42 protein-coding genes and 2 pseudogenes are annotated in these 50836 nt (G+C 36.9%); 20 read left to right on the forward strand and 24 right to left on the reverse strand.

What is annotated here, in order from left to right:
- The first annotated feature begins 575 nt into the window (after positions 1–575).
- The 3 genes from plsX to fabD all read left to right on the forward strand — a co-directional run bounded on the left by plsX (position 576) and on the right by fabD (position 4039).
- Positions 576–1595 carry a phosphate acyltransferase PlsX gene (plsX, locus tag QNJ50_RS10440; RefSeq protein WP_300635001.1) on the forward strand — a complete coding sequence of 340 codons (1020 nt, stop codon included), beginning with the start codon at positions 576–578 and terminating at the stop codon, positions 1593–1595.
- 382 nt (positions 1596–1977) lie between these two features.
- Entirely contained in the window at positions 1978–2970 is a 993-nt protein-coding gene (locus QNJ50_RS10445) for a beta-ketoacyl-ACP synthase III (RefSeq protein WP_300635002.1), read from the forward strand.
- 184 nt (positions 2971–3154) lie between these two features.
- Complete coding sequence (gene fabD / locus QNJ50_RS10450) at positions 3155–4039, forward strand: ACP S-malonyltransferase (protein ID WP_300635079.1); 885 nt, start codon at positions 3155–3157, stop codon at positions 4037–4039.
- A gap of 157 nt (positions 4040–4196) precedes the next feature.
- Here the strand turns inward: fabD and QNJ50_RS10455 are convergent, their stop codons facing one another.
- The gene (locus QNJ50_RS10455) at positions 4197–5636 is read right to left on the reverse strand and encodes a glycoside hydrolase 100 family protein (RefSeq protein ID WP_300635003.1); all 1440 of its coding nucleotides are present in this window, start codon (positions 5634–5636) and stop codon (positions 4197–4199) included.
- Positions 5637–6908: 1272 nt separating this feature from the next.
- Between QNJ50_RS10455 and QNJ50_RS10460 the strand changes: the two genes are divergently transcribed.
- The gene (locus tag QNJ50_RS10460) at positions 6909–8108 is read left to right on the forward strand and encodes a Coenzyme F420 hydrogenase/dehydrogenase, beta subunit C-terminal domain (RefSeq protein ID WP_300635005.1); all 1200 of its coding nucleotides are present in this window, start codon (positions 6909–6911) and stop codon (positions 8106–8108) included.
- Between the two features lie 168 nt (positions 8109–8276).
- On the opposite strand, the gene QNJ50_RS10465 is transcribed toward QNJ50_RS10460, so the two are convergent.
- Positions 8277–9506 (reverse strand): methionine gamma-lyase family protein, encoded by a 1230-nt coding sequence (locus QNJ50_RS10465; protein WP_300635007.1) that lies wholly within the window; start codon positions 9504–9506, stop codon positions 8277–8279.
- 100 nt (positions 9507–9606) lie between these two features.
- Here QNJ50_RS10465 and QNJ50_RS10470 point away from each other — a divergent pair, with 100 nt between their 5' ends.
- From QNJ50_RS10470 to QNJ50_RS10480, 3 genes are all read left to right on the forward strand, one after another.
- A complete protein-coding gene (locus tag QNJ50_RS10470) occupies positions 9607–10425 on the forward strand; it encodes an acyl-CoA desaturase (RefSeq protein WP_027844500.1) in 819 nt (272 codons plus the stop codon).
- Positions 10426–10804: 379 nt separating this feature from the next.
- Positions 10805–11854, forward strand: coding sequence for a fatty acid desaturase (locus QNJ50_RS10475; protein ID WP_027844501.1), 1050 nt, complete (start codon positions 10805–10807; stop codon positions 11852–11854).
- Positions 11855–12289: 435 nt separating this feature from the next.
- Positions 12290–13372 carry a fatty acid desaturase gene (locus QNJ50_RS10480; RefSeq protein ID WP_300635012.1) on the forward strand — a complete coding sequence of 361 codons (1083 nt, stop codon included), beginning with the start codon at positions 12290–12292 and terminating at the stop codon, positions 13370–13372.
- Positions 13373–13459: 87 nt separating this feature from the next.
- Here QNJ50_RS10480 and QNJ50_RS10485 read toward each other — a convergent pair whose 3' ends face one another.
- Genes QNJ50_RS10485 through QNJ50_RS10495 form a run of 3 tightly spaced genes read right to left on the reverse strand, consistent with a single transcriptional unit; the run spans position 13460 to position 15262 of the window.
- Positions 13460–13588 (reverse strand): hypothetical protein, encoded by a 129-nt coding sequence (locus QNJ50_RS10485; protein ID WP_300635014.1) that lies wholly within the window; start codon positions 13586–13588, stop codon positions 13460–13462.
- The gene (locus QNJ50_RS10490) at positions 13585–14850 is read right to left on the reverse strand and encodes a glutamate-5-semialdehyde dehydrogenase (RefSeq protein WP_300635016.1); all 1266 of its coding nucleotides are present in this window, start codon (positions 14848–14850) and stop codon (positions 13585–13587) included. Before QNJ50_RS10490 ends, QNJ50_RS10485 begins: the two co-directional genes overlap by 4 nt.
- Positions 14851–14854: 4 nt before the next feature.
- Positions 14855–15262 carry a hypothetical protein gene (locus tag QNJ50_RS10495; RefSeq protein ID WP_300635018.1) on the reverse strand — a complete coding sequence of 136 codons (408 nt, stop codon included), beginning with the start codon at positions 15260–15262 and terminating at the stop codon, positions 14855–14857.
- A 648-nt stretch (positions 15263–15910) separates the two neighbouring features.
- Between QNJ50_RS10495 and QNJ50_RS10500 the strand changes: the two genes are divergently transcribed.
- Together QNJ50_RS10500 and QNJ50_RS10505 are read left to right on the forward strand one after the other, a co-directional pair.
- On the forward strand, positions 15911–16549 hold the full coding sequence (locus tag QNJ50_RS10500) for a lysophospholipid acyltransferase family protein (RefSeq protein WP_300635020.1): 639 nt from the start codon (positions 15911–15913) through the stop codon (positions 16547–16549).
- 25 nt (positions 16550–16574) lie between these two features.
- Positions 16575–16706 (forward strand): hypothetical protein, encoded by a 132-nt coding sequence (locus QNJ50_RS10505; RefSeq protein ID WP_300635022.1) that lies wholly within the window; start codon positions 16575–16577, stop codon positions 16704–16706.
- A 12-nt stretch (positions 16707–16718) separates the two neighbouring features.
- On the opposite strand, the gene QNJ50_RS10510 is transcribed toward QNJ50_RS10505, so the two are convergent.
- From QNJ50_RS10510 to QNJ50_RS10530, 5 genes and pseudogenes are all read right to left on the reverse strand, one after another.
- Positions 16719–17012, reverse strand: a complete 294-nt coding sequence (locus tag QNJ50_RS10510) for a zinc ribbon domain-containing protein (protein WP_300635080.1) — start codon at positions 17010–17012, stop codon at positions 16719–16721.
- Between the two features lie 138 nt (positions 17013–17150).
- A complete protein-coding gene (locus QNJ50_RS10515; RefSeq protein ID WP_300635024.1) occupies positions 17151–18221 on the reverse strand; it encodes a DUF6262 family protein in 1071 nt (356 codons plus the stop codon).
- Entirely contained in the window at positions 18214–20145 is a 1932-nt protein-coding gene (locus QNJ50_RS10520; RefSeq protein ID WP_300635026.1) for a tyrosine-type recombinase/integrase, read from the reverse strand. Before QNJ50_RS10520 ends, QNJ50_RS10515 begins: the two co-directional genes overlap by 8 nt.
- A 5-nt stretch (positions 20146–20150) precedes the next feature.
- Complete coding sequence (locus QNJ50_RS10525) at positions 20151–21242, reverse strand: tyrosine-type recombinase/integrase (RefSeq protein ID WP_300635028.1); 1092 nt, start codon at positions 21240–21242, stop codon at positions 20151–20153.
- A gap of 139 nt (positions 21243–21381) precedes the next feature.
- Positions 21382–21507: pseudogene (locus QNJ50_RS10530) on the reverse strand (RNA-guided endonuclease TnpB family protein); the annotation flags it as partial.
- A 187-nt stretch (positions 21508–21694) separates the two neighbouring features.
- Between QNJ50_RS10530 and QNJ50_RS10535 the strand changes: the two are divergent.
- Complete coding sequence (locus tag QNJ50_RS10535; RefSeq protein ID WP_300635030.1) at positions 21695–22003, forward strand: DUF2288 domain-containing protein; 309 nt, start codon at positions 21695–21697, stop codon at positions 22001–22003.
- Between the two features lie 526 nt (positions 22004–22529).
- Here the strand turns inward: QNJ50_RS10535 and QNJ50_RS10540 are convergent.
- Entirely contained in the window at positions 22530–24194 is a 1665-nt protein-coding gene (locus QNJ50_RS10540; RefSeq protein WP_300635032.1) for a hypothetical protein, read from the reverse strand.
- Positions 24195–24581: 387 nt separating this feature from the next.
- Here QNJ50_RS10540 and QNJ50_RS10545 point away from each other — a divergent pair, with 387 nt between their 5' ends.
- The 3 genes from QNJ50_RS10545 (at position 24582) to QNJ50_RS10555 (ending at position 26028) form a co-directional block, all read left to right on the forward strand.
- A complete protein-coding gene (locus QNJ50_RS10545; protein ID WP_300635034.1) occupies positions 24582–24938 on the forward strand; it encodes an iron-sulfur cluster assembly accessory protein in 357 nt (118 codons plus the stop codon).
- Between the two features lie 296 nt (positions 24939–25234).
- Complete coding sequence (locus QNJ50_RS10550; protein WP_300635035.1) at positions 25235–25654, forward strand: tetratricopeptide repeat protein; 420 nt, start codon at positions 25235–25237, stop codon at positions 25652–25654.
- A gap of 122 nt (positions 25655–25776) precedes the next feature.
- Positions 25777–26028 (forward strand): hypothetical protein, encoded by a 252-nt coding sequence (locus QNJ50_RS10555; protein WP_300635037.1) that lies wholly within the window; start codon positions 25777–25779, stop codon positions 26026–26028.
- A gap of 175 nt (positions 26029–26203) precedes the next feature.
- On the opposite strand, the gene QNJ50_RS10560 is transcribed toward QNJ50_RS10555, so the two are convergent.
- Positions 26204–27124 carry a TIGR01777 family oxidoreductase gene (locus QNJ50_RS10560; protein WP_300635039.1) on the reverse strand — a complete coding sequence of 307 codons (921 nt, stop codon included), beginning with the start codon at positions 27122–27124 and terminating at the stop codon, positions 26204–26206.
- Between the two features lie 217 nt (positions 27125–27341).
- Here QNJ50_RS10560 and QNJ50_RS10565 point away from each other — a divergent pair, with 217 nt between their 5' ends.
- Positions 27342–27689 (forward strand): hypothetical protein, encoded by a 348-nt coding sequence (locus tag QNJ50_RS10565; protein WP_300635041.1) that lies wholly within the window; start codon positions 27342–27344, stop codon positions 27687–27689.
- 110 nt (positions 27690–27799) lie between these two features.
- Here QNJ50_RS10565 and QNJ50_RS10570 read toward each other — a convergent pair whose 3' ends face one another.
- From QNJ50_RS10570 to sufB, 9 genes are all read right to left on the reverse strand, one after another.
- Positions 27800–28234, reverse strand: coding sequence for an FHA domain-containing protein (locus QNJ50_RS10570; protein ID WP_300635043.1), 435 nt, complete (start codon positions 28232–28234; stop codon positions 27800–27802).
- A 591-nt stretch (positions 28235–28825) separates the two neighbouring features.
- On the reverse strand, positions 28826–31342 hold the full coding sequence (locus tag QNJ50_RS10575) for a heavy metal translocating P-type ATPase (protein WP_300635045.1): 2517 nt from the start codon (positions 31340–31342) through the stop codon (positions 28826–28828).
- 1385 nt (positions 31343–32727) lie between these two features.
- The gene (locus tag QNJ50_RS10580) at positions 32728–33003 is read right to left on the reverse strand and encodes a hypothetical protein (RefSeq protein WP_300635047.1); all 276 of its coding nucleotides are present in this window, start codon (positions 33001–33003) and stop codon (positions 32728–32730) included.
- Between the two features lie 1388 nt (positions 33004–34391).
- Complete coding sequence (locus tag QNJ50_RS10585) at positions 34392–35933, reverse strand: type II CAAX endopeptidase family protein (RefSeq protein WP_300635049.1); 1542 nt, start codon at positions 35931–35933, stop codon at positions 34392–34394.
- A gap of 276 nt (positions 35934–36209) precedes the next feature.
- Entirely contained in the window at positions 36210–36551 is a 342-nt protein-coding gene (locus tag QNJ50_RS10590; protein WP_300635051.1) for a hypothetical protein, read from the reverse strand.
- A gap of 410 nt (positions 36552–36961) precedes the next feature.
- Complete coding sequence (locus tag QNJ50_RS10595; protein ID WP_300635054.1) at positions 36962–38224, reverse strand: cysteine desulfurase; 1263 nt, start codon at positions 38222–38224, stop codon at positions 36962–36964.
- 120 nt (positions 38225–38344) lie between these two features.
- The gene (sufD, locus tag QNJ50_RS10600; RefSeq protein ID WP_300635056.1) at positions 38345–39772 is read right to left on the reverse strand and encodes a Fe-S cluster assembly protein SufD; all 1428 of its coding nucleotides are present in this window, start codon (positions 39770–39772) and stop codon (positions 38345–38347) included.
- Positions 39772–40560 carry a Fe-S cluster assembly ATPase SufC gene (sufC, locus tag QNJ50_RS10605; RefSeq protein WP_300635058.1) on the reverse strand — a complete coding sequence of 263 codons (789 nt, stop codon included), beginning with the start codon at positions 40558–40560 and terminating at the stop codon, positions 39772–39774. Before sufC ends, sufD begins: the two co-directional genes overlap by 1 nt.
- 192 nt (positions 40561–40752) lie before the next feature.
- Positions 40753–42192 (reverse strand): Fe-S cluster assembly protein SufB, encoded by a 1440-nt coding sequence (gene sufB, locus QNJ50_RS10610; protein ID WP_300635060.1) that lies wholly within the window; start codon positions 42190–42192, stop codon positions 40753–40755.
- Between the two features lie 241 nt (positions 42193–42433).
- Here sufB and sufR point away from each other — a divergent pair, with 241 nt between their 5' ends.
- Both sufR and QNJ50_RS10620 read left to right on the forward strand, forming a co-directional pair.
- Positions 42434–43243, forward strand: a complete 810-nt coding sequence (gene sufR / locus QNJ50_RS10615; RefSeq protein WP_300635062.1) for an iron-sulfur cluster biosynthesis transcriptional regulator SufR — start codon at positions 42434–42436, stop codon at positions 43241–43243.
- Positions 43244–43478: 235 nt separating this feature from the next.
- Complete coding sequence (locus tag QNJ50_RS10620) at positions 43479–43739, forward strand: hypothetical protein (RefSeq protein WP_027843137.1); 261 nt, start codon at positions 43479–43481, stop codon at positions 43737–43739.
- Between the two features lie 386 nt (positions 43740–44125).
- Here QNJ50_RS10620 and QNJ50_RS10625 read toward each other — a convergent pair whose 3' ends face one another.
- Both QNJ50_RS10625 and QNJ50_RS10630 read right to left on the reverse strand, forming a co-directional pair.
- Positions 44126–44314: a hypothetical protein gene (locus QNJ50_RS10625; protein WP_300635068.1), complete on the reverse strand. Its 189-nt coding sequence runs from the start codon at positions 44312–44314 to the stop codon at positions 44126–44128.
- A gap of 719 nt (positions 44315–45033) precedes the next feature.
- On the reverse strand, positions 45034–45363 hold the full coding sequence (locus QNJ50_RS10630) for a YbjQ family protein (RefSeq protein WP_300635070.1): 330 nt from the start codon (positions 45361–45363) through the stop codon (positions 45034–45036).
- Between the two features lie 380 nt (positions 45364–45743).
- Between QNJ50_RS10630 and QNJ50_RS10635 the strand changes: the two genes are divergently transcribed.
- Positions 45744–46430, forward strand: coding sequence for a tetratricopeptide repeat protein (locus QNJ50_RS10635; protein ID WP_300635072.1), 687 nt, complete (start codon positions 45744–45746; stop codon positions 46428–46430).
- Positions 46376–46501, forward strand: a pseudogene (locus QNJ50_RS28570) (hypothetical protein); the annotation flags it as partial. The gene QNJ50_RS10635 and the pseudogene QNJ50_RS28570, both read left to right, overlap by 55 nt.
- 22 nt (positions 46502–46523) lie before the next feature.
- On the opposite strand, the gene QNJ50_RS10640 reads toward QNJ50_RS28570, so the two are convergent.
- A complete protein-coding gene (locus tag QNJ50_RS10640) occupies positions 46524–47417 on the reverse strand; it encodes an ABC transporter ATP-binding protein (protein ID WP_300635074.1) in 894 nt (297 codons plus the stop codon).
- Between the two features lie 1287 nt (positions 47418–48704).
- Here QNJ50_RS10640 and QNJ50_RS10645 point away from each other — a divergent pair.
- Positions 48705–49790, forward strand: coding sequence for an AAA-like domain-containing protein (locus tag QNJ50_RS10645; RefSeq protein ID WP_300635076.1), 1086 nt, complete (start codon positions 48705–48707; stop codon positions 49788–49790).
- Positions 49791–49795: 5 nt separating this feature from the next.
- Positions 49796–50827, forward strand: coding sequence for a hypothetical protein (locus tag QNJ50_RS10650; RefSeq protein ID WP_300635078.1), 1032 nt, complete (start codon positions 49796–49798; stop codon positions 50825–50827).
- The last annotated feature ends 9 nt before the right edge of the window (positions 50828–50836 follow it).

The raw sequence follows: 50836 nt of genomic DNA on the forward strand, positions 1-50836 counted from the left end.
CTCGTGGTTTGAGAGCCCTGTCAAATAATCTTTTTAAGATTGTTAAGAAAGATGTGACTAATGCATAGCTTGAGAAGGGGGGCTTTTGCCTCCTTTTTAAGGGGGTTGGGGGATCTCAATAATGATATTGGGTAATAAGCTATACTTTCCAAACATCCTCTAAGAAAAAACTTAAGGCTAAGAATTCTAGACTTAGAAATAAATGTTGAAGCAGGAAATTCGGATTCATGGAATTGCCAAATAATCAGATTTTAAGCTTGAGATAAATTTTATTTTAATTTGACAAATTAACTTTTTTGTGCAGCATTCACAGCCGTAAATTCTAATCTGGCTCAAAAGAAAAAGTATTTAAAGTTCATGAGATCCATATATTCCATGAAAAAAGCGAGAAATCTAATTCAAATATTTTGCGATGTAGAAAAATTTGTATTGAAAAATAATCAAGATGTAATTTGCCGATTATTTCTTTCTGGCAAAACTTGGTAGGGTAAGTGAGAGAATTGGGGAATAATAAAGCCACTCTCTTTGAGATAGGTATCTGATAAAATTTGTAAGGTTTCTAGAAGCTAGTAGCAATGGTATCGACTGGCGAACGTATCGCAATTGATGCAATGGGAGGGGACCACGCACCCGATGAGATCGTTGCTGGCGCACTGCGAGCTCAAGAGGAATTGGGTGTAAAAGTTTTACTTGTGGGTGAACCCGAAAAAATTAAAGCAGCCCTGCCTTCAAACACTAATTTGGGGCAAGTGGAAATCGTAAGTGCTACAGATACGATCGAGATGGATGAGGAGCCTTTGTCTGCCGTTAGGCGCAAACGTTCCGCTTCAATCAATGTCGTAATGGACTTAGTAAAAAAAGGAAAGGCAGATGCTGCGATCAGTGCTGGTCACTCCGGCGCTGCAATGGCAGCGGCTTTACTCCGCTTAGGGCGACTTCCCGGAATTGACAGACCGGCAATTGGTGCTGTTTTTCCCACTATGGTTGCCAGCAAACCTGTACTAATACTAGATGTAGGTGCAAACGTAGATTGTCGCCCTAAGTTTTTAGAGCAGTTTGCTGTTATGGGTTCGGTTTACAGCCAATATGTATTGGGAACTGCCGAACCAAAAGTAGGTTTATTAAATATTGGTGAGGAAGATTGTAAGGGAAATGACCTGGCAATTCGTACCCATCAAATACTGACCTCCAACTCGCAAATCTCTTTTCTTGGCAATGCTGAAGGTCGTGATGTCTTATCAGGACGCTTTGACGTCATTGTCTGCGACGGTTTTGTTGGTAATGTTTTACTAAAATTTGCTGAAGCTGTCGGAGAAATAATACTGCAAATTCTGCGGGAAGAATTACCATCCGGCTTACACGGTCAAATTGGCACAGCACTTTTAAAACCAAATCTAAAGCGCATCAAGCAACGGATGGATCATGCGGAGCATGGTGGTGCTTTACTTTTGGGCGTGAATGGAATTTGCGTTATCAGTCATGGTAGTTCTGAAGCTCCTTCTATTTTTAATGCTATTCGTATGGCAAAAGAAGCTGTGGATAATCAAGTATTGGAACGCATCCATCCACAGGTCAGTAGTTTGGCTTCCGAGTAATATTACCCAAGCCCTATTTACCCACCCAGACCAAAGTCATTAGCTGTAATTGTCTGCTAGTGACACCCCTATACCGGGGGAGAAGTATTCTTTGCCCTTATGCTTCTTTTTCTCTATGGACACTCCCACAGAAATAATTTCCGAAATTTTCAATGACAAAGACTAGTTAGTAGTCCATAGTCAGAAAAATAGAAAAAATTATTGGGAAGTTATTTTTGAGCCTCCCATGGTTCTCTGTCCTTTTTCGATTGTGTCTGCAGTATTAATAGTCAGCCAAAGTGACAAACCAGTTTAGATATGCGTAGTCAATGAATGTTACTTTTGTCTATATATTCATAGCTCATAACTAGTTGCGAACGGCTTATAAACTCGGAGAAAATGAGTGCAGAATTTAGGAATAGCAATTACAGGAAGTGGCTCGGCAGTGCCAAAAAATTCCCTCGATAACCAGGGAATAACGCAAATTGTAGAAACTACAGATGAATGGATATCTACAAGAACTGGTATTCGTCAACGCCGACTGGCAAAACCGGATGAGTCTTTAAAGGATATTGCCACAAGTGCTAGCCAAAAAGCACTTGCTATGGCTGGAATTGAACCAAAAGATGTCGATTTAATTTTATTGGCAACTTCTACATCTGATGATTTATTTGGTAGCGCTTGTCAAGTTCAAGCAGCTTTGGGAGCCGATAGAGCAGTAGCATTTGATTTGACAGCTGCTTGCTCAGGCTTTGTATTTGGACTTGTTACTGCTACTCAGTACATAAGAACTGGTGTTTACCAAAATGTATTGTTGATAGGGGCGGATATTCTCTCCCGTTGGGTAGATTGGGAAGATCGACGCACTTGTGTGTTATTTGGTGATGGTGCAGGAGCGGTAGTATTGCAAGCGAATCAAAGCGATCATTTACTGGGCTTTGAACTTAAAAGTGATGGAACTCAAAATGGTTGTCTTAACGTTTCCTATACAGCATCTCCAAGAAAACTAACTGAGGAAATTGTTGTAGCTAAAGGGAATTATCAAGCATTAGCGATGAATGGTAAAGAAGTATACCGTTTTGCAGTGCAAAAAGTCCCAGAAATTATTGATAAAGCTTTGTTTCGTGCCCAACTAACCGTAGAACAAATAGATTGGTTAGTCTTACATCAAGCCAATCAACGTATTCTCAATGCAGTCGCGGAACGTCTCAATATTCCACCTGAAAAGGTAATCAGTAATGTTGCCTCATATGGCAATACTTCTGCTGCTTCCATCCCCTTAGCTTTAGATGAAGCTGTAAGACAAAATAAAATTCAAACTAACGATGTTATTGCTGCATCAGGCTTTGGTGCTGGTCTTACATGGGGGGCAGCTATTTTCCAATGGGGAAGGTAACTATTGTGTCATTCATTTGTCATTTGTCTTGGTCATCGATTACTGATCTTTGACTATTAGACAAAAGACAAATGATGTATGTATTCCCTTGAGGTGGAATTAAAGTTAGCGCTCGCCGTCGGCGTATAGGAGGAATGGTAAATGACACATAGAAAATGAAAAAATGACAAATGACAAAGTGCAAATGACAAAAACTGCATGGGTATTTCCTGGACAAGGCTCCCAATCCGTAGGGATGGGAATGGATTTATTGGATATACCATCTGCTAAAGAAAAATTCACTCAAGCTAAAGAAATTTTAGGCTGGTCAGTCACACAAATCTGTGAAAGTGATCCAGAAAATTTATCCCGTACTCTCTACACCCAACCTTGTCTTTACGTTGTGGAAAGTATTCTTGCTGATATTCTTCGCGAGAAAGGAGATAAACCAGATTTGGTTGCTGGTCATAGCTTGGGAGAATATGTAGCCCTTTATGTGGCTGGTGTATTTGATTGGTCAGCAGGACTTCGATTAGTGAAAAGACGTGCTGAACTGATGGATAATGCTGCTGGTGGTAAAATGGCAGCATTAATGAAATTTGACCGCGAGCAACTGGAAAAAGTTGTGGCTCAAACCGAAAATGTCGTACTAGCAAATGATAATAGTGCGGCACAGGTGGTAATTTCTGGGACTCAGGAAGCCGTAGAAGCGGTAATGTCTCAAGTTAAAACAAGGCGAGCAGTTCTTTTAAATGTTTCGGGAGCTTTTCATTCTCCCTTAATGTCTGCGGCGGCTGCTGAATTTCAAGATATTTTGGAATCTTTGAATTTTCAACAGGCTACGATTCCAGTGTTATCCAATGTAGAACCAGTTCCGACAACAGATGCTGAAGTTCTGAAAAAGCGCTTAGTACAACAAATGACTGGTTCGGTGCGTTGGCGAGAAATTTCACTTGCACTACCAAAAAATGAAATTGAACGAGTAGTAGAAATTGGACCAGGTAATGTACTTACTGGCTTAATAAAACGAACTTGTTCTGGCTTAACTTTAGAAAATATAAATTCTGCAAAAGAATTAACCACGGTCTGAAATAGTTAGCACAGAAAATCTACTACAGTCGAACTAAGAACAAAAATCATAAATATCTTCAAATAGCTTAGTTTAACTAGTTTGGTTACCAGAAATTATCTGGTAACCATAGTTTCCATATAAACTTCTTTTTTTGACTCAAAAATCAAGAAAAATCTCAGCGGTCAAAACCATCAATTTCAAATTCACAAGCTCTTGAAGCCTGCTCTGCACTAAATGGCTCAAAGCTAACTAATGGTAGATAGGAAGGATTTTTAATCAGTTCTTTTGCTAATAAAAATCCAGTAATCGTCCAAGTTTGATTTAATCTTGCTTTTCTACCAATTAATCGTCCTTTTTTACCATCGTAATATTCTGGCCATTCATCTTCTTGTAAACGAGATTGTGCTATTTCAATTGCCCGTTCGGCAAGAGATATTCTATTAGTTTTAACTGCAGCAGCAGCTAACATCCACAAAAGAACGGGCCAATTTCCACCATTATGGTAAGACCAAGGAATATTTTTCGGGTCGCATCCAGTGATTAATCTATATTCTTCATTTTCTAAAGCAGGAAAACAAATTTTCATTGGCATATCACCCACCAAATCATCCCATCTTTCTTCGATTAAAGTCATAATCGCCTGGGACTGTTCTTCAGTGGTAAGTTCAGACATAATTGCCATCAGATTCCCTAAACAGAAGAAACGAACATCAAGTTGTGATGGTCCAACATTTCCTGCCAGATATCCGCCTTTTTTCGGTAGCCATTTATCCAATTCATAGTATGGAAGAGAATCTACATAAATATTGAATTGATTGACTGCTGTTTCTCCATATTCTTCACCCTTAAAACGATAAATAGCATTTAAGCGGTTAAGATCTATCCAGTAATGCTTGCGAATATGTGCTCCTAAAAGTGGTAAGCGAATATCGATCGCAGCCACAATATCTTCATTACCTCCACAAATTAGAAGTTCGCGAGCCCCCCGTAATGCAGAATAAAATAAAGCTTGAATTTCCAGAGGATGACCATAAATACCCATTCGACGGTCAATCATGCAAGCTCCATCTGGAACTAAAAGTGTCGGATACATGTCAAATCTGTTTGCCAAACACAGATCCATAATCAGCCTAATGCCATTTTGGAACTCCGGCCTATAGGCCAAAGAATAATCTTTGGTCGCAACTACGTAAGCACGTAACAAAATTATCCACCATAAGCAGGAATCCACTGGTGTAACTCTGGCGATCGCATGCTCTCCAAAATCGGCTTTTAAATATTCTTCCCCATTACTATGGGTCATTACTTTAAAGCTAGCGGGGATTAATCCTTGAGCTGGTTTATAAGCATCTAATTGTTTTTCTTTAGGTTGTAGTTTTAAAGTTTCCTCTAAAAAATTACGAACTATATTGGTTCTACCTTCTATTAAAAAAATTATTGCTGCAGAAACAAAATCTCTAATAAAACATTGGTCATAATTTAAAGCTTCCTGTGACAAATCGTAGGCAGCAACTGTACCAACAGGACGTCCTTGATAATATATAATTGTTTTTTCCAGAGCTTCCCATGCATCTTTTTCAACTTTTTTAAGTCCGATTACATCATCTAATCGCATTACCAAAAAACTCCAATTTTGTTGTATTTATAATTACTTTTCAAGTGAGATAGCACTGGATTATTCTCAAAAATAGCAATCACTATATTGCCAAGCAGTAAATATAATTACTTAAAATAATTACTCAAAGTAATACAACAAAACAAAAATAATTTCGTACCTTGAAATAGTTTCAAACTTAAAGAACAAAGTTTTGAAATCTAAGTTTAAACAACTAAAATATCAGCCTTCTAGTATGATGCCGATTCAATGTTTAGTATGTAAACCCAGAAATAACCAAAATAGTATATTCACCAAAAATAGTTTAAATCGCGTTTAAATCTTATTTTTGGAGATATCAAATTTTTGATTATTTATCCCAAATGATTCATTCTCGAAAGTAACTCTATTTATATATCTAGACTTAGATTTCGGTGAGACCCTAATACTAGATAGGTATATTGTCTTGATTTAAAGTATTGCTTGAGAATTTTATAAGTTGCTAGTTTGTGAATTGCTAACTAGATTATTCACCCATACAACAAATTATAACTTTTTTTCACATTTCGCAACAACTTATTTAATTTTTTTTATTTCTGTAATCTGAAGCAGTTAAAAAAATTACTTGACTTCGATTTATTAACAATTAAAAATATCCACTGAATACAACATTTTAATAGCAATTATTATCAAAATATCCCATGCATGAAAACTCTGTCCTTGGAAATAAGGTTAATTTGTTGATATTAGTGATTTGAATAATATTCAAAATTGAATGAATAAAAATTTCTTTATGCTCAAGTAATTGTAAAAAGCACAAGTCCAATTTTACTATTGCCTAGTATAAGTTGGTATAAAATAATATGAATTTAAGATGAATTTATTAAAAATAATACAATGGATTTGATTTTGGGCAGAAAAAGAGGGTGTAGTTTATTGTTAGTGCAAATACTGGCAATTGTTGACAAAAGTAAAATTTTGCAAGCTATTTGATTTCGCAAACTAGAAGTAAGTCATAGATGATAATCATTTAGTTATAAAGTTTTTGCCAAAAGTTTTACCCAGAATATAAATCTTAAATGGTAAATATAAATATCTACTCTCTTTTGCGGCGGAAATCACCAACACCCAAATTTTTATTTTTCCTTTGAACCATGTATTTGGAGATTTTTCATTATCAATCCTCTAGCTAGTAAGAAGTAATATTTAATTTGAGTTAATAAATAAATTAAGTACTAATAAAATGGCATATTGTGAGAGAAGCTATTTGATTTTTTAAACATAAAAATTTTAATGACGTCAGTTGATTTGCCCAAACACCAAAAAGCTAAAGCCCTTAAACCCGGTAGTCGTCGTCCAGCGAAGGAACTCTGTAGCGAATGCGGATTATGCGATACATATTACATTCACTATGTCAAAGAAGCTTGTGCTTTTTTGAATCAACAATTTGACAAACTAGAAGAACAAAGTCATTCCCGTAAACGAAACTTGGATAACCCTAATGAACTTTATTTTGGGGTTCACCAAGAAATGATGGCGGCGCAAAAAAAACAACCCATTCCTGGCGCTCAATGGACGGGAATTGTTAGTACGATTGCCATTGAAATGCTCAATCGCGGCATTGTTGAAGGTGTAGTGTGCGTTCAAAATACTAAAGAAGACCGCTTTGGACCAATGCCAGTTATTGCTCGGACTGCAGAAGAGGTAATGGCTGCACGGGTGAATAAACCTACTTTGTCCCCCAATCTCTCAATATTAGAGCAAGTAGAACAATCGGGGATGAAGCGACTACTAGCAATTGGGGTTGGTTGTCAAATCCAAGCTTTACGGACTGTAGAAAAACAATTGGGCTTGGAAAAACTTTACGTTTTAGGTACCCCTTGTGTAGATAACGTTACTCGTGCTGGACTACAGAAATTTTTAGAGACAACTAGTAAATCACCTGACACGGTAGTTCATTACGAGTTCATGCAAGATTTTCGAGTCCACTTTAAACATGAGGATGGCTCAATTGAAAAAGTACCTTTCTTTGGTTTAAAGACTAATCAACTCAAGGATGTTTTTGCACCTTCTTGTATGAGTTGCTTCGACTACGTTAATTCTTTAGCGGATTTAGTTGTAGGTTACATGGGTGCTCCTTTCGGTTGGCAATGGATTGTAGTCAGAAATGACACTGGTAAGGAGATGTTGGAGCTAGTAAAAGAGCAACTTAATACTCAACCAGTCATGTCGAAAGGAGATCGGAAAGCTGCCGTACAGCAAAGTATACCTGCTTACGATCAAGGTGTAACTTTACCTATGTGGGCAGCAAAAATGATGGGCGTGGTCATCGAAAAGATTGGACCTAAGGGTTTGGAATATGCTCGCTTTTCCATTGACTCCCATTTCACTCGTAATTTTCTTTATGTAAAACGCAATTACCCACAAAAATTAGCAGCCCATGTTCCAGAATTTGCTAAGCGCATAGTCGGACAGTATAAATTACCAGATTAAGATGGTCAAATTTGTTTCCAGGCTAAGCCTGGAAGCGAAAATCTTAAAATATTGGTTTATTAATACTTATATGCCTTTACACAAAAATAGCCAAAGCTAATTTTTTCTATTCTCTATTGGCTGCGAAGCAATATATCTTTATAGATTGATACTTGCAGCCTTGATTATTTAAGCAGCTTCAACAGCTTCCATTGCAGCAGATAGTGCGATCGCAACGTGAGTCCAGTGAGTACCGCCTTGACAATAAACCACGTAAGGTTCGCGCAGGGGACCATCAGACGAAAATTCTGAGGTACTACCTTCAATAAATGTACCTCCAGCCATTACTACCTTGCTTTCGTAACCCGGCATTTCATCGGGAATAGGGTCTAGATAGGAACCGATGGGAGAATGGCTTTGAATCGCCTTACAAAAAGCAATTAATTTTTCCGGAGAACCAAGTTTAATCGCTTGAATTACATCCCGGCGAGGAGCAAGAGGTGCGGGGTTAACAGGATAGCCTAACTTGTCAAATACATAACCAGTGAGGTGAGTGCCCTTCATTGCCTCTCCCACCATTTGCGGCGCGAGAAATAATCCTTGAAATAACAAACGATTCTGGTCAAAAGTAGCACCACCAGCACTACCGATTCCCGGAGCTGTCAGACGACAAGCAGCAGATTCTACCAATTCAGCACGACCTGCAATGTAGCCACCAGCATTGACAATCGTTCCACCAGGATTTTTAATTAAGGAACCTGCCATTAAGTCAGCACCTACATGGGAAGGTTCTTGAGTTTCGATAAATTCTCCATAACAGTTATCAACAAAACAAATTGTATCGGGATTTTGTTTTTTAACTAAGTAAATGATTTTTTCAATATCAGTAATTGATAAACTCGGACGCCACGAATAACCACAAGACCTTTGAATTAGGACTAGACGGGTGTTTTGCTTTATCGCAGAAGATAAATTTTCCCAATCTATAGTGCCATCTAGAGTAAGATCCAATTGGCGATAGCTTACACCAAAATCAATCAGAGAGCCTTGATCGCGACCCCTAAGTCCGATTACTTCTTCCAAAGTGTCATAAGGTGCTCCTGCTACCGCCAACATTTCATCTCCCGGACGGAGAACTCCAAACAAAGCACAAGCTATTGCATGAGTACCTGAAACAAATTGCACCCGTACCACGGCTGCTTCAGTTCCCATAACTTCCGCAAAAACTTTGTCTAAAATTTCTCGTCCTAAATCATCATGCCCGTATCCTGTTACACCAGTAAAATGGTGGGCACCTACCTTATGATGACGAAAGGCATTTAGTACTCGTTTAAGATTTTGCTTGACCTTAGCGTCAATTCCAGAAAAGATCTTTAAGAGTGCCTGTTCTGCTTCGTGCAGCTGTTCGACGCTGTTCATCAGTACCTCATTATAAAAAAATACCGGATTCGGATTTAGGTCGTAAAGCGACAAACGGACCGCACAGCCTAGGCTCAATAATTTCCATTTAGGTTACCGCATGACAATTGCTACATCAACTCAACCGAAAATTAACTGGGTTAACACCCTATTTTTTGTAGGTTTGCACGTCGGAGCTGCATTTGCCTTCCTTCCCAACAACTTTAGTTGGAAAGCAGTCGGTGTTGCATTATTTCTCTATTGGCTATCTGGTGGCTTGGGTATTACCTTAGGCTTTCACCGCCTTGTAACTCACCGTAGCTTTCAGACCCCCAAATGGCTGGAGTATTTTCTAGTATTCTGTGGTACTCTTGCTTGCCAAGGTGGTCCAATTGAGTGGGTGGGAACCCATCGCATTCACCATTTACACTCCGACAAAGAATTGGATCCACATGATTCCAATAAGGGTTTCCTGTGGAGTCACATAGGTTGGTTAATCTATCAATCACCTTCTAAATCCGAAGTTCCTCGTTTTACCAAAGATATTATTGATGACCCAGTCTATCAGTTTTTGGAAAAATATTTTATTCCCGTTCAAATTCTTTTAGGTTTAACACTTTTGCTTATAGGTGGCTGGTCATTTGTATTCTGGGGAGTGTTTGCGCGAATTGTTTGGGTTTATCACTGTACTTGGCTAGTTAACAGTGCTACCCATAAATTTGGCTATCAGTCCTACGAGTCTAATGATAAGTCCACTAACTGCTGGTGGGTAGCTTTACTTGTGTTTGGCGAAGGCTGGCACAATAATCACCATGCTTTCCAATATTCTGCTCGCCATGGCTTGAAATGGTGGGAAATAGATATGACCTGGATGACAATTCAGTTATTACAATTTTTGGGTTTAGCTAAAGATGTCAAGCTAGCAAAAACGGAGTCTTAAGAGTAATAGTTAAAAGTAATAATACTTACTGTCTTATTGCTGTAAAAGATTTTCCAAACCCCGAAAAAAATTGCTGCAATGCATTATTCACAAAAAAATTAGCGAAATTGGATTAATACCCGATAATTACTTCGCTTTGCAAAATTACTCACAACCCCCAATTCTGGGCTGTTTATTCAGTCTAGAAGTGGGGGTTTCGGGTCTCAAATATAAGAGAAATATAGAGAAATATTAAAACAATATAAAAAATAAGCTATGAATTTTGAGTGCGCTGGGGTAGCTTCGATTGGTATAATCCAAACGAATCAGGTTACAAAACTTTGCGACAAGCTACTATCATTGTGGTTTGGCGGTCGAGTTTGTTTGCGTTCAAATATACATGACTACATCAACAATAAATAGCCAGAAGCCAAGTGATGACCTTGGCGATTCCAAACTAAAGTTACAAGATATCATCAAAACTCTGCCTAAGGAATGTTTTGAGCTGAATCATCGTAAAGCTTGGACGGGAGCAGTAATTAATGTTTTGATGGTTGGCTTGGGTTATGCCAGCATTGCTTTTTCTCCTTGGTACCTTTTACCTTTAGCCTGGGTTTTTGCTGGGACTGCTTTGACTGGTTTTTTTGTGATCGGTCATGACTGCGGTCATCGTTCTTTTGCAAAAAGCCGTTGGGTGAACGATTTAGTGGGACACTTGGCATTTATGCCTTTGATTTATCCCTTTCACAGTTGGCGAATCAAGCACAATCATCACCATCTTCACACCAACAAATTGGACGAGGATAATGCTTGGCATCCCATTAGACCTGAATTTTATGAAACTTGGCCAAAATTGGACAAGTCAGTTTTTGAAGTATTAATGCGCAAGCGCTTGTGGTGGTTATCCTCCATTTTGCATTGGGCAAATCTACATTTTGACTGGCGTCAATACCGCAAACAAGACCAATCAGACGTGAAGTTATCTGTGGCTGTGGTAGTCACATTTGCTGCGATCGCATTTCCCACACTTATCATTACAACCGGTGTTTGGGGATTTATTAAATTCTGGTTCGTACCGTGGTTGGTATATCATTTCTGGATGAGTACTTTTACTCTTGTTCACCACACAGACCCAGAGATTCCATTTTTGCCAGGTTCTGAATGGAATGCTGCGATCGCCCAATTATCCGGTTCGGTACATTGCGATTATCCTCGTTGGGTAGAATTCCTCTGCCACGATATCAATGTCCATGTTCCCCATCACGTTTCGACTGCGATTCCTTCCTATAATTTGCGCCTCGCTCATCGCAGCTTGCAGGAAAATTGGGGTTCTTATTTGCGTGAAGAAAGGTTTTCTTTGTCTTTAATGAGGAGAATTACTGACCAATGTCATTTCTACTCTTTAGGGGAAGGTTATTTCTCTTTTAAAGACTACTACGCACGCAAATAAATAAAGTCTTTGCTTACAACTCAAATCCTCTTAGTCATTTCCTTTTATTCATTAAAGATCTCATTTGAAGGTCTAACTTAAAGCTGACTAATAACTGAAGCATTCTTAGATTTGTCATAAAGGAATGGGAGTAAGCTATGCTTTCCTACGCTGATTGAGGATTGTAGTGAGTTGCAAGCAAGCAAAATATAAGTACCTTTGCAAAATTAATCAAACATTTGAAAATTCCATATCCTTTTTTCAGCAAATGTGATAGGGATAATTAAAATGCCAAAATAATTTCACTTCAAAGGACTTAGGCCAATTTTCATTGCACCAAACATGTAAAACCGTTTATGGAACTCCGCTATGGAGTCTAGTTCCTAGGAACGATGACAGCATAGCTCTATAACTCTGCATAGTCTCTTATCCACACTCTACTTCTGATAACATCACGTGTCTTCTTACTCCATCAATTTAAACCCCCCTCCGACTAACGAACCTTCTCAGGATGGATCTAAATTACCTTTTACACTTGGCGATGTGAAAGCAGCAATTCCACCTGAATGCTTTCAGCCCAATTTAGGTAAATCACTATTTTTCTTTGGGCGCGATATTTTAACCATCGGCTTACTATATGCGTTAGCTTACTACATTGATTCTTGGTGGTTCTTCCCAGTTTTCTGGGTAATGCAAGGCACGATGTTTTGGGCTTTATTTGTTGTTGGTCATGACTGCGGACACCAATCTTTTTCCAAGAGTAAATGGCTCAATGATTTTATTGGACATTTATGTCACACGCCTATATTGGTTCCTTATCATGGTTGGCGAATTAGTCATAGAACCCATCATTTAAATACCGGACATATTGAAAATGATGAAAGTTGGTATCCAACAACAAAATCCTACTATGACGAGATGGGAATCATTGAAAAAGTTGGTAGGTACTATGTTTTCTTGTTAGCTTATCCAATTTATTTGTTTAAGCGTTCTCCTGGTAAACGAGGTTCTCACTTTTTACCAAGCAGTCCCTTATTCAAAGACAAGGAAAAATGGGATGTTCTCACCAGTACAATTCTTTGGATTTCGATGATTGCTCTGCTTGGTGTTCTAACCTATCAATGGGGTTGGATGTGGTTATTGAAATACTATGCAGGACCTTACATTGTATTTGTAATGTGGCTAGATTTAGTCACCTTTTTGCACCATACGGAAGAAGATGTTCCATGGTATCGGGGTGAAGATTGGACTTTTCTTAAAGGTGCGCTTTCCAGTGTCGATCGCAATTATGGATTTATTAGTCATATCCATCACGACATCGGTACCCACGTTGCTCACCACATCTTTTTGAATATGCCCCATTACAATTTAAAGAAAGCAACGGCGGCTATCAAACCGATATTGGGTGAGTATTATCATTCATCAGAAAAAACAATTTGGCGTTCGGCTTGGGATTCATGTCTTAGCTGTCATTTTGTCCCAGATGCTGGAGGAAAAGTTTACTATACTTCTCCCCATAAATCTCAATCTTCTAACTAAGGATTGACAAATTAAAAGTCATTAGCATAGCGTGTCCGCAGGACATAAGTCAAAAGTCATTAGCATAGCGTGTCCGTAGGACATAAGTCAAAAGTAAAGAAATAGATGAGTAGAATTATCATTACTTCTGACTTCTGGCTTCTGACTTCTGACTTCTGACTTCTGACTTCTGACTTCTGACTTCTGACTTCTGACTTCTGGTGACTTATTACTCAAAATCTTCCATTCGCCTGAACTATATGTTTAACAGTCGTCAGAGTTTCTAAACTCATTAGTCCCCGACGCAGACCCTTTTGATTTGACATTCCCAAAAATATTGCATCACCCCGTAAGGGATTACGACAAAAACGGGGCGAAGCATTTATATATGTAGAAGCACTGTTGACTCCCAAAGCAAATTGACGACTTTCTTGGTAAGAATCAGTCGCAATACAATCTGCGTGACCGCTACTATATTGATTTATCCAACTAATCGCAGACTCTAAATTATCTACTAACTTAAAGGCGACTGTTTTTTTAAGGTAAGGACATCCCCACTCATTATCTTTTGCTAATTGTATTTGGGGGAAAGCTTCGTGCATCTCAGCATCTCCCCTAATCTCAAAACCTTTTTCTTGCAAACTTTTCCAAAGAGAAATTAAGGAACTAGGTAAAGCTTGTCGATTAATTAATACTTTTTCAATTGCATTTACCGGATCGGGCTCGCTGCAATGGCTATCAATAATCATGTGGCGGATCATATCCATAGTGCCATTAGGCGACCAATAAAGGTAACAATTACCCATTGCTGACTTGAGGACCGGTACTGTAGACAGTCGCACTACTTGCTGAACCAAACTAGAACGTCCGTAGGGAATAACTAGATTTATATATTGCTCTTGGGCGAGTAAATCCCGAATCGATCTGCCATGTTCGGCATCAATGATTTCGATACTCCCCACCGGCAAACCTTCTTCAATGACAGCATTAATTAAGGCATTAGCAATTGCAACATTGGAGTGACTGGCTTCTGTAGAACCTTTAAGAATAATACTATTACCACTTTTTATACATAACCCAGCAGCGATCGCTGCCAAATCGGGAAATGCTTCGTGAATAAAAGTAATTACCCCCAATGGCATTAATTGGGAGTAAGTTTGGGAATCTTCTAGCTGATAATCTGCGATGCGAACGCGCCGAAGAGGATCTGATAATTCGCCTAATTTCCTTAAAATTTGGACTGCACTTTCCAATCGAGTTGGTGTAAGTTTCAACCAATCCAAAATTAACTCTGGCACAGCCATTTCGCGACTGGCTTCCAAATCCAGAGTATTGGCTTCAAGAATATCATCAAATGACTGATTTAGCGCTTCTGCCATTGCCATGAGTGCGCGACTGCGGTCTGCACCTTTTGTCATCCCTAGCTTCAAAGAAGCTTTGTATGCGCGCTCTGCGCTATTCATCGTTTTGAGACCTTCATCAAACGCATTCACCATCATCAACTTAACGTCTGTAGGTTAGCCAGACCATAACAGCTGGTACTATTGCCAATATTATTGCCACTATTGCTGAAGCAATGATACCAGTACCAGTAGATTGTAATAATGCAAATGGTAACCAGAAAAGTACCAAGACCACTATGATACCTAGGGCCATTGGCAGATAACTTTCTCCCAATTTAGGGTGAACAACATGCCAAACTGAACCTGTCCAGCGCCAAGCTCGCTTGTAAGGATAGGTTGTGGAAAGTTGCTCGAGTACATATCCATTATCTTCAACCACAAATATTTGCTGACAGCGATCGCAACCAAATGCTTCTGTCAACGTAATCGGAGTTAGGCGTCCCTTGCGGGTACAAGGACATGGATATTCGCCGTTGAACTCTATTTTTTCAATGTTTTCAGATTGCACAAGCAGTTCACTAACTTGGACTCGGTTGTCAAAGCTGGAGAAATTCCATTCCCTTTTGTATCGGGTTTGGCAAATTAATCGTAGAAAACCTGCTGATGATATCAGTCAGTTAATGATATTTTTCAGACACAATTAACAGTCTAGACAGTAATCTTAACTCCTTCATGAAGGAATTAAGTTGATGTCGAAGACGGCATAGAGTCTCAACATAACAAGGTAATAACCTTGATGTAATACTTCTGACCGGTTTAGCTAAAATTAATTTTAGGTCATTCCCCAATATTTATTAGTTTCTATTTTTAAACTAACTCAATCTCAGCCTATTCACTTCCCCACCTAATTATTTTTACTTCTAATACAAATTTATATTCTGAGTTTATCCTCTGTCCTCAATATAATGGCTGGTTTTTTACTTTTACTTGATTTTTCATTTATTTACTTTTCATTTATTTACAAATAACTTCTTGTGTAACACATAAAACAATACTTATTGTATTTAATTTTACAATATTTTAATTGCGTGAGAATAGATCGCAGGAAAATATCCAGCTTCTTTAAAAATCTGGATAAATATCAACTAAATATATTGGCTGGCAATGGCGTATCCTAAGTTCAGTTTCATATTAAGTTTAATTTAAGTGTAATTCTGTGAGTAGAAATCGAGAACCATTTGTCAGCCTCCTACTTTACCATGCTTTTAAGTGGTCAGTAGTAAGTCCAATGCTCCATGTATATTTTCAAGGAAGAATTTATGGAGTGGAAAACGTCCCTAAAACCGGACCTTTAGTCGTAGTAAGCAATCATGCTAGTAATTTTGACCCACCAATTGTGTCTAATTGCGTAGAACGTCCAGTAGCATATATGGCAAAGGAACAATTATTTAAGGTTCCTGTATTAGGTCAAGCAATCCAACTTTATGGTGCTTACCCCGTTAGTCGGGGGACTGCGGATAGAACGGCAATTCGTGCAGCTCTGAATTGTCTAGAACAGGGATGGGCGGTTGGAGTGTTTCTTCAAGGTACCCGCACGGAAGATGGATTAATTACCGATCCAAAACGTGGCGCAGCATTAATTGCAGCAAAAGCAAAAGCTCCATTGTTACCAGTTTGTTTATGGGGAACACATGCTATTGAGGAAAAAGGTAAAAAATTACCTCATTCAGTTCCGGTAACAGTACGAATAGGTGAGGTGATCGATTACCCTGAATCTAACAATAAGGAAGCTTTGATAGAGGTAACGCAAAAGTGTGCTGAGGCGATAAATTCCTTACATAATGCAGGCAGATAAATTATAATTGTTGCTTGAGTTATATATGGCTAAAGATATATCAGTTAGGAAATTAATTTTCTCTTTACAACAGGACAAAGAAAAAATTCCTAAAAATGGTGACATTCGCTATAAAACTCAAGCTATATTTCAATGGTGTATCCCAGAAAAATTTTGACACTCCCCATACCTAAAGACCAGGGGATTCTTGGTTCTTAGAGGATACTTGCTCAACCAAGCTTACACCAGACTGAGTAGAGGTTTCATCTCCCCAAGCGTTACTTGCGTCTAGCGCAAAAGTTCCGGTGTGCCCCACCGTACTCAATCCTCGACGAAGGATGTTTCTAGCTGCATTTTCGTCTATATCCATCACACAACCACACGCACAAGCATGAGTTCTCATAGATAGGGTTTTCTTTACAACTTGCCCACAGCTAGAGCATTCTTGACTTGTTATGTCGCTTACAACGTCTATAACGTATATTTAGCAATAGTTTTACGTTGTTTTCACTCTCTACAACGTTGTAAAGCAACTCGTTTTCCCGGCAATTCTGCAAGACCGCCTTACGGCTTTTAACAATTTACTCACCTCCGGCGAGTAAATTGTTAAACTTGCAGAATTTTAACTATCTGAATCCATTATTTTTCTCGCTTCAATCCAGGACATCTGGGTGTAAGGTATTCCAGAGGAGGTAGGGTGATTTACTTTAACTAATAAATCTCCTTTTGTATTTCTGGGCAAGGTAAATGGTGATTCATTGATTATAAAGCCGTTATCAATTGCTTCTAGAAACCACTCTTCAAAGCCTTCTGGGAATTGATGTTCCCCCTTTGCTTGCTTATTTATTCCCATGTGTTTTGGCGTATCTTCAGGTGCTTTCCATCGATATTTAATTGCTTTAACTAAAAAACCACTCGGATTTTTTACTTCATTCTTCAGAATGGCGTATTTCAATGCATCGATTGATTCTAAAATAACTTCTTCTGGATTCTCGCGTATCAATCTTCTTAAAGTACTATTGATTTTAATTTTGAGTTCTTTTAGTTCAGCCTTTACTGAATCGGGAACAGGAATGGTTGGTCTTTTGACTTGGGTAACTTTAGTAGTAGATTTTAAAGTATTACGAGCTAATTTATTCTTTAACTCAACGTTCTCCTGAGTTAATCTTTCTATTTCTAAACTTAGTTTTTCATTCTGTTTTTGGAATATATTAACAGTACCTTCATGTTTTGGAGAATTATAGCGACTGCGACATTCTTCTAATTGCTGCTTTAACTGTTCATTTTCAGATTTTAGACGTTCCGCTAATTCTTCTATACCTAAAAGCTGATGAAGTCTACCAGTTATACCTTCATTTGCTCTACGCAATCCATCGTTAGCTGTTCTTAGTTTTTTATTTTCTTCCCTTAAGTTGTAGATAATTGTAGCTTTTGAATTCTCGGATGCAGGAGGTATTTTCTTAGGTTTACTTTGTTGCTTTTGTTGGTCACGTAAAGTTTCAATACGACTTCTTAAATCCTGCTGTTTGTACAAATAAGCAGTAGAGACATTAGCAGATTGAGCAACAGATTTAAAAGTAATTATTTGACCTTGCTTTATCATCTTCTCTAAAGCTTTATCAACACGTTCTGCTGACTCCTTAGCTTTCTGTGCTGCTGCTTCTTGTAAAGCTTCTATCTTTCTGTTAGTCATTATCTTCCTCTAAGGATTTAATAACCTTTTCTAAATTGTCTTTAATAGGTGTATTTTTATTAACTTGTAACTCCCAACCACAGTTCTTAGCTTTTTGTAAAACATTGTTGGTACGTTCTAAAGTGTCTTTTAAAATTAGTAAAAAGTTTTTATTTGTTCTCCAATGAGGGCAGTTATAACAACCATCAAAACCAGAAATATCACAATTACCCAATACTTTTGGTCTAGCACAATAACCATGTTCTAATGCTCTGGCTTGTACATTCTTTTTAAACCATTCCAAATCATTATTGCTAGATAGTATAGTTTCGTCTAATTCAGAAGTCTCACCTTGGAAGTTAACTACTCTTGAATCATGGTATTTCTCAATTTCTTTTCTGAGAGTCTTATCGTGAATATGAGCATACACCATTGTCATCTCTGGTGATTCATGACCTAAATATCGTTGAACGATATGCTGAGGTACTCCATTATTAATCATTGATGTTCCAACAGTATGACGGAATTGATGCCCAGTAAAATGCCAGTTCTGACCCGACGCAGTACAAATATTAAACTCAACACTTAAGTTATTAAGAACATTACAAAGTGACCTTTGCTTTATAGGTCTAGGTTCTTTCACATTATGGCTTTTAGGATATGGGAACAAATATGAACATCCAAAATTCCATTGCTCGTTTACAAACTTTTGTTGCTCTGTAATAGCTTGAATAACAGTATCATTCATAACTGGGATAATGTGTTCCTTTTTCATTTTTAGCTGGAAATATTTTAGATAGTAACTTCCCTGAGATTCATACAAACAATCAAACGAAAGTGTACATAATTCACTAATTCTCATTCCCGCATATTGAAAAACTATTATCATCCGACGATAATAATCTGGAATTTTTTCTATATGTTGATTAAGCTGTAGGAGAACTTCATCTGGTATAAATCTAGGTTTAGCTTTTCGCTTACCTGGTGTATCCTCTTTACGAATCAAATATTTATCTTCAATAGGAAGCCAGTTTTCCATTAAACAATGTTCAAAGAATACCTTTAGATGTAGCACTATCCCTCTAACAGTTTCTTCGGCATAAGTTTGTTTCTGCAAATAACTCAAGTAATCAATAATTATTTGACGATTTATATTTTGAGGTTGGAGTAATGAATATTCCTCAGATATAAAAACTGAAAATTTAACTAATGCATTCAAGCGTTTGACACAATTACCATAAGAGCAGACATTGAGGCTATAACGTATAAAAGTTTTAGCAACTTCTTTTAACCAAGGTTGATTTATTCCCTGAAAGTTAAGTTTATACTGCGACTGAGACAAATTTACTGCGTATCCTAACTTTCTTACATCCCAAATATCTTTATCATATTCAGAAACATCTTTATATCGATATTCTTCAATAATTTTATACACTTGACATAAAATAGCAGTCCTTTGATTTTTTTTTCGTTTCTTCTTTTGTTTATTATTTTTATCAAGAAATGTATCGTATACCCATTGCTCTTTACCTATCTTTTTAATATAGTAATCTAATGAATTTATCCAAAAATATAAATCTTTCTCTAACAAGGAATAAGCTTGTGTATCTAAATCATTTAACCACGCTATAACACTATGGAGATAAACTACATTTGTATTCCAAACTGTTTTTGCAGACCACTGATTATTAGAAAGTTTTAACCAAAAAGCATATTTAAATTCTGCTTTTAAGTATTTATTATTTAACTCAAAACGCATATACCTTTTTAATCTGTCCTTTTCTTTGTCAGTTAAACTTGTTGCATCAAGTAGAGGACACTCATAAACATCCCACACATCTTTTACCCAAAAATCTGTTAAATGGCTTTTGATTTCTTGATTAAAAACAATCCAGTCGAATTTTTTAACGTTTAGTTTATTTGTGTTTATTTTTGATAATTCCATTTTCCTCACTCACGCTTTAAATACTTGTCGTACAATTGCTTTAAATCATATTCAGTTAAGTGAACATAAGTATTAATTGTTGTTTGGATATCCGCATGACCTAGCCGCTTTTGTACATAAGCCATATCCCATCCTGCTCTTATTAATTCTGTAGCATGAGTATGTCTTAGTAAGTGTGGTGTTACTTTAATACTTATTTTTTTTGATAGTCTTCTAAATAAACTATCAACTGTTTTGTATTTTAAAGGTGTACCAACCTCACCTTTAGCTGGAGCTTTTATAACTACAAAAACAAAATCACAATCAATATCTTCCGGATATTCATCAATCAAATATGCTGAATACCATTGCATTAGTTCTTTACTCACGTGAACTATGCGCTCGACTCTAGATTTAACTCTTCCATTGTTTACATTATCTACTCTTGGAACAACATTAATTTCATTATTTTTACCTGTTACCATATCTGAATGTCTAAGTGATAGCGCCTCCCCAACTCTTAGACCTGTTTCATATAACAATCGAATTAAAAACTTATCACGTAATGAATTACAAGCTTCTACTAAATCATTAACTTGTTCAGGCGTTAAACAACCAGGAAATGTTGAAGGTTCTTTTATCTTTAATAATCGTGTTTTAACCTCTTTCCCTTTGCTTATATGATGCAAAAAAGACTTATATTTACGTCTTGGTTGTAGCTGGTAGCGATAACCATCAACTCTCTGTGTTGCCCCTATACGTTCTTGAAATTCATAGAACCCACAAACAGTAGTTAGACAATTATTAATAGTCTTCTCGGAACGTTTAGATACTTGTGGTTCAATAGATAAAACATTTCCGTTGGGATTTCTCAGCCAGTGGATAAAGTTTGATAGTTGTTCTAAATTGACTTCTAACCAATCTAGCTTTGAATCTCTCAAAAACTCCCAAAATAATTTCAAGTTGTGAGCATAAGTCTGAATTGTGTTTGGACTTCGCCCAATGCTGTCCAGATAATGCAGGTATTTTTGAATTGGTTCGATAGGTAAATAATTTTCATCTAGCACCATCCAAATTGGGTGGTTTGATTCTGGGAGGATACCCTTTTGAACTTTCATCCTCACCCTTCCTGATATCGTTAATTACGTTGTACACGTACAATAATATATGTTTTACAAGTAAAAACAGCGTAGTGATAAATCTTAATATCGCCTACGCTGTTGTTGTTGTTTATATTATTTTTTAATAAGACATAAGACTTGTATATTGGGGAGGTACCGCAACTGTTGCCCGCCCAAATACTCTTCCAAAGTACTCAACCCAGACACGGAATTGATACCAAGATGCATCATTAATGGATTTAGCCAGACAATGATTACTTATCGCTTGTCAGTTATCCAAAGATATAAAATTGACTGAAATTTAGATTTAATCAAATCTATTCTGAAACTTAGAAATTGATAATTAGTAATATTTTTACAGGTTTATTTAATTAATGAGATATTAAATAAAATAATATTATGTAACATTTTTTAGTATATTTACTAATGAAGAGACATGTGAAAAGTGAATGAGTAATGAAGAATTGCGTCAGCAATTGACTGAAAATCTTGATGAGGCAGAATGGGAATGGTTAATTCCTCACGTCAAAAGAGATGCGGTAATTGTAGTAGCAAAAGAATTAGATTTACTTGATGTTGGGGAGGCGATCGCTAGCGATAAAGTCTCAGAGGTGCAAGTATGGATAGAAGAGGCTTTTATTACTAAACCTTCCAACGAGCAAATGGGTCAGTGGAACAATCAACGCGATAAGCGCTTTAATGCTTTGATAGTAGAGCCATACGTACTGATACAAGAAAAAATGGTAGAAGCTACTTAAGTTTTTCGTATTACTGCAAGAAATTGTAATTTAAATCAAATTAAGAATTTTGCTAAGTTCCGGTTAAATCAGATTAGAATTTTCGCAAACTTGAGAATCTTTAGTAATAGTATTTTGCATCTGGTTCCTGGTTATCAGCAAAGCGGTGCGCTACCGCGCAAAATTCTACTATGAATGAGTCGCGATCGCACAAATTCTTTCATTCACTATCTAAAAAACTATTAAAAAATTTATTTTCCCAAGTTTAAAAGATTGGAATAAAAATTTATGTAAAGCACTACGTAGTTAGGTTAGGACAATAGGAAAAGCTAAAAGCTATAAAAATTAGACTTTTAACTCGCCCATAACGCCATAAGTTACAGTTGCAAAAGATAACTTACTGTAACTACATTGGCTGACAGAAAAGCATGAAAAGTTTACAATCCTCAGGTTAAACTTGAAAAACTTTGAGGAAATCAAGGACACATTACATAAATCACCGGGGAATTACAAAGCCCTTTATTTAGCAGAAGTTTTGAGGAATTTTTTAAGAAGATTGCTCTGGTTGCATTTGCTCAACAAGTCTAAGAGTTCCCAGACCCAAATCTTCAGGAGCAAGAGTTTGAACTTCAAACAATGCCATCATATCTTTCAATTGAGGGTTACCACGGGAAGCACCGGTAAGTCCTCTAGCGATAATTAAACCACAGAATCCTTTGGTCTTTTGACATCGTTGATTCCATTTTTTCCGTGCTTCGGAGTGAACGGGATCGCTATCTAAAAACTCACCAAACAAAAATAATTCACTGTTTTGAGTTTGTAATAAACCCAAATCGTAATCAGTTCCATCAACAACATCCGCACCAGGATTGAAACATATGGCTTTTAGTCCCCCAGATTCTTGGATTTTTTCAATTATCGCTTTAGCTTTGGGGCGAGATGTTTGAATCAAAATCACTGGTAATCCATCACCTACAGGTTTTATTTTACCCGGTTGATAATGTTTTACATCATTACGCAAATATTCCAACATATCCCAGGTTATAACTCCCAAACTAAGAAAAGAATCTTCTGGAATCAAATCATCTCGTAATGATGTTAATTGACCTGGTAGATCTGATAAATTTAGATTATCTTCAGAATCATCAGTCGCATTAATAGCCATGTCTTCTAATTCATCAGCAAGTTCCGGCATTGTGGAAACTGTAACTGATACTGACTTTTGCTTTTGAACCGGTTCTGGTAAAGAAATACGGTAGCGGTGATTGAGACTGGGAAAATCATATTCATTTAGTTGACTGCGGTGATCGCGGAAGAAGCGAAACAAAGCTTCTAATGCTACAAAAACAGCGATTGCTTCCTCTTCATATAAAACCGAGCGCAACCCTTCCAAGGGATGGATATTACCGAAAGTTGGTTCGATTTCCGAATTCGGTAACTCTGCTAAATCGTAATAGAAATCGTCTTCTGGGTCATCACTAGCGTCGGTTTTCTCAAACGTAACAAACAAACAATCTTGCTTGAGAAAAGCATCTTCTAAAAGTCCTTGTGACTCCCCATCCCTTAAAACCACATCCCGAAATCTTTTCAGTGATTCTTGACTGCGATAAAGTAAAATACCATACTCAATACCCAGCATTCCCATGACAGAAGCATAAAGAGTACCAATATCCCACTTATTAATTTCTATTGCTAATATTTGCTGTTCTTCTAAAAATTCCCAAGGAACAGAATTCCAGATTGCAAATGCTTTATCATTTAAAAGTTTGGCATACTTTGGCGGTAATTCTGGAACTTGATTTTCAACAATCTCAGCAAATCCACGGAATAGTTCGTCAATAAAAGGTAAATTGGGAACATAATCAATTGCAATGTCTAAATCTTGTAATACCCCACGCAGGTAAAATTGAATTTCTCTATCTTTGACGACTATTTTTTGGGGACGACCGGGTTTCCCTGGAGAATTAGGACTTTCCATTGCGCGCATTAAGGTCCGGACAATTGCTTCCGGTCCGCTATCTGGAGATACTATGTCCATTCCCCGCACAATACCTTGCGATCCATCTACCCAGAGAATACATTCACCCTTTTCTTCCGAATTGTCATATTCTAAGAGCGAAGATGACAATGATCGACGATCTCCCTCCCATACGGAAGGTATTTGGGTTAAATTCTTCAATCGACGACTGGTAGAGCGATTAAAGGTTGTCATAAACTAAACAATTAAAAAAGATTTACAACTAAAAGTTTTGGTAAAAGCAAACCTTGGTGATATTACTCCAAGGACGAAGAATTTAAAAATAACTATGGCTGACGCCAGGCTGTCGCTATCAGATGGTTATGCTAGTACTTCCATAAAAATTGAAAATACCAGATCTGAAAGAATACGGAGTCTCTCAATTCTAGGATAAAAACATCAATATAGATTTCGGGTGAGTTATTTACAATTTGCCAATCTTGAACAGCAATCTCGCTAGAATAAATACAAAAACTAAACACAAAAACTTCGCCAAACCCAGTTAGCACTAGGCTAAAACTAGAGCTTTGCCCTAAGCTCTAAGAGGGGTAATTGCAAAACCTTGTATCACGGAAAAAGCAGATGACACAAACACAAGCATCTCAACAACGGGGTATTCAACTAACCCCTGCCGCATTAGAACAAGTCAAATTTTTGCGCGACAAGCAAGATAAAGATTTATGCTTGCGAGTCGGAGTTCGTCAAGGTGGATGTTCCGGAATGTCCTACATGATGGATTTTGAAGACAACAGCAAAATCACCCCTCAAGATGAGGTATTTGAATATGATGGCTTCAACATCGTGTGCGATCGCAAAAGCTTATTATATTTATACGGCTTAGTTCTAGACTACAGTAACGCCATGATTGGTGGTGGATTTCAATTCACCAATCCAAATGCTAATCAAACATGTGGTTGTGGCAAATCATTTGGAGTTTAGCAGTTATTTAGTTATTTAGTTATTTAGTCTTTAGTCATTAGTCATTTCAATATTATTAACATTTAAATATTGAATTTATGACTATTGACTATAGATCAAGAATTTCAAGCCCCATTGATTCATCAGTGGGCTAGCTTTTTTGTGTTACGGTATCGATCTAAAATTATTCCAAGTTAATCATCCAGGTTATGTGATTGCTTTAGAGTTTTAAGTCTGTGAATAAAAATCCTCATGGATGACGCCTCAGGAGTGTCAATATAAACTATGGACTACCGACTGTTGACTAATTAATTTCTATGACTGAAACCGTTGAATCTTTGTTTGATACTGGCTTGGAACGTTATAAAGCTGGTGAAGAAGTTTCCTCATTAATTCCTGTATTTAAAGAAGTTTGCGATCGCGCCCCAAAAAGTGCTCCAGCTTGGACTTGTTTGGCTTGGTTGTATCTGTTAGCAGATAAGTCTTCCTCAGCATCTAAAGCCGCGCAAAAAGCTGTTAAACTCAATCCACAAGACCCCCAAGCAAGGGTAAATTTAGCTGTTGCAATGCTAGAAAATGGTCAAAAAGGGGTAAGACAACATATTGACGTTGCACATCAGTTGATTTCCCTTAACAGCGAATGGTACGAAGAAATTCAAAATAGTATTGAAGATGGTTTAACCAGAAAACCTGACTGGCAAAGTTTATCAAAAGTAAAAAACTGGTTGTTTAGTTAGGGATTGGCGACTGGGGATTGGCGACTGGCGACTGGCTACTGGGGATTGGGAAAGAGTTACCTATTCCAATTACCAATTACCCATTACCAATCCCCATAAAAAATATTTAAACAAACGTCATTATGAAAGATAAATTATTAAACTGGCTCAATTGGATACTGGTCGCAGATGTATTCTTCGTATTTGCGGCTTTTGCATGGCTCGCGATCGCAGTAGTTGGTAATTCAATGGGGGTACCCCTAGGTTTAGATTTGTGGCACAAATTGTGGCAACCTGTGTTCAATCCTGCGATTGGGATTTTAATGGCTGGTGCAATTATCAGTGGTATTATCAGTTGGATTGCTAAAAAATTTTCTCAAGCTGGTAATGGATAGGGATTGGGGATTGGCGACTGGGGATTGGGGACTGGAGACTGGGGACTGGCGTTAGCGGTAGCGTGGCGTTAGTCATAAGCACTGCGTGTCGCCGCAAGGGGCGTATGGCGATTCGGTCAAGCTTTTCAAGTACCAATCACCAATTACCCATTACCCATTACCAATCCCCAACCCCTCACTTCAAAATCCCTTCTAAAGCAGTCTGTAATTTAGGATACTTGTATTCAAAACCACTTTCCAAGGTACGTTTGGGTACAACCTTTTGTCCTTGCAAAACTACTGTTGCAGCTTCTCCTAATAGTGCTTCAAGGGCAAATCCTGGAACGGGTAGCCAAGAAGGTCGATTCATTACCTCACCCATAGTGTCGCAAAACTGTGACATTCGAACTGGTTCAGGAGAAGTTGCATTATATACTCCTTCCATTTGGGAATTATTTAGAGCTTGTAAAATCAAACCCACTACATCATCTACATGAATCCAGGAAAACCATTGTTGACCGTCACCTAAAGGACCACCAGCAAAAAGTTTAAATGGGGTAATCATTTTACCTAAAGCACCACCCATTCCCAAGACAATACCAAAACGTAAGATTACCAGTCGCACCCCTGAATCCTTGACTTTTTGGGCTTCAGACTCCCACTCAGTTGTAACTTGGGCGAGAAAATCATTACCAGCAGAACTCGTTTCATCAAAGGTCGCAGTCTGACTGGTACCGTAATAACCAATTGCGGAAGCATTCACCAATACCGTAGGTTTGGAATCTGCATTTCCTATTGCTTCCACTATCTTTTGGGTTCCGAGTTTGCGGCTATTAAGAATTATTTCCTTGCGTTCTGGCGTCCATCGTCCTTCAGCAATCGGTTCTCCTGCAAGATTGACAACTGCATCACAACCGTTTATTGCATTTTGCCAATCTCCTGATACGGTAGACGTATAACCAACAATTTCTAAATTCTTGAATGCTGTTGCAGGAAAAACCTTTTGGGCACGTTGTACACTTCGTGAAAGTACTACTAATTTATGACCTTGGCTAATGAGTCGTTCAACCAAGCGACTACCTACAAATCCCGTTGCTCCAGTAATTGCTATTTTCATTTTTTAAGCGCTAAGTAGACTCCACCAAATTCTTATTCTACAGATGTGGCGTTCAAACTTATAAATATTACTAATCTCCAATCCCTAATAACCTAATCTCTAACCCCCAATCGCCCCAGTTTAAGTATCCAAAATCAAGAAATGAATCGAAGTTAACTTGGCTTTTATATAGTTCGATATTATAGGATGGACAGAGTATTACAAAGCACGGGGCTATATGGCTCGATATACCTGTTCTTTTCTTCTTTCTATTAACTTTGAACAACTTTTGCCTTTAGTTGTAGAACTTCTACAAGAATGTAGTCTTAATGTGATGTATTACACATCTGACTACGTAATGGCAAGGGAAATTCCTGGTACTGTTCCTTTTTCCAAGTTAGTGACAGTAGAAGCACTAATTGATAAAAGTACAGCTACCGAGACCGAAACTCGCATGAGCATTGTGATGAAAAACGAGGAATTACCACTCCAAGTTGAAAATCACTGTCGGCAACTATTTGAGTATATTAAGGAGGCAATAGAACATAGCCGTCATTGGCATTTAATTGAAAGTCTTGCAGGATAGCGCAAGTTATCCAGTACTAGCTTGAGCACCAGGTAGCTCTAGCTTTTTGCTAGAGCCAATAATTAAATCACTTGATAGTAAAAAATATACCGGAGTTGACAAGTAGGTCTTTAATCTTCTATGTCCTCAGTCATCCCGGGATTAATAAGAGTAATATCATACTCACTCAAATCTGTTGGTACCTGTGTTGTTGTCTCGCGCTGCAATAAGTAATAAATAGCACGTACTTGAGGACCGAAGACTATTTCATCTTCGTTTCTCAGGTCATGGGCTGGAGTTTTGCGTCCATTAACCACTATTCCGTTGGAACTGGGCTTTCCTTTCGCATCACCATCAACAATTCGATAATAATGAGTGTTGCTGTTGTTTTCCCTGGGTAATCTGACTAAAGTCGCATGGCGACGGGAGACAAATTGCGAAGCTAAGCGAATATCGCATTCAACGTCTCTACCGATAGAATAAATCGGGCGTTCCAAAATAAATTCTTTACGTCCACGAGCGTCTTCAATAATCAGTAGATGATTCTGATGATTTTCTGCTGTCATTGACACATCGTTACTTCAATAGTTTGAACTTTGAGAATTTTAAAATTTGCTTGATATGGTTTTGTGGTATTCTCGAAACCAGATTTGAGGTATGGGACAACCAAATAATCTACTATTGTTTTCGCTAATACGATCACTAGAACCATTTTGTTCTATAAAATTGTTTTTTTATAAAACATTTGTTTACAAAATTTTGTTTACAAAACTATAGCCGTAAGGCTAAGTGAGCATTGCTACAGTTGCCTAACGACTTAGTTTAACCTGATATTGGGAAAATAATTATTTGAGTTAATTATTTGAGGTCAGCAATATTAGTCAATAAGAAATATTTTAACGTTGATGGTTGACACTCTCAGGGCTAAAGCCGCTAAGATTCTCAGTTCACGGTAGCTACTTGCTCTACCAGGTTTTTGCACGCAGCAAGCTTAACACCAAGTAGAGTAACTGATTAGAAAAGATTTAGATGAATACGACTAAAGTCGCCGATGCCGCTTATATCCCAGGGCTCATCCGGCGTAAGCCACCCCGCAGGGTAGCCACTGGGTTTTACGCATCCCGTGTATTCTTATAAAACGCCCTAAATAAGAAGCCTTAAGTAAAACGCCTTAATAATAGGGAATTTGTCACAACGCTAACAGAGCTAAAAGCCATCAATGCTGCTGCACCTGCAGGAGTTAAAACAAAATCAAAGCTGGGTAATAATATCCCCGCAGCTAAGGGAATTCCTAAAGTATTGTATGCAAAAGCCCAGAATAAATTTTGACGAATCTTATTAAAAGTGGCACGACTAAATCGAATTGATTCCACTACATCATTAAGGGAATCTCTCATCAAAATGATATCGGCTGTTTCCATAGCCACATCTGTTCCGGAATGCAGAGCAATTCCTACATCTGCTTGAGATAATGCGGGAGCATCGTTGATACCATCTCCTACCATTCCCACATGCTTTTGATTGGTTTGCAGCGATTTAACTACTTCGGCTTTTTCTCCTGGCATTACACCTGCAATAATATCGCTATCATCTAAATTTAGTTGCCTTCCTAAAGCGATCGCAACTTCTGGAGCATCACCACTCAACAACATGACGCGCAAATTCATTTTTTGCAGGTTTTCTACTACTGAAACTGCATCTGTCCTCACAATATCTGATATGGCGATGATTCCAGCAATCGTGGAATTTACGGCTACATAAACTACTGTCTTACCATTTTTGGTAAAGTTTTGAACTGCTTGAGATAGGATCTCATCCACCACAATTCCGTGTAAATTCAGCCAGGCTTTATTACCTAACAACACTGATTGTTCTTCGACTACCCCCGAGACACCCAATCCAGGCTCTGTACGAAAATCTGTTGCGGTTGGAATTGTTAAATTTTGTTGCTGTGCTGCGCTAATAATTGCTGTAGCGAAAGGATGAACTGTACCACTTTCCACCGCTGCTGCTAATTTTAATAAGGATTCAGAGTCTGGAACGGGGGATAAATTAACTCTTTCCTTTGGAAAAGTAACAGTTATTGTTGGTGCGGAGAGTTCCTGAGTTCCTAGTTCATAAGTTTCTGCTTCGTAAGTTTCTACTTTATGAGTTCGTACTTCAGGTTTATGACTCGCTGAACTATCTGTTAGCAATTCTTCCAACAGTAAACAATCTGTAACTGTAGGCTTACCAATAGTGAGCGTACCAGTTTTGTCAAAAATTACTGTATCTAATTGATGGACTCGTTCTAAAACGTCCCCACCTTTAATTAAAAGTCCCTTTTCTGCAGCGATCGCAGTCCCTACTAAAATTGCTGTTGGTGTTGCAAGTCCTAAAGCACAGGGACAAGCAACTACCATCACTGCAATCGCTAATTTCACACTTAACAGTAGTGAAGCTTGTTCTGCTGATGTTGTCCCACCCCAAATGGTCAGATTATCCCAAATATTAACTCCAATAAAATACCAAAAAACAAATGTTAAGATTGCAGCACCCAATACTCCATAGGTAAAATAACCTGCAACCGTATCTGCTAATTTTTGTACTGGTGCTTTACGGGTTTGTGCATTTTCCACTAAAGCTACAATATGAGCCAAAGTTGTATCATCACCTGTACGCTTAGCCTGAATAACGATCGCCCCAGATTGATTAATGCTTCCCGCAGCAACTGTATCTCCAGGTTGCTTTAGTACGGGTACAGCTTCCCCACTCAACATTGACTCGTCAACGGTAGTTTTTCCTTCTATAACCTCGCCGTCAACGGGTATCTTCTCTGAAGGTAATACCTGCAACCATTCACCAACTCTCACTTGTGCGGCAGGAATTTCAATAAAGTTTGTGGTGTTATTATTTTTTTTAGTTTTATGGGGATTAGCAATTAACCTAGCAACAACGGGTTGAAGCGATAATAATTTCCTAAAAGCAGCTGATGCTCGACCTCTTGCTCGTTTCTCCAGAGTTCGTCCCAGCAAAATAAAACCCAACATCATGACTGGTTCATCGAAGAAACATTCCCAAGCCATGTTTGGAAATAGCAGCGCGATTAAACTTGCAATGTAAGCCGTCAGAGTACCCAACGCCACTAAAGTATTCATGTTGGGCGTATTTCGCCATAAACTACGCCAACCGTCTACGATAATTTCTCTACCGGGGATTAGTAAAGCCAAAGTCGCCAAACCGCAGTGAAACCAAATGTTACTTACAACTGGTAACATCATGCCGCTCAAGTGACCAAAATGCCCAATTCCTGAAAATATCAGTAATACAGCAGCAATTACTAGCTGTATTACTGAATTGTGCATTTCCTGGTGATGTTTAGTTTGTAAATCCCTTACAGATGAATTATTACCCATATCACTCGCATCTGATTTACGAATCTGTGATGGAAATCCTGCATCCGTAATCTTTTGAGCTAAAGCATTTGGATCTACTACACCAGATAGGGATTCAACAACAGCTATTTCCGTTGCTAAATTCACCACTACATTTGTTACTCCGGGATATTGGGCGAGTTGGCGCTCTACTGCTTTCACACAGCCCGCGCACTTCATACCCCCAACATCCAAAGTAATTTTATCTGCAATTGGTTTATCTGTAACAGTTGTGGTGTAACTAATGGTTTGAGTTTGCATACATATTATGGAACCGCCTATAACATTTAAAAGCCCAATTCAAGACGCTTCTATTTTGAGCTTAGGCTAAGTTTAGCGATTTCTGCTTCTTTTACAGATCGTAATACTTATTAAATTATATAAATAATTCCAACACAACAAATAGTTAACCACGATCATAATTACAATAACTTGTATAAACAAGAGCCATGACCTGGATAGGGAGCAAAGCTAATTCACTTTTCCAGAATTCATTAATTCCTAAACTCGATATAGTACAAAAAAAGCCACAACCTAAGATAACAAAGGTTAATAAGTTAAGGTGTCTAAATTTAATTTTTAGCATCGCCACATGTTTGAAATTTAGTTTGTTTGGTAAATGAGATAGTTTCAATTACTTCGCTGAAGTTTTGGTCGCATAAAGTTCAACCAACACATCTTGAATAGATTACTTCTTAAATAATTATTTATAGTTAACAACTCCCTGTTATTTAAATACCTAATTTTTTTTATTTATTTTGTTAATAGGAGATGAAATTATAAATTCATCCTCTATATATGAAATATAAAGAATTATTTTTATCCCAGAGTAAATAAATTTTATGTTATTAAGTATGTTAATTAAAGTATGCTGGCCAACATTATAAAATAACTAAAATGTTTGATATGCTTTCAAATAAATCATAATAAGGTTTAGAACTAATTTTACAGAACTGATAATAATTAAGTACTGAATTAAGACCCATCAAAATAATCAATAGCAAACATTACTCTGCTTTCACAGGAGTAAAGAGATAAATCGAAAGCTAAAAACATTTTTGGAGTAAAGCGTTACAGATAAATCTATTCACTAAATATAATTAGTGAAATGACCCAAATCACTCAAAATTAAAAATTTATTTTTTAGAATTAGAGTCGAGAATTTAGCTATCTACTGATATATTCTTTATCTACTATCTAGCAAGAACTTTTATTAACTTTAAAATTTTAATATGTAAATTCATTAAGTAGGAATTTTTTAACTTACAATATTAAATTTTGATTACACAATGATTCCTATAAGATGAATATATAGTAATTCGGAGTTAAATGCAACATGGGGCTTGTATTTATAGTTGATATATTTATATTTTTTAGATTGATACTTCTAAACACTATAATTTCTATCTATATTATTGAAATGATTATAAAACTAACTCTACAACCAACAATATTTATGATAGATAACCCCAATTTGAAAAAAAAATTGGGGTTCTAGCTTTTTACTTGATTCACGCTCGCTTACTCATTCTTTGCAATTAGCAGAATTTCTTCAGTTGATATGCAGGTGCAGAGTCCTTAATTAAAGCTTAGAGTTACAAATCTTACTAATATGGAGCCGGTTTACTTTTATTAATAAATATTATTCAAAACCAACCTTGTTTCTGAACGCAGTAAGTGTCAACAAATTCATTGTGACTTTTATTTAAGTAAATCATGCCTTCAACTAGACCAACAAACTGCATAATTACAAATGGAACGCCATAAGCAAAAAATAGACCTGCGATGGAAATCCCCAGCATCACTGCTCCTTCAAGGCTATACCCAAGCACGAATTTATGTACTCCAAGGGCACCAAAAATAATACCGCAGTAACCAGCAAGTAACTGTCTTGTTGCGTGAGAAGGATTTAAGTTTGCCATAATCTATGTATGTCTCCTGTGTATTTACGTATAAAAAAAATAATGCTTTTTTCGTTTACTGAAAGTATACTTATCTACTTTTGAGGCAATAAGATCTACTTGATGAGTAATATAAACACTGTTTTAACACCAAAAATCCCTATGGTGTTTGATGTGGAAATCGCGGACACTAACTATTGTGTTGTATAGTTTGAGCTTTCCACCTCCTTTAATGCTCGTTCAGAATCGTAATGTTAAGCATTACTTAAACAAAACGGCAAGGAGAAAGATGTGTGAGAGTCGAGAGAAAGATAATCATCCACCTAAAAAATTAGGCAAATAACTAAAAAGCTATATTCCTGGAATTAAGTTTACTTGAAGCGTTACCTGAGATCGGTTATTGGTAACATCTTTAGTTTGAAGTCTAGCCAAGACTTGAAGAAAAATATTACTGAAAAACAGGGAATGATTCACACCTGCATTATTTACAGCAATTAGAAATGCAGACTTAAGTTTTGTTACGATAATTTTCTTTGGAGATAAGTCCTATGACTTTACTTCCCCAAAACTAGACCCCCAGAGCGCGATTGTTCATTTTTTATAACTACAACGCAGCATTACAAGTCTGCATAGACATATGATAGTTTTCCATAAAGAAAAGCTACCGTTATCGCCACTCAAAAATGCTATTTTATTATCTCTACAGGCCTAATATAGCTTCATCCGGATTTTTAAGCCGAATTAAGTCATTATCATATCTTAAAAAGATTTGTTTTAATCCTTAGAAATATAACGATTATATTGGTGTTTAATAGTAATTTCTACTCAATCATGGCAGAAATTATACACACTAAACGTAAACTATTATTCTTGATGTTGACAAACAGCATCAAAATGATAGTTAAAAAACTCTGCAAAAAGCTAAAGACGTTGATATTTATGCATACCGCAAAGTATACCCGATCGCAAAAATGCAGAGTTAGTATTCATTAACTTGCGAATAGCTGCTATAACAACGCTTGCCCCGGAGAGCTGTATTCTCATGAAAATGTATCTGAGATTAATATTATAAGAATAAATGATATTTATTGTAAATAGATTACTGTTTAAGAAAAATTAATTTATTTAATAAGGGAAAATTATACTTTACAGCCCAGTTGAATCAAACCTAATAAATAACTGGTCAAAAGTAATAGGTAATTGGTCGTTAGTGATACTTTTAACATGTAAATGACTGCTTGTTTATTGTAACTTTTATCTGTAGGAACGTATTGTTCTACTGAAAGGTTTAAGTCACGAATAAAGCTATTACTGGTTAAATATTAACGATTTGCTATTACCTATTACCTATTACCTATCAACTTCACCAGCTAAGTTTTCAAGTATCTTCTTAATATCTTGTTGGAAACTTAAGAAGAACTACTACCGACAATAAATAAACTTAAGAGAGTTCCACTATTCCAAAGGCTATGTAGTAACATTGGAGCAAGTAAATTGCGCGATCGCGTGTAAACAATCCCCAATATAATTCCTAAGGATGTTAAAGGTAAAAGCTCGGATAAACTAAAGTGAGCTGCAGCAAATAAGACACTGCTGATAATAATCGATCCCCATACAGGTAAGTATCGGGTAAGGGAGGGTAGTAAAAAGCCACGAAACAATATTTCCTCAAATAGTGGTGCAGCAATAGCCGCAGTAAAGAAAAATATTGTTAGAGCTACAGAATCTTGACTTTTAAGTACTAATTGCAGCAAAGGATTGCTACCTCCTTGTCCCTCCCATAGTTTTTGATTGATTACAGAAACTAATAAGACAATTGGTAAAGCTGCACAGTAACCTCCAAAACCCCATAGAATCCACTTATCCCGGAAGCGAAAACGAAACCAATCTTCGGCTAGAGGGAAAAAGTTTTTAATAGAGAAATATAATACGCTAAGGGCTCCGAATGCGACTAATAAATAACTAGTTAGAACATAAAAAGCTTGTATGCGTACGCTAGCAGCAGCACCGCGTGGAATTGGAAGCACGGATAGTAATTCGGGAACTATTATTTGTCCAACAAAGAAAAACCCAACGACAAAAACTTGTAAAATTATTTCCCCATCCCAGGGAGTTGACCAAACAAGATTTCCATTTTGCGCGAGTATGGAGTCTTTTCCTTTAATTAGAGTTTGAGCAATTGAGAAAATTAATATTCCCAAACCAATGAGAACGCCCAAACCAGGGAGAATTGCGATAATAGCCAACTTTACCAAAGCATTTTGTGCCATTTCTTGAGTTGAACTATTGATTTGAAGGACTAAGTCTTGGCGTTTTTGGAGTTGATAAAGTTGAGTTAGAGCAACAGCACGAAACCAACCTTCTAAATTTTTTTGAATGAATTCTTCAGTATTAGGTTGTAAATTCGATCCATCTTCCCATAAAGCTATTAGCACCTTAGCTGTTTCGCTATATTGGGGAGAAATTACCGTATTCTGTGGTACTTCATTCCAAGCTTCTAGCGCACTTTCAGTCTTACCCTGCTGTTCTTTTAAAATCCCTAAACGCAGATCTAATTCTGCAATCAACTTTTGTTGTTCGCGAGTTATTTTTTTGAGTTCCAGTGCTTCTCCGTCAAAGATTTCAGTAGTTTGAGGAGATTTTACTGAACTTTGTGTAAGTTGATTTTGAACTCGTTCTAAATTCTTTTTGGCTGAATCCCGAACTTGTTCGTACTGTTTTATAGCATTTTCTACAGGTTGAGTTCCGAGAAGAGCAGTTCGCAATTGTTTTAAATTACCATCAGCGTTTTCTTCTGGTTTCCAAGCAGCAGCTTGTAATGATATATCTGTCTGATAAAGTTCGATTAGACTTTGGGACTGGGGTCTTTGTAAGCTCTGGAATAAGTTCGATCCCAATAATACAATCGCAATTACAGTCAGTAATGTTAAAAATATCCTTTTCGGTGTCATCTATATTCTTGATCCGTGGGGCTTATCCTTTTGCAGATTATCGCAAGAAAATGTCTTTCGGTTGATAAATTTTCTAATCTAAGAATAAGAGACATGATAGGGTTTAACTGATTATAAGATTTTTATATAAAAATATAAAAATAATAATATAGAGACGTAGTATTGCTACATCTCTACTAGCGATATAGTTACGGTAACAAAAGAGCTATAATTTATACCCATTTGTTTTAGTAAATTATCTAAATTGAATTAAAGCAATAAACTCATTTTCAGCACTTAGCGATCAGTTGGAATATTGGTTCTCATCATCAATACTTCCCCAGCAATAGAATCTTTTATCGTCTCATATAGCTCGGGATTCTTTGTTTGTAATTCCTCTAAAGTAATATCTTGAGCCACAACTTCACCATCTTTATTATGAATAGTGTAAGTTTTGTTGCTATTTATAGTAATTTGTTCGTTCCTAGTTTCAATAGAACCCAAAGCAGAAGGTTGAGAAATATTACTTTGATTCTTTTGTTGAACAATTACTTCTGTTTTTCCCAATACTTTCCCACTAGTAACAATGGTAATTAGAGCTAAGGATACAGCTAATCCGAATAAAATTGAACGTTTCATAGCTCACCTCTTCAGGTTGGGCAGTATATCTATTTAAATAACACAGGTTTATAACTAAAAGTTCCAGAATAATTGTATATTTTATTTTTTAATATTTTTCTTTATAGCAAAGAAACAAATGGTATCCATTTGAATTTGCATTGTTTATAAAACGGGACAGGGAACAGGGAAAAAGGAACAGATTCAAAAAATAATATGTAAGGGTATTTATTGAAATTATATTTATTGAAATTATATTTTTTGAAATTAGTATCACATTTTGCAAATACGCCTCAGGTACAAACAAAGGTAAAAAGTAATAGGTAATAAAAGAATAATTACCCATTACCAATTACCAATTACCCATTACCAATTACCACTCATCGCGCCAGCGATGCGGGCGTATACCAATTACCCATTACCTCCAAAAACTAACCCAAAAAACTACTAAAAAATTCTATAGTTTCCTTTAATGCTTTAACAAAAACATCAATTTCCTCACGGGTGTTGTAAAAAGATAAGCTTACTCGTGCAGTTGCAGGAATATCTAAATGACGATGCAATGGTTGAGTACAGTGATGTCCGGAACGTATTGCTACACCATATTCATCTAGGAATGTAGACAGGTCATTTGCATGAATTTGACCTGCGGTAAATGCTGCGAGCGCAGCTCTTCCTTCACCATTCGCATCAGGTTTAGGTCCGTAGATTCTAATTTGAGGGATTTTTCCTAGTTCTTGGAACAAGTATGCTGTTAACTCTGCTTCATAAGCATGAATTTTATCCATACCAATAGTGGTAAGATAATCCACTGCTGCACCCAAAGCGATCGCTTCCCCTATTGCTGGGGTTCCCGCTTCAAATTTATGTGGTAATTCCCCGTAGGTAGAATTATCTAAATATACATCTGCAATCATTTCACCACCACCCAAAAATGGGGGCATTTCTTGCAAGATTTCTTGTTTACCATATAAGAAACCAATCCCTGACGGAGCACACATTTTATGTCCCGATGCAACTAACCAGTCGCAGTCCATATCCTGCACGTCAACAGGCATGTGGGGCACGCTTTGGCAGGCATCAATTAATACTTTTGCTCCCTGTTGATGAGCCAAATGACAAATTTCTTTTACTGGATTGATGCAACCCAAGGTATTAGAAACGTGAGCCACAGAGACTAACTTGGTTTTATCGGAAAGGAGTTGTTTAAAATGTTCGAAGTCAAAAGTTTCTTCTGATGTGAGTTCAACGTGCTTTAATACTGCACCCGTTTTTTGGGCGACAAAATGCCAAGGAACAATGTTACTGTGGTGTTCCATCACCGACAGAATAATTTCATCACCTGCTTGCAAGTTATTCATCGCCCAACTGTAAGCAACCAAATTGATTGCCTCAGTCGCGTTACGGGTATAAACTATTTCCTGACGTGATGATGCATTAACAAATTTAGCAACTTTGTCTCTTGCTCCTTCATAAGCATCGGTGGCTTTACCACTCAAGCAATGAGCGCCACGATGAACATTAGAATTATACTGCTGATAATAATCTTGAAGTGCATTAATTACCTGCAAAGGTTTTTGAGAAGTTGCAGCATTATCTAGATAAACCAAAGGCTTACCATTAACTTTCTCCTTCAATATGGGAAAGTCTGCACGTACTATATCTACTAGAGTTTTTTCTTTTGCTAAAGTCATGTTTATGGTTCTAGGTATTGGGTATTGGGTATTGGGTTTGGGGTTTAAGTTTTAAATTCTTCCCTGGGAACACGTCACAAAATTTGAGTTTTTAAGCACCAAGTTTTAAGTACTAAGTTGTTAAGCACTCATTTGATTAACACTTTGAATAAGACTCTCTTGTAATGAGGCTACAGGTATTTGTTTAATAATTTCGGTAGCGAAAGCATCGATTAATAAATGATGTGCGGCGTTTTCATCTATACCTCGACTTTGTAAGTAAAAAATTTCATCATCTTCTAGTTGACTAACTGTAGCACCATGGGCACATTTAACATTATCAGCAGTAATTTCCAGTTGGGGTTTAGTATCAATTCTGGCTTTAGAAGATAACAATAAATTACGATTTAACTGGGATGCATCGGTTAATTGTGCAGGTTTAGGGACAATTATCTTACCATTAAATACTGCATGAGCCCTATCGCCAATAATCGTTTTGTGCAATTGTTGACTTTTCCCATAGGGGAAATTTAACGCGATCGCACTGTGAGTATCTGCTAACTGTTGTTTGGAAATAACTGTCAAACCATTGAGTGTGGTTTCAGTTTGTTCGCCAGTTTGCAAGATTTCTAAATTGTGGCGCGATAATTTTCCACCCAAACTAATTGCATTACAGGAATAGCGACTGTAACGGGCTTGGGTAACAGCAGTTTTACCAATATGGAAAGCTCCTGCAGCTTCGCGTACAACCCGAGTATGATGTATGCTGGCGTTATCTTCTAGCCAAATTTCTGATACAGCGTTGTTAAAGTAAACTGATTCTGTAGCTTTATTTTCAAGAAATTCGGGATTTCCATACTCTTCCACCAAAGTTAGTTCGGAACCACTTTGAGCAACTATTAGACAACGAGCTTGGGAGATTATTTGCTCGCTACTAGCAGTTAGATACACCAGATGAATCGGTTTTTCTACCACAACATTTTTGGGTACCCATACTACCGCTACATCATTGAACCCAACAGTATTGAGTGCTGTAAATACTTCCAGAGCACCTTCAGATTTTGCTAAATATTTCTGGATTTTCTCCCCGTATTCTGCGGGTAAATCGCCTAAATTGCTTACTATAACACCATCTGGCAAATCTGCGATCGCTGATAATTCAGGTGTATAAATCCCGTTAACAAATACTAAATGATTAGAACCTTCTGGTTGGGTATCCTGTAAATTTGCACCGTGGTTGGTTTGTACGGGATGAAATTTTACCTGTTTCAATCTTGACAAATCGGTAAATCGCCATTCTTCCTCGCGGGTGGTAGGAATAGTTGAATGACGTACATAATTCACTGCGCGATCGCGCACTTCTTGCAACCAAGGAAATTTAGTTTGTAAAGATATACCATGGTCATTTTGTAGAGACGTACCAGAGCCTGCGGCGTCGGCGTTAAGCCTCTGGTACGTCTCTACATTTTCCAATAATTCGCTCAGATAAGCATCTCGATCTAACAAACTAGATACTAAATTATCTGCATTGGAGTTAGGAACTGGGCTAGGAGAAACTTGAATTGTCATTATACACCCACCTCAACTTCTGCTTCTTCCAAAATCCAGTCGTAACCGCGAGATTCTAATTCCAACGCTAATTCCTTACCGCCAGATTTAATAATTTGTCCCTTCGCCATCACATGAACATAATCTGGGACAATGTAATTGAGTAAGCGCTGGTAGTGAGTAATCATCAAAGTTGCATTTTGAGCGCTAGTTAATTGATTTACCCCATTTGCAACAATTTTGAGCGCATCAATATCCAAACCAGAATCTGTTTCATCCAAAATCGCTAAGGTTGGTTCTAGTAAAGCCATTTGCAGAATTTCATTCCGCTTTTTCTCACCACCAGAAAAACCTTCATTTAAACTACGACTCAAGAAAGCCGAGTCCATTTTCACAACTTCCAGCTTTTCTTCAATCAGATCGTCAAAATCAAAAGCGTCAATTTCTTCTAAACCCTGGGCTTTGCGCTTGGAATTATAAGCAACCCTGAGGAAATCCAAATTGCTCACACCGGGAATTTCTAAGGGATACTGGAACGCCAAAAAGATACCACTTCTCGCCCGTTCTTCAGGTTCAATTTCCAGCAAATTCTGTCCCTGAAAGATAACTTCTCCACCAGTTACCTCATAAGTTGGGTGTCCAGCTAAAACTTTAGATAAAGTGCTTTTTCCAGAACCGTTAGGACCCATAATTGCATGGATTTCACTCAAACGGATTTCTAAATTTACACCTTTTAAAATTGATGCGCCATCAACTTCTGCTGTCAAATCCTTGACTGACAGCACCACTTCGCTATTTTCACTAATCATGCTCTCGCTCTCTTTAAATTATTATTTTTTCTACTTTAATTTTTTCTGTCTTGATGTGCGTGTAATTTATAGCGGCGAATAGCAAGTTAATAAAGTCCAGAATAAATTTCCCTTCGTCATATACAAAGTTGTTTTGACTTCTGGCTCCTAACTCCTGGCTTCTGACTCCTGCTATATTTCTCGCACACCAAATTAACCAACACTTCCTTCTAATTTCAGACTTAATAGCTTATCAGCTTCTACCGCAAATTCCATCGGCAATTGGTTAAATACATCTTTACAGAAACCGCTAATCATCATTGTTACGGCGTCTTCTGCAGAAATACCCCGTTGGGCAAAGTAAAATAACTGATCTTCACCAATCTTAGAAGTAGAAGCTTCGTGTTCTATTTTGCCGCTATTATTTTGAACTTGGATATAAGGATAAGTATTAGCATGGGCGTTATCCCCAATCAACATTGAGTCGCACTGGGAATAGTTACGCGCACCTTCAGCTTTGGGATTAACTTTCACCAAACCCCGATAGCTATTACTAGATTTACCAGCAGAAATACCTTTAGAAATAATTGTGCTGCGGGTATTCTTACCAACGTGAACCATTTTGGTTCCGGTATCTGCTTGCTGCATGTTATTGGTTAGCGCAACTGAGTAAAACTCACCGACAGAGTTGTCACCCACCAAAACACAACTAGGATATTTCCAAGTGATTGCAGAACCAGTTTCTACTTGGGTCCAAGAAATCTTAGAGTTTACTCCCTGACACAAACCGCGCTTAGTAACGAAGTTGTAAATACCGCCTTTACCGTTTTCATCTCCGGCATACCAGTTTTGTACCGTAGAATATTTAATCTCGGCATTATCTAAAGCCACAAGTTCTACAACCGCCGCATGTAACTGGTTGCTATCGTACATGGGCGCGGTACAACCTTCTAAATAAGAGACGTAACTACCTTCTTCAGCTACAATTAAAGTACGTTCAAACTGTCCGGTATCCCCACTATTAATCCGGAAATAGGTGGATAATTCCATTGGGCATTTAACCCCTTTAGGAATATAAACGAAGGAACCATCACTAAATACCGCACTGTTAAGCGCCGCAAAATAGTTGTCAGCAATGGGAACTACACTACCCAGATACTTCTTCACTAATTCCGGATGTTCATGTAAAGCTTCCGAAATCGAACAAAAGATAACTCCATCCTCTGCCAATTTTTCCTTAAAAGTTGTTGCGACTGAAACACTATCAAAAATTGCATCCACTGCAACATTCGCCAATCGCTTCTGCTCTGACAGGGGAATACCTAGTTTCTCAAAAGTTTCCAAAACTGCAGGATCTACTTCATCCAAACTGTTGAGCTTTTCTTTCTTTTGTTTCGGTGCAGAATAATAAATAATATCCTGATAATTAATTTCTGGATATTTTAAACCACTCCACTTCGGCTCCGTCATTTTTTGCCACTGACGATAAGCTTTGAGGCGATATTCCAGCATAAAATCCGGCTCATTCTTCTTCGCCGAAATCAGTCGAACTACATCTTCACTGAGCCCACGAGGAATAGTATCAGCTTCAACATCAGTGACGAAGCCGTATTTGTAAGGCTGGTTAACTAAGGTTTTAACAGTAGCGCTCATCGTAGTTTTTGTTGTGTTCGGTTAACAAATGTCTCTCTTTAAGGATGGAAGACGAGCTATTGGTAGCTAATTTTCCCAAGCAATGACCGGATGGTTACACTGCTGTTACAATAATCATAGATATTAAAACAACAAACTTGTTGTTTAAGGTATCTTCATTCTAAGATAGATTAACAACAAAGTTGTTGTTTAAGTCAGTTTTTTTTCAAATAGTCATTTTTTTTGATTTTCTAGGACGAAGATGGCGAGCACTCAACACCAACAGTCCTCAACCAAACAAGAAATTTTAGAGTATCTCTTAAAGCACGTCCAAGGTACAGCTTTAGAGTTAGCTACCGCTCTGGATATTAGTCCCCAAGCGGTTCGTCGTCACCTAAAAGATTTGGATGAAGAAAAACTAATCTTGTATTCATCGTCCGTCCAAGCAGGGATGGGACGTCCACAACATGTTTATCAACTTAGCTCAGAGGGGAAAAATTATTTAAACTGGGTCGCAAGTCCCCAGAATTCTGGTGATGGCTATGGTCAATTTGCTGTCTCCTTGCTTGATACAATCGCTCAAACAGTGGGGAAGGATCAAGTCAGCACAATTTTAAAAAAGCAATGGGAACGTAAAGCCGAAGAATATCGCAAATCTTTAGGGAATGCTCCCCTTTCTAAGCGGGTAGCAACCTTAGTAGAGTTGAGAAAAGCCGAAGGTTACATGGCTGAATATCATCCGATTGAAACAAACGGTGTAACATTAGGTGACAATGGGAAAAATAATAGTTCTGGGAATATAAAGTCTGAAAGTAAAAAATCCGAAAGTAAAAAATCTGAAAGTACAAAACCTGGAAAGAAAAAATCTCAAACGAAATTAAGCGATCGCTTTATGATCGTCGAACATAATTGCGCTATTTCCAATGTAGCGGAGTCTTTCCCCAGCGTCTGCGGACATGAATTAGAAATGTTTGCTGCAGCTTTACCAGATTGTACGGTAGAAAGAACCCATTGGATGATAAACGGTGGCGAGCATCGTTGTGGTTATTTAGTACAAGCAAAACAAAAATAATCTTGTATAAAGACAAGGGCTAACACAAGATAAGAATTAACAATTTAAAGATTTACTTTTTCAAATTAAGTTTTTTACATTAATTCCAAAAGCCTTAAAAACTCCCAAAGCTTTAAAACTTCAAAAATATCCATAGTTATCCATCCGTACTTAGTTTGACTGTTTTGCCAATCTAAGAAATACTGTTATTTACCATATTGTTAAGCTTCCCAGGAATGAGTTTGCAAGGAAATTTATGAATGTACCACCGCAACAACCATCAACTCAGTTTTTAAGCTTGGAAGAGTCAGCTAAAGTTGACGCAGCTTTGCTTACTTCACCAGAAAAATTTTTAACTCGACTGACAATATCATCTTTGAAAGTCTTAACTCATATCGCAGAAGAATATGGTGTAGAAATCAAAGATTTAACCACACCACAGATAATTGCTTGGTTCGAGAAAGATAGCAAAATTCGTCAAGAACAAGGAAGTGAAGCTGCTTATTTGAAGTGGTAACTACTTCTAGTTCCAATTATGAAAAAGTTTGACACTGGATTTTCTAATGATTTTGATTATCCAACTATTTCGATTGGGCGATCGGGGGTTTGATTGCTCACAAAAAAATACTACATCAATAATTACAAAATACTATTTAAATCATAGCTTTTGTCTATAGAGATAATTCTATCTGCACTTTAAAAATATATTTTGCTTATCCGGACATTCTTTTCAAACAATAAATCCGGTTCAGTATTTTTATTACACGCATTAAAAAAATACTCTAATAGTAATTATTTGGTCATAGCTTTCAGGATTTGCCAACATCCTAACCTGAATTATTTAGTTACACAACAGATAATTTAAAGAAGCATAGTCTAGGAATCAGCAGATAATTCCTCATTCTAGACGTAGCATGCTACGTCTCTACCACTTCTGACTTCTGACTCCTGCTCGTCTGTCAAGACGCGGTCTGTTCTGACTTCTGACTTCTGACTTCTGACTTCTGACTTCTGACTCCTGACTTCTGACTCCTGACTTCTGACTCCTGACTTCTGACTCCTGACTCCTGACTTCCAAACCTTTACTTTCACTTCATCAAAACAGCAATTATTCTTTAATTTTTCTTTGCGGAACCTTCATGCGATCGCAAACGTCATCTATTAACTATCTAATCAGTTTTAAGTAATACACCTCCCGCAATGCACATACCATTGCTCAAAAACGACAAATACAGGGGAATAATCTGCATTAGACGACGATATTTAACCGTTATTCACTTTAAACTTTTACACCTGAAACATTAAACTCCAAGTTTTTATGGGTAACTTTAATTAAATAAAATACCAATTTAGTTGAGTTTAAGTATTTATTGTTACTCATGTCCTTCATTGCATCACAACTGAAATATTCATAAGATTGCTTTACAGATAAATGATTAAATAGAATGAACTTCAAACATTATTGATATCAAAATCAGAGGATTAGCTTTGAGTAGGATGGCTAATAAATTTAAACAATTCAATGATAATCAATTAAATTGATGTTTGTTTATTTATTAGTCCAAGAAAGATAAACATGAATATATAGCAATTAAATAAAAAAAATAATCCTGTTGAGTTCGAATATAGATTGAAGTTTTTTTATATAGGAATATATTAGATACAAAACCCTTTGGTTGTGATAATATCTATTATCTCTGATGAATCAAATTTGAGGTGTATATTGTGGACATATTTTCCTAATGTCCACAACCATAAAAAAAGTGAGATGCTCCTGGTTATAAATTTATTCAGCAATAATTATGAACTGTTTATTGAGAAAGTTTCACTGCAGTTCCTGTAGCAGTAATTAACATCAAAACCCCTGACTGATCTACATTTATGGTTCCTGTATCTATTTCAATACCGATAACTGCATCTGCTCCTAAACGTCGTCCCCTTTCTTTTAATTTATCTAATGCTTTTTCTTGACCTTCCTGAAATAGCTTTTCATAACTACCTGTACGTCCCCCAATAACATCGCGAATACCCGCGAAAAAGTCACGAAGAAAATTACTACCGTAGACGACTTCTGCTGTTACTATCCCTAAATATGATTGGACAATTTTTCCTTGGATTACATCAGTTGTACTTAAAATCATTGGTTCACCTTCTAAGTAAATAATAGAATAATTAATGGGTCACGAATTAGAAATATTTTTACTACTTATTTATTTGATAAATAAAACATTTTTTCAGCCCGATAGTATAGAATTTTATCTTTTTAAGGTTAGACATTAGATATGCTATAAATGTAGTCTGAGGAGTGTTTTCATCTGGATTATTCGAGTTTTGAGAATTGATTTTTTTACTTGTAAGTCTTTTTTATTTACCAAGTGAGTATCAGTGAGGATATTGATGCTTCATAAATCTTTTGTAAAAGTAATCGCATAGAGTTTTCAAAAACGAATAATTTTGTTTTAATGTACATGCCACTACGGAATTCGTGAAAAAAGTTGCAATAAGAATCAGGTAAATTACTGTGTATAATCGAAAATCATTTTGGCTAAGTGTTCTCGTTATAGGAAGTATTGGGATAACAATCCCCTCAGTTGCTCGCGCAGAAGTATTGGTGGCTCAAAAACGCAGTACTTCCCAGGTTAGACAATTACTTAATGAAGGACGTCGTTTGGTAAATGCGCGTGATTACAATGGTGCAATATCTGTTTATCAACAAGCTGCAACATTAGAACCGAAGAACGGTAGTATCTTCTCTGGGATAGGCTACTTATATGCACAGCAAGGAAATTTTTCTGCGGCTTTAGCTGCGTATCGTCGTGCGGTTGCTCTTAGTCCCAACAATAGCGATTATCATTATGCTCTGGCTTACGTCAGCGGTAACATGGGTGATAATAATAAAGCTAAAACAGCTTACCGTAAGGCAATCCAATTAAACCGGAATAATATTAATGCTTACTTGGGATTAGCTGCGATTCTATTAAACCTCAGAGAGTTTGAAAACGCGAAGTGGGCTTTCGAGCAAGCAATGAAAATTGACCCCAGAAATGCTAAAGCTCATGAATTGAAAGGAGCGATGTTAATGAAACAAGGTCGTTCTAGAGAGGCAAGAATGGAATTAAAAAAATCTCTCAGTCTTTACGAAACCCAGAAAAAATGGGAGGGTGTCAGTCGAGTAGATTCCATGCTCAGAGAACTAGGTGGAGCATAAAAATTTATTTAGCGTGTACTAATCTAAGTGGTATTTATCTGAATGGTATTGATCTAAATTACATTGTTCTGAGTAACATTAATCTAGATAAAGTTAATCTAATTGGCGTCCGGTTAATTCGACAAAAATATCTTCTAAATTTGAAGGACGTACCATCATTCCTGTCTTATCTTCTTGTTGGTTTAAATATTCATTCGCTTCTCGCAAGGTGGGGAAAAATAAATATTCCCAATGCTCCCCAACTTGCTTCACCAGTAGACCTTCACCACTTTCAGAACGTAATTGTTGCAAGGTTCCTAAAGTAATTAACTTACCGCTGTCCATTATTCCTATTCGCCCAGGTTTGCGATCGCCTGCGGCTGTGCGAACACCCGAAGCTCCACATAAATATTCTACTTCATCCATATAATGGGTGGTCAGTAGTATTGTCATTCCTTGCTGATTCAGACCTTGAATTATTTCCCATAAACGTCGTCTAGTTTGAGGGTCTAAACCTACAGTAGGTTCGTCCAAAAATAATATTTGTGGTTGATGTAATAAAGCTCTTGCAATTTGTAAACGTCGCTTCATTCCACCAGAAAGAGTTTTAACTAAATCGTTTTTCCGGCTTCCAAGTTCTACATATTCTAACCATTGATTAATTAACCGTTGTCGTTTTGGGTTAGAAATATGATGCAAACGTCCTTGAAATTCCATATTCTCCCATACAGTTAAATCCCCATCAACGCTGAGGGATTGTAATACAACTCCAATACTTTGCTTGACTAACATTGAGTCATGTAATACGTCATACCCAGAGATTTCAATTCGTCCTTGGGATGGTTTTGTAAGTGTGGTAAGCATTCTAATAGTGGTGGATTTTCCCGCACCATTGGGACCTAGTAATCCAAAAATTTCTCCTTTTTCGATAGTAAATGATAAATCTTTGACTACAGAGCGATTATTGTAAGTTTTATAGACCTTTTCTAGACTGATCGCAGCATTCATTAGATACTTTTCTGATATGTAAGTAAGTAGGTGGGAAAAAAGTAAACTATGTAAATAAATATAAAATATCTGTATTTGGCTCGTAGTAGCGCTAAAGCGCTATTACAAACAAGTTATGATTTTTATTACTAACATACTTATATTTATTTGAAATATTTTTTGTCAAATATTTTTATTAGCAAATAATTACTTTTATTTCTTCATATAAGTTTGAGTTTCAAATTCACCAGGTTACTATTGTTCTGCTCAATTTCCATTATTCGGAACTAGAATAAATACAAATGTATATCGCTTATCACCAACTACTTAATTAGTAGAGAATTTGATGTTTAGCTATTTGATGTTTATTTATTTGCGTCAATTCGTTCCACTGCCAAGCTTGTCAAAGTATTATTGGTCTTTCGTGATTAGTTTTGAAAGCTTTATCACATTACTACATGATTAATAAATTATTTTTACTATATTTAATATAGCGTAGAGCCGACATGTTATAACATCAAGGGCGGAGGTGAGAAAATCGTAAAATTGCAAAAAAATAGGAATTACCCAAAATTTAGATAGTAACCAGTTCGGTGACAAGCTGGCTTAAATAGACATCTCCGGAAAAGAATGTAGAGACGTACCAGAGGCTTTGCCGACGCCGTAGGCTCTGGTACGTCTCTACAAGGATTTTGGGTTACACATATTTAATTTCCGGAGAGGTCTAATGTAATCTTGCAATATTGGGAATAGATCGGAGTAAAGCAGAACTTGATCGCCATAAACTAGTCAAGAAGTAAATTTATAAGGCTAAATATGCGTTTATATTTGATTTTCAAACCTAAACAGCAACAAAAAATACAATGCAAAAAAAATATCAAACGTTCCGGAATCTACTTACTTTAGGCAGTAGTAATAAATATCCAATTAACTCTTAGCCTTCTATATTGAAGTTCTATATGTAACAGATGGGGACTATCCCACTTCCTTTTTATCTCTACCATGAGCCCAGTTGCAATTGTGACTGGGTTTTGGTGATTTAAGGGTTAATTAACAGAACTAATAAATCAGTAAATAAAATACGGCGTTGCATAAATGAGGGATGAATTTAAAAATTTATCCCAGAGTCTAGCCCCCTAAATCCCCCAATTCTGGGGGACTTTGAGAAATATTCCCCCCAAATTTTGGGGGTTAGGGGGGCAAATCATCCTCTAATTAAGCAACGCCATTTGCTTGATTGTTGCTCTCTAGACATGTCCTTGAAGAGATAAAAATTATAATCAGTATCAAAAGTTACGAACTATTGAAATGCATCCAACCAACCCATTTGTGGCTGGTCCAAAGCTACAAAATCCACAACTATTTGTAGGTAGAAAGGAAGAATTACAAGCAATATTTTCTCGAATGAGTGGCGTACAGCCAACTAGTGTAAATATAGTTGGAGAAAAACAAATTGGTAAATCTTCTCTGTTATATTACTTTTCTCTAATTTGGTCAGAAAGGGTTAAAGACCCTAATAAATATGTAGTTATTTACGTATCTCTCAAGAAAGCATCTTGTCAACAAGAAGAAAATTTTTATGAGATTGTAGCGCAAAAGTTATTAAGTTGTTCGGCGGTACAAGTAAAGCCTGTTTTAAATCAGCTTTTAGGACAAAAGCCTCTGAATAGAATTGGGTTTTCTAGAGCAATAACAGAGTTTGAAAATCAAGGTTTACTTCCAGTTCTTTGTTTGGATGATTTTGAAAATCTTTTGAAATATCAAGAAGAATTTGATAACGGATTTTATGATAATTTACGAGCGTTGATGGACAATAATGTTTTGATGCTTATTTTAGCTTCTCGTGAAATATTGAACATTTATGCTGATAAGTATCGTTTTGTCTCCAGCTTTTTTAATGTTGGTCATGTAATCCAGTTAGATAGATTTACCCCAGATGAAGCAATTGAACTAACGAAATTACCTGACACTAATGGGAAGGATAAAAAACCGGCTTTAAATCCTGACGAACAGAAACAAGTTTATACTTGGGGACAACTACATCCTTATTTGTTACAACTTGCAGCTTCATACTTATGGGAAGTTCGCCATAATAATAAAGGTATCAGATGGGCGAAAAAACAATTTGAGCAACACAAAAAGCTATTTGAAAAAGAGAAAAGAAGAAAATCTATTCATCTTAGTCCGACAATAAAGCAGGAAAAAATTAATAAAAATAATCCTATTGAGGTGTTCACAAAATTACCTAAATTAATTGGTGAATTTCTTGATGCTTTGGAAAATTTTACTAAAAGTATTATTGGATTAATCACTTTAATTTTATTGACTTTGGTCGCTGCAAATTTTTTGTCTTGGCAGACTTTTATCAAGTTATTGAAAGACTTAATTAACTAGTAATTATGAATCAAAATATATTCATATCAAATATTCAAACTCATCTAAGTGAATGTGCAAGTATTCTGTATCATTCATACTTTCAGCCTTACAGTTTCCAGAATTGGCTAATTCAAATACATCCACAACTAAAGCCAACAGATAATCCCTTTAAGTATCAAACTGATTTTGCTAATAATCCTCCTTTAAAAAAGTATGCAGAACAAGTTTGGTGGATAACTGCTGTTGTCCCTCTATTAGTTGTTTCAGTAATTGGATTCTTTATACAGTTAGCATTTGGTAATTTTAACTGGATATTGAGCTTACTTTTTTTTATCGGTTGGTGGATGGGTTTAGCTTTAGCACGTACTGATAATAAAAGACTGGAGACATGGTTCAAAGGACTTTTTGTTTTTGTCCTTGCAATGCTTATACTTGCTCATTATTTAGTACCATCTCAGGTGCAAGTTATTGGTTGGGGTACTGCTTTAGGTGTTGCTTGGGGAGTTGCTTGGGGTATTGGATGGGGAATGATTTTAGGGATCGCCCTAATATTAGTGCTAGGTATTATATTTGTTATTGTGTTGAGCCTCATTAAATGGCGTTTAGCTTGGCAAGTTGGCTCTATAGTTGCTTCTAGCACGACATCAGGGGTAGTTTTAGGTTTAGTACTGGGAGTATTGTTTGGTGTTGGTTGGGGATTAGACTCAGATCCTAAATTAGTTGAATGTATAGGAATATTGTTCCTTTTAGTTCCAGCTATTCTTTGGTTGGTAGAGGTGATATGGATTTCAGTACTTTTCTTAATTTCTCTGCGTACAGACGCCGCATCTTTGCTGCTATATTTACCAGTTCGTTTCGATCAACGTATCATCATACCATTACCTTTTATGGCGCAGATGATTGCGACTGCTTATCTCCAAAATCAAGCGATCGCTCGTGAAACCATTGATTATTTGATAAATTCTACAAATCAGCAAAAGATTGCAACAGATGCGATTGGAAAAATTGCTTTAAGCAATATCATTAATGGTTTCACATTTTTTGATACTGCTTAAAGCAATTTT

The sequence above is a fragment of the Mastigocoleus sp. MO_188.B34 genome, from assembly GCF_030065675.1.
Classification (GTDB): Bacteria; Cyanobacteriota; Cyanobacteriia; order Cyanobacteriales; family Nostocaceae; genus Mastigocoleus.

Bases quoted from the DNA above. Each gene is read 5' to 3' on its own strand.
- plsX (WP_300635001.1), top strand. From the start codon at position 576: ATGGTATCGACTGGCGAACGTATCGCAATTGATGCAATGGGAGGGGAC.
- fabD (WP_300635079.1), top strand. From the start codon at position 3,155: ATGACAAAAACTGCATGGGTATTTCCTGGACAAGGCTCCCAATCCGTA.
- QNJ50_RS10455 (WP_300635003.1), bottom strand. From the start codon at position 5,636: ATGCGATTAGATGATGTAATCGGACTTAAAAAAGTTGAAAAAGATGCA.
- QNJ50_RS10460 (WP_300635005.1), top strand. From the start codon at position 6,909: ATGACGTCAGTTGATTTGCCCAAACACCAAAAAGCTAAAGCCCTTAAA.
- QNJ50_RS10465 (WP_300635007.1), bottom strand. From the start codon at position 9,506: ATGAACAGCGTCGAACAGCTGCACGAAGCAGAACAGGCACTCTTAAAG.
- QNJ50_RS10470 (WP_027844500.1), top strand. From the start codon at position 9,607: ATGACAATTGCTACATCAACTCAACCGAAAATTAACTGGGTTAACACC.
- QNJ50_RS10475 (WP_027844501.1), top strand. From the start codon at position 10,805: ATGACTACATCAACAATAAATAGCCAGAAGCCAAGTGATGACCTTGGC.
- QNJ50_RS10490 (WP_300635016.1), bottom strand. From the start codon at position 14,850: ATGATGGTGAATGCGTTTGATGAAGGTCTCAAAACGATGAATAGCGCA.
- QNJ50_RS10505 (WP_300635022.1), top strand. From the start codon at position 16,575: ATGGCTAAAGATATATCAGTTAGGAAATTAATTTTCTCTTTACAACAG.
- QNJ50_RS10515 (WP_300635024.1), bottom strand. From the start codon at position 18,221: ATGACTAACAGAAAGATAGAAGCTTTACAAGAAGCAGCAGCACAGAAA.
- QNJ50_RS10520 (WP_300635026.1), bottom strand. From the start codon at position 20,145: ATGGAATTATCAAAAATAAACACAAATAAACTAAACGTTAAAAAATTC.
- QNJ50_RS10525 (WP_300635028.1), bottom strand. From the start codon at position 21,242: ATGAAAGTTCAAAAGGGTATCCTCCCAGAATCAAACCACCCAATTTGG.
- QNJ50_RS10535 (WP_300635030.1), top strand. From the start codon at position 21,695: ATGAGTAATGAAGAATTGCGTCAGCAATTGACTGAAAATCTTGATGAG.
- QNJ50_RS10540 (WP_300635032.1), bottom strand. From the start codon at position 24,194: ATGACAACCTTTAATCGCTCTACCAGTCGTCGATTGAAGAATTTAACC.
- QNJ50_RS10545 (WP_300635034.1), top strand. From the start codon at position 24,582: ATGACACAAACACAAGCATCTCAACAACGGGGTATTCAACTAACCCCT.
- QNJ50_RS10550 (WP_300635035.1), top strand. From the start codon at position 25,235: ATGACTGAAACCGTTGAATCTTTGTTTGATACTGGCTTGGAACGTTAT.
- QNJ50_RS10555 (WP_300635037.1), top strand. From the start codon at position 25,777: ATGAAAGATAAATTATTAAACTGGCTCAATTGGATACTGGTCGCAGAT.
- QNJ50_RS10560 (WP_300635039.1), bottom strand. From the start codon at position 27,124: ATGAAAATAGCAATTACTGGAGCAACGGGATTTGTAGGTAGTCGCTTG.
- QNJ50_RS10565 (WP_300635041.1), top strand. From the start codon at position 27,342: ATGGCTCGATATACCTGTTCTTTTCTTCTTTCTATTAACTTTGAACAA.
- QNJ50_RS10570 (WP_300635043.1), bottom strand. From the start codon at position 28,234: ATGACAGCAGAAAATCATCAGAATCATCTACTGATTATTGAAGACGCT.
- QNJ50_RS10575 (WP_300635045.1), bottom strand. From the start codon at position 31,342: ATGCAAACTCAAACCATTAGTTACACCACAACTGTTACAGATAAACCA.
- QNJ50_RS10580 (WP_300635047.1), bottom strand. From the start codon at position 33,003: ATGGCAAACTTAAATCCTTCTCACGCAACAAGACAGTTACTTGCTGGT.
- QNJ50_RS10585 (WP_300635049.1), bottom strand. From the start codon at position 35,933: ATGACACCGAAAAGGATATTTTTAACATTACTGACTGTAATTGCGATT.
- QNJ50_RS10590 (WP_300635051.1), bottom strand. From the start codon at position 36,551: ATGAAACGTTCAATTTTATTCGGATTAGCTGTATCCTTAGCTCTAATT.
- QNJ50_RS10595 (WP_300635054.1), bottom strand. From the start codon at position 38,224: ATGACTTTAGCAAAAGAAAAAACTCTAGTAGATATAGTACGTGCAGAC.
- sufD (WP_300635056.1), bottom strand. From the start codon at position 39,772: ATGACAATTCAAGTTTCTCCTAGCCCAGTTCCTAACTCCAATGCAGAT.
- sufC (WP_300635058.1), bottom strand. From the start codon at position 40,560: ATGATTAGTGAAAATAGCGAAGTGGTGCTGTCAGTCAAGGATTTGACA.
- sufB (WP_300635060.1), bottom strand. From the start codon at position 42,192: ATGAGCGCTACTGTTAAAACCTTAGTTAACCAGCCTTACAAATACGGC.
- sufR (WP_300635062.1), top strand. From the start codon at position 42,434: ATGGCGAGCACTCAACACCAACAGTCCTCAACCAAACAAGAAATTTTA.
- QNJ50_RS10620 (WP_027843137.1), top strand. From the start codon at position 43,479: ATGAATGTACCACCGCAACAACCATCAACTCAGTTTTTAAGCTTGGAA.
- QNJ50_RS10630 (WP_300635070.1), bottom strand. From the start codon at position 45,363: ATGATTTTAAGTACAACTGATGTAATCCAAGGAAAAATTGTCCAATCA.
- QNJ50_RS10640 (WP_300635074.1), bottom strand. From the start codon at position 47,417: ATGAATGCTGCGATCAGTCTAGAAAAGGTCTATAAAACTTACAATAAT.
- QNJ50_RS10645 (WP_300635076.1), top strand. From the start codon at position 48,705: ATGCATCCAACCAACCCATTTGTGGCTGGTCCAAAGCTACAAAATCCA.
- QNJ50_RS10650 (WP_300635078.1), top strand. From the start codon at position 49,796: ATGAATCAAAATATATTCATATCAAATATTCAAACTCATCTAAGTGAA.